General features: G+C 61.6%; 60 protein-coding genes, 1 tRNA gene and 1 pseudogene (1 of these 62 running past the window's edge). 42 read left to right on the top strand and 20 right to left on the bottom strand.

All coding sequences use genetic code 11. From position 1 onward, the window contains the following. From APH25_RS16740 to APH25_RS16715, 6 genes are all read left to right on the top strand, one after another. Positions 1–318: the final stretch of a hypothetical protein gene (locus tag APH25_RS16740; protein WP_060482696.1), read on the top strand. It extends 465 nt beyond the left edge of the window; only the last 318 of its 783 coding nucleotides appear in the window; its start codon lies off the left edge, out of view; its stop codon occupies positions 316–318. 25 nt (positions 319–343) lie between these two features. Further along, positions 344–523: a carbon storage regulator CsrA gene (csrA, locus tag APH25_RS16735; RefSeq protein WP_060482695.1), complete on the top strand. Its 180-nt coding sequence runs from the start codon at positions 344–346 to the stop codon at positions 521–523. A gap of 68 nt (positions 524–591) precedes the next feature. Beyond that, positions 592–816 (top strand): hypothetical protein, encoded by a 225-nt coding sequence (locus tag APH25_RS16730; protein WP_060482694.1) that lies wholly within the window; start codon positions 592–594, stop codon positions 814–816. A gap of 361 nt (positions 817–1,177) precedes the next feature. Further along, entirely contained in the window at positions 1,178–1,561 is a 384-nt protein-coding gene (locus tag APH25_RS16725) for a response regulator transcription factor (RefSeq protein ID WP_060482693.1), read from the top strand. Positions 1,562–1,577: 16 nt separating this feature from the next. After that, positions 1,578–1,910, top strand: coding sequence for a hypothetical protein (locus tag APH25_RS16720; RefSeq protein ID WP_060482692.1), 333 nt, complete (start codon positions 1,578–1,580; stop codon positions 1,908–1,910). Further along, positions 1,907–2,401 carry a single-stranded DNA-binding protein gene (locus APH25_RS16715; RefSeq protein ID WP_060482691.1) on the top strand — a complete coding sequence of 165 codons (495 nt, stop codon included), beginning with the start codon at positions 1,907–1,909 and terminating at the stop codon, positions 2,399–2,401. The genes APH25_RS16720 and APH25_RS16715 overlap by 4 nt, the downstream gene beginning before the upstream one ends. A 192-nt stretch (positions 2,402–2,593) precedes the next feature. Here APH25_RS16715 and APH25_RS16710 read toward each other — a convergent pair whose 3' ends face one another. Both APH25_RS16710 and APH25_RS16705 read right to left on the bottom strand, forming a co-directional pair. Beyond that, entirely contained in the window at positions 2,594–3,079 is a 486-nt protein-coding gene (locus APH25_RS16710; protein ID WP_060482690.1) for a hypothetical protein, read from the bottom strand. A 74-nt stretch (positions 3,080–3,153) separates the two neighbouring features. Continuing rightward, complete coding sequence (locus APH25_RS16705) at positions 3,154–3,588, bottom strand: hypothetical protein (RefSeq protein WP_060482689.1); 435 nt, start codon at positions 3,586–3,588, stop codon at positions 3,154–3,156. Positions 3,589–3,741: 153 nt separating this feature from the next. Between APH25_RS16705 and APH25_RS16700 the strand changes: the two are divergent. Together APH25_RS16700 and APH25_RS16695 are read left to right on the top strand one after the other, a co-directional pair. Then, positions 3,742–3,945: pseudogene (locus tag APH25_RS16700) on the top strand (hypothetical protein); the annotation flags it as partial. Positions 3,946–4,026: 81 nt separating this feature from the next. Continuing rightward, positions 4,027–4,380 carry a hypothetical protein gene (locus APH25_RS16695; protein ID WP_060482688.1) on the top strand — a complete coding sequence of 118 codons (354 nt, stop codon included), beginning with the start codon at positions 4,027–4,029 and terminating at the stop codon, positions 4,378–4,380. Here APH25_RS16695 and APH25_RS16690 read toward each other — a convergent pair. Together APH25_RS16690 and APH25_RS16685 are read right to left on the bottom strand one after the other, a co-directional pair. Beyond that, on the bottom strand, positions 4,364–4,591 hold the full coding sequence (locus tag APH25_RS16690; protein ID WP_060482687.1) for a hypothetical protein: 228 nt from the start codon (positions 4,589–4,591) through the stop codon (positions 4,364–4,366). The genes APH25_RS16695 and APH25_RS16690 overlap by 17 nt on opposite strands. A 78-nt stretch (positions 4,592–4,669) precedes the next feature. Then, the gene (locus tag APH25_RS16685; protein ID WP_060482686.1) at positions 4,670–4,960 is read right to left on the bottom strand and encodes a hypothetical protein; all 291 of its coding nucleotides are present in this window, start codon (positions 4,958–4,960) and stop codon (positions 4,670–4,672) included. An 830-nt stretch (positions 4,961–5,790) separates the two neighbouring features. Between APH25_RS16685 and APH25_RS16675 the strand changes: the two genes are divergently transcribed. The 10 genes from APH25_RS16675 (at position 5,791) to APH25_RS16630 (ending at position 11,412) form a co-directional block, all read left to right on the top strand. Beyond that, positions 5,791–6,570 (top strand): DUF2786 domain-containing protein, encoded by a 780-nt coding sequence (locus APH25_RS16675; protein WP_060482684.1) that lies wholly within the window; start codon positions 5,791–5,793, stop codon positions 6,568–6,570. Positions 6,571–6,579: 9 nt separating this feature from the next. Continuing rightward, positions 6,580–7,503, top strand: coding sequence for a DNA cytosine methyltransferase (locus tag APH25_RS16670; protein WP_060482683.1), 924 nt, complete (start codon positions 6,580–6,582; stop codon positions 7,501–7,503). A gap of 275 nt (positions 7,504–7,778) precedes the next feature. Next, positions 7,779–8,273 carry a hypothetical protein gene (locus APH25_RS16665; protein WP_060482682.1) on the top strand — a complete coding sequence of 165 codons (495 nt, stop codon included), beginning with the start codon at positions 7,779–7,781 and terminating at the stop codon, positions 8,271–8,273. After that, a complete protein-coding gene (locus APH25_RS16660) occupies positions 8,270–8,533 on the top strand; it encodes a hypothetical protein (RefSeq protein ID WP_060482681.1) in 264 nt (87 codons plus the stop codon). The genes APH25_RS16665 and APH25_RS16660 overlap by 4 nt, the downstream gene beginning before the upstream one ends. Further along, positions 8,530–8,835, top strand: a complete 306-nt coding sequence (locus APH25_RS16655; protein ID WP_060482680.1) for a hypothetical protein — start codon at positions 8,530–8,532, stop codon at positions 8,833–8,835. The genes APH25_RS16660 and APH25_RS16655 overlap by 4 nt, the downstream gene beginning before the upstream one ends. Further along, entirely contained in the window at positions 8,832–9,209 is a 378-nt protein-coding gene (locus APH25_RS16650; protein ID WP_060482679.1) for a phage protein NinX family protein, read from the top strand. The genes APH25_RS16655 and APH25_RS16650 overlap by 4 nt, the downstream gene beginning before the upstream one ends. After that, positions 9,206–9,688 (top strand): class I SAM-dependent methyltransferase, encoded by a 483-nt coding sequence (locus tag APH25_RS16645; protein WP_060482678.1) that lies wholly within the window; start codon positions 9,206–9,208, stop codon positions 9,686–9,688. Before APH25_RS16650 ends, APH25_RS16645 begins: the two co-directional genes overlap by 4 nt. Before the next feature lie 56 nt (positions 9,689–9,744). Continuing rightward, entirely contained in the window at positions 9,745–10,068 is a 324-nt protein-coding gene (locus APH25_RS16640; protein WP_060482677.1) for a hypothetical protein, read from the top strand. A gap of 39 nt (positions 10,069–10,107) precedes the next feature. Beyond that, positions 10,108–10,344 (top strand): DUF4224 domain-containing protein, encoded by a 237-nt coding sequence (locus APH25_RS16635; protein WP_060482676.1) that lies wholly within the window; start codon positions 10,108–10,110, stop codon positions 10,342–10,344. Positions 10,345–10,347: 3 nt separating this feature from the next. Next, entirely contained in the window at positions 10,348–11,412 is a 1,065-nt protein-coding gene (locus APH25_RS16630) for a tyrosine-type recombinase/integrase (protein WP_060482675.1), read from the top strand. A 99-nt stretch (positions 11,413–11,511) separates the two neighbouring features. Here the strand turns inward: APH25_RS16630 and APH25_RS16625 are convergent. The 8 genes from APH25_RS16625 to APH25_RS16590 all read right to left on the bottom strand — a co-directional run bounded on the left by APH25_RS16625 (position 11,512) and on the right by APH25_RS16590 (position 18,996). After that, positions 11,512–11,585, bottom strand: a tRNA-Cys gene (locus APH25_RS16625). Positions 11,586–11,739: 154 nt separating this feature from the next. Further along, positions 11,740–12,759, bottom strand: coding sequence for a protease SohB (gene sohB / locus APH25_RS16620; protein WP_060482674.1), 1,020 nt, complete (start codon positions 12,757–12,759; stop codon positions 11,740–11,742). A 645-nt stretch (positions 12,760–13,404) separates the two neighbouring features. Continuing rightward, the gene (locus APH25_RS16615) at positions 13,405–13,878 is read right to left on the bottom strand and encodes a Rha family transcriptional regulator (protein ID WP_054903677.1); all 474 of its coding nucleotides are present in this window, start codon (positions 13,876–13,878) and stop codon (positions 13,405–13,407) included. Between the two features lie 237 nt (positions 13,879–14,115). Next, a complete protein-coding gene (locus APH25_RS16610) occupies positions 14,116–15,117 on the bottom strand; it encodes a hypothetical protein (RefSeq protein ID WP_060482673.1) in 1,002 nt (333 codons plus the stop codon). A gap of 55 nt (positions 15,118–15,172) precedes the next feature. Continuing rightward, a complete protein-coding gene (locus tag APH25_RS16605; protein WP_054903696.1) occupies positions 15,173–15,574 on the bottom strand; it encodes a hypothetical protein in 402 nt (133 codons plus the stop codon). A gap of 765 nt (positions 15,575–16,339) precedes the next feature. Next, positions 16,340–16,975: a hypothetical protein gene (locus APH25_RS16595; protein ID WP_054903457.1), complete on the bottom strand. Its 636-nt coding sequence runs from the start codon at positions 16,973–16,975 to the stop codon at positions 16,340–16,342. Positions 16,976–17,072: 97 nt separating this feature from the next. Then, positions 17,073–17,510, bottom strand: a complete 438-nt coding sequence (locus APH25_RS25500; protein ID WP_135192339.1) for a hypothetical protein — start codon at positions 17,508–17,510, stop codon at positions 17,073–17,075. Positions 17,511–17,715: 205 nt separating this feature from the next. Beyond that, complete coding sequence (locus tag APH25_RS16590) at positions 17,716–18,996, bottom strand: tyrosine-type recombinase/integrase (protein ID WP_054903458.1); 1,281 nt, start codon at positions 18,994–18,996, stop codon at positions 17,716–17,718. A gap of 434 nt (positions 18,997–19,430) precedes the next feature. Between APH25_RS16590 and APH25_RS16585 the strand changes: the two genes are divergently transcribed. From APH25_RS16585 to APH25_RS16570, 4 genes are all read left to right on the top strand, one after another. Continuing rightward, a complete protein-coding gene (locus APH25_RS16585; protein ID WP_060482672.1) occupies positions 19,431–20,141 on the top strand; it encodes a histidine phosphatase family protein in 711 nt (236 codons plus the stop codon). A gap of 57 nt (positions 20,142–20,198) precedes the next feature. Further along, positions 20,199–20,516, top strand: a complete 318-nt coding sequence (locus APH25_RS16580) for an SCP2 sterol-binding domain-containing protein (RefSeq protein ID WP_028633561.1) — start codon at positions 20,199–20,201, stop codon at positions 20,514–20,516. A 192-nt stretch (positions 20,517–20,708) separates the two neighbouring features. Next, on the top strand, positions 20,709–21,776 hold the full coding sequence (locus tag APH25_RS16575) for a phosphotransferase family protein (RefSeq protein ID WP_060482671.1): 1,068 nt from the start codon (positions 20,709–20,711) through the stop codon (positions 21,774–21,776). 41 nt (positions 21,777–21,817) lie between these two features. Beyond that, the gene (locus tag APH25_RS16570) at positions 21,818–22,585 is read left to right on the top strand and encodes an SDR family oxidoreductase (protein WP_060482670.1); all 768 of its coding nucleotides are present in this window, start codon (positions 21,818–21,820) and stop codon (positions 22,583–22,585) included. A 39-nt stretch (positions 22,586–22,624) separates the two neighbouring features. Here the strand turns inward: APH25_RS16570 and APH25_RS16565 are convergent, their stop codons facing one another. Beyond that, positions 22,625–22,975 carry a hypothetical protein gene (locus tag APH25_RS16565; protein WP_028633564.1) on the bottom strand — a complete coding sequence of 117 codons (351 nt, stop codon included), beginning with the start codon at positions 22,973–22,975 and terminating at the stop codon, positions 22,625–22,627. 116 nt (positions 22,976–23,091) lie between these two features. Here APH25_RS16565 and APH25_RS16560 point away from each other — a divergent pair, with 116 nt between their 5' ends. Further along, complete coding sequence (locus APH25_RS16560; RefSeq protein ID WP_060482669.1) at positions 23,092–23,382, top strand: RcnB family protein; 291 nt, start codon at positions 23,092–23,094, stop codon at positions 23,380–23,382. On the opposite strand, the gene APH25_RS16555 is transcribed toward APH25_RS16560, so the two are convergent. Beyond that, the gene (locus tag APH25_RS16555; RefSeq protein WP_060482668.1) at positions 23,383–24,543 is read right to left on the bottom strand and encodes a GGDEF domain-containing protein; all 1,161 of its coding nucleotides are present in this window, start codon (positions 24,541–24,543) and stop codon (positions 23,383–23,385) included. Between the two features lie 224 nt (positions 24,544–24,767). Here APH25_RS16555 and APH25_RS16550 point away from each other — a divergent pair, with 224 nt between their 5' ends. The 3 genes from APH25_RS16550 to APH25_RS16540 all read left to right on the top strand — a co-directional run bounded on the left by APH25_RS16550 (position 24,768) and on the right by APH25_RS16540 (position 28,672). After that, positions 24,768–25,154, top strand: coding sequence for a glycine zipper domain-containing protein (locus APH25_RS16550; RefSeq protein ID WP_060482667.1), 387 nt, complete (start codon positions 24,768–24,770; stop codon positions 25,152–25,154). A 135-nt stretch (positions 25,155–25,289) separates the two neighbouring features. After that, positions 25,290–27,119, top strand: coding sequence for an SLC13 family permease (locus APH25_RS16545; RefSeq protein WP_060482666.1), 1,830 nt, complete (start codon positions 25,290–25,292; stop codon positions 27,117–27,119). A gap of 128 nt (positions 27,120–27,247) precedes the next feature. After that, on the top strand, positions 27,248–28,672 hold the full coding sequence (locus APH25_RS16540) for a GGDEF domain-containing protein (RefSeq protein WP_060482665.1): 1,425 nt from the start codon (positions 27,248–27,250) through the stop codon (positions 28,670–28,672). Positions 28,673–28,871: 199 nt separating this feature from the next. Here the strand turns inward: APH25_RS16540 and APH25_RS16535 are convergent, their stop codons facing one another. Continuing rightward, positions 28,872–29,066, bottom strand: coding sequence for a hypothetical protein (locus APH25_RS16535; RefSeq protein ID WP_060482738.1), 195 nt, complete (start codon positions 29,064–29,066; stop codon positions 28,872–28,874). 396 nt (positions 29,067–29,462) lie between these two features. Further along, positions 29,463–29,816 carry an SH3 domain-containing protein gene (locus tag APH25_RS16530; RefSeq protein WP_028633571.1) on the bottom strand — a complete coding sequence of 118 codons (354 nt, stop codon included), beginning with the start codon at positions 29,814–29,816 and terminating at the stop codon, positions 29,463–29,465. Between the two features lie 233 nt (positions 29,817–30,049). Here APH25_RS16530 and APH25_RS16525 point away from each other — a divergent pair, with 233 nt between their 5' ends. The 5 genes from APH25_RS16525 (at position 30,050) to fdhE (ending at position 36,199) form a co-directional block, all read left to right on the top strand. Beyond that, on the top strand, positions 30,050–30,235 hold the full coding sequence (locus APH25_RS16525) for a hypothetical protein (RefSeq protein ID WP_060482664.1): 186 nt from the start codon (positions 30,050–30,052) through the stop codon (positions 30,233–30,235). Positions 30,236–30,717: 482 nt separating this feature from the next. Then, positions 30,718–33,768 (top strand): formate dehydrogenase-N subunit alpha, encoded by a 3,051-nt coding sequence (fdnG, locus tag APH25_RS16520; RefSeq protein ID WP_082428349.1) that lies wholly within the window; start codon positions 30,718–30,720, stop codon positions 33,766–33,768. Between the two features lie 12 nt (positions 33,769–33,780). Then, complete coding sequence (gene fdxH, locus APH25_RS16515; protein WP_060482663.1) at positions 33,781–34,662, top strand: formate dehydrogenase subunit beta; 882 nt, start codon at positions 33,781–33,783, stop codon at positions 34,660–34,662. Next, positions 34,662–35,294, top strand: a complete 633-nt coding sequence (locus tag APH25_RS16510; protein ID WP_060482662.1) for a formate dehydrogenase subunit gamma — start codon at positions 34,662–34,664, stop codon at positions 35,292–35,294. Before fdxH ends, APH25_RS16510 begins: the two co-directional genes overlap by 1 nt. Then, positions 35,291–36,199 (top strand): formate dehydrogenase accessory protein FdhE, encoded by a 909-nt coding sequence (fdhE, locus tag APH25_RS16505; protein WP_060482661.1) that lies wholly within the window; start codon positions 35,291–35,293, stop codon positions 36,197–36,199. Before APH25_RS16510 ends, fdhE begins: the two co-directional genes overlap by 4 nt. A gap of 36 nt (positions 36,200–36,235) precedes the next feature. Here the strand turns inward: fdhE and APH25_RS16500 are convergent, their stop codons facing one another. Both APH25_RS16500 and APH25_RS16495 read right to left on the bottom strand, forming a co-directional pair. After that, entirely contained in the window at positions 36,236–37,192 is a 957-nt protein-coding gene (locus APH25_RS16500) for an aliphatic sulfonate ABC transporter substrate-binding protein (protein WP_060482660.1), read from the bottom strand. Between the two features lie 13 nt (positions 37,193–37,205). Next, complete coding sequence (locus APH25_RS16495; RefSeq protein ID WP_060482659.1) at positions 37,206–38,171, bottom strand: ABC transporter substrate-binding protein; 966 nt, start codon at positions 38,169–38,171, stop codon at positions 37,206–37,208. 208 nt (positions 38,172–38,379) lie between these two features. On the opposite strand from APH25_RS16495, the gene APH25_RS16490 reads away from it, so the two are divergent. The 9 genes from APH25_RS16490 to APH25_RS16450 all read left to right on the top strand — a co-directional run bounded on the left by APH25_RS16490 (position 38,380) and on the right by APH25_RS16450 (position 50,400). Then, complete coding sequence (locus APH25_RS16490) at positions 38,380–39,270, top strand: LysR family transcriptional regulator (protein ID WP_060482658.1); 891 nt, start codon at positions 38,380–38,382, stop codon at positions 39,268–39,270. 152 nt (positions 39,271–39,422) lie between these two features. Then, a complete protein-coding gene (locus APH25_RS16485) occupies positions 39,423–40,556 on the top strand; it encodes an acyl-CoA dehydrogenase family protein (protein WP_060482657.1) in 1,134 nt (377 codons plus the stop codon). Positions 40,557–40,613: 57 nt separating this feature from the next. After that, positions 40,614–41,408, top strand: coding sequence for a class II aldolase/adducin family protein (locus APH25_RS16480; RefSeq protein ID WP_060482656.1), 795 nt, complete (start codon positions 40,614–40,616; stop codon positions 41,406–41,408). Between the two features lie 38 nt (positions 41,409–41,446). Continuing rightward, positions 41,447–43,066 carry an ABC transporter substrate-binding protein gene (locus tag APH25_RS16475; protein WP_060482655.1) on the top strand — a complete coding sequence of 540 codons (1,620 nt, stop codon included), beginning with the start codon at positions 41,447–41,449 and terminating at the stop codon, positions 43,064–43,066. Further along, on the top strand, positions 43,063–44,013 hold the full coding sequence (locus APH25_RS16470) for an ABC transporter permease (protein WP_060482654.1): 951 nt from the start codon (positions 43,063–43,065) through the stop codon (positions 44,011–44,013). Before APH25_RS16475 ends, APH25_RS16470 begins: the two co-directional genes overlap by 4 nt. Position 44,014: 1 nt before the next feature. Beyond that, positions 44,015–44,944: an ABC transporter permease gene (locus APH25_RS16465; protein ID WP_060482653.1), complete on the top strand. Its 930-nt coding sequence runs from the start codon at positions 44,015–44,017 to the stop codon at positions 44,942–44,944. Beyond that, positions 44,941–46,557, top strand: coding sequence for an ABC transporter ATP-binding protein (locus tag APH25_RS16460; protein WP_060482652.1), 1,617 nt, complete (start codon positions 44,941–44,943; stop codon positions 46,555–46,557). Before APH25_RS16465 ends, APH25_RS16460 begins: the two co-directional genes overlap by 4 nt. 93 nt (positions 46,558–46,650) lie before the next feature. Then, positions 46,651–47,751, top strand: a complete 1,101-nt coding sequence (locus APH25_RS16455) for an LLM class flavin-dependent oxidoreductase (RefSeq protein WP_060482651.1) — start codon at positions 46,651–46,653, stop codon at positions 47,749–47,751. 174 nt (positions 47,752–47,925) lie between these two features. Beyond that, the gene (locus tag APH25_RS16450; RefSeq protein WP_060482736.1) at positions 47,926–50,400 is read left to right on the top strand and encodes a TonB-dependent siderophore receptor; all 2,475 of its coding nucleotides are present in this window, start codon (positions 47,926–47,928) and stop codon (positions 50,398–50,400) included. 46 nt (positions 50,401–50,446) lie between these two features. Here the strand turns inward: APH25_RS16450 and APH25_RS16445 are convergent, their stop codons facing one another. After that, a complete protein-coding gene (locus APH25_RS16445) occupies positions 50,447–51,766 on the bottom strand; it encodes an LLM class flavin-dependent oxidoreductase (RefSeq protein WP_060482650.1) in 1,320 nt (439 codons plus the stop codon). 29 nt (positions 51,767–51,795) lie between these two features. Beyond that, positions 51,796–52,749 (bottom strand): ABC transporter substrate-binding protein, encoded by a 954-nt coding sequence (locus APH25_RS16440; RefSeq protein ID WP_060482649.1) that lies wholly within the window; start codon positions 52,747–52,749, stop codon positions 51,796–51,798. Positions 52,750–52,993: 244 nt separating this feature from the next. Here APH25_RS16440 and APH25_RS16435 point away from each other — a divergent pair, with 244 nt between their 5' ends. Together APH25_RS16435 and APH25_RS16430 are read left to right on the top strand one after the other, a co-directional pair. Continuing rightward, entirely contained in the window at positions 52,994–53,602 is a 609-nt protein-coding gene (locus APH25_RS16435; RefSeq protein WP_060482648.1) for a cysteine dioxygenase, read from the top strand. After that, entirely contained in the window at positions 53,599–55,182 is a 1,584-nt protein-coding gene (locus tag APH25_RS16430; RefSeq protein WP_060482647.1) for a rhodanese homology domain-containing protein, read from the top strand. Before APH25_RS16435 ends, APH25_RS16430 begins: the two co-directional genes overlap by 4 nt. The last annotated feature ends 62 nt before the right edge of the window (positions 55,183–55,244 follow it).

The raw sequence follows: 55,244 nt of genomic DNA, 5'->3' as shown, positions 1-55,244 counted from the left end.
TTCCTCTACATAGGCTTCGATCCAGAGCCAGAGGACAGCCGTGCCATGTCTTCCTGGCGAACTGAGACGCGGGGAATTTACAGCTTAAAAAACTCGCTGCACGTTCACATCGTAGGGTCACGCAAGACGGATGAGCCGCACCGCCCCACCGTGCAGGTGGCCGAAGTTCTCAGTGCGAAGCTGGACGACAAACGTATAGCCGTGAACATGCGGATTCGCACCAAGTGGGAACGCATGCTGGCCTCGCTCTACTTCGGCAATGCCGTGCTACTCATCGACTGCGATCCAGACGATTTCAGCTACGGCTTCGACGACTGACGATCATCAACCAAGGAGTAGGACCATGCTGATACTGACCCGCAAAGTGGGCGAAACCATCGTGATCAACGACACCATCCGCGTGACGGTGCTGCAGGTGAAGGGTGGCCAGGTACGCCTGGGTATCGAAGCACCGAAGGACGTGTCAGTGCATAGGCACGAAATTCAGGAGCGCATCGATTCAAAAGCCGATGTTGCTGCCTGAACCGATTTCACTTGCTGGCCTTGGCGACAGGGCCAGACGGGAAATTAACCGCCCTGGAGGGCAAACAGATGCGCAACATCAACCAGTTCCGCAAGCCAGGTGAAACCACAGAGCACTTCCGTTCCCGTCGCGCTCGCGGCGTCTGCGTGAACATTCAGAGCTGGATTCAAGAGCAGCGCGAGCTGTTCGGCCTATCGAAGGGCTACGCCGATCGCCCGAGCATCCGTGCGCAGTGGGACAAATATCGCGCCCAGTACTTCGATCGCCTGGCCCTTGCGAAACCTCTTCCGTAGACAACCAGCGCCACGTCAGCCCTGACGTTAACTGCCCGATGCCCTGCTCCCCATCGCAGGCTGCATCGGGGTGTGATCTGGAAAGGCGACTCCATACCGGGTGCGGCCTGTCACCGCGCTGAGCCCTCGAGGCGGAACTGAATGGGCGACCTTGCAATGACAAGCGCAGATCACACCCCGATGCAGAGATATCGTAAAGCGCATCACCGCGAGCCTTACAAATCGTAAAGCGCACCCAGCCGAACATTAGCAGCCCCCTTCCCTTCACATCCAACCGCATTGGCAGGCGCCAGGCTGGCTTTTCACGCCCAGTTTGGTCACTGCGCCTGGCGTCTGACCAATGCGGTTGCTGAGGACAATCATGGACACGATCACCTGCGGCTCATGGATTGGCCAGCTCGGCAAAGCGCTGGCGCCCCGCGAGCTGGAAGCACTGCTCTGGGTTGCTCAGGGCCTGACCACGAAAGAGATCGCGCGGCAGATGGCGGTCACGCCAGGAACCGTGGCCAACCGTATCGAGGCTGCGCTGTTCAAGCTGGAGGCCGGTCGCCGCATTGAGGCGGTCACCAAGGCCATGCGCCAGCAGATCATCAGCCCGCTCTGCATCGTGCTGGCCAGCCTCATCGCCATGCACTCGACCTTCAACGACAACGATCCGATGCGCCGCGACCGCCGTGCACCGGAGCGCCGCACCGCTCAAGTTCGAATCCTTCGCCGGGCTGAAAGCCTGGAACTTCACGCCTGAAACAAGGAGCCCCACCATGAACGCATCCATCCGCAACAGCCGTAAGCAGTACGAGCAGGTCCAGCAGGAAGCATTGGCCGCATCCGCACGCTTCCGTAGCAACTCCCGCTTCTACGTCCAACCTGCAAGCGGTAACAGCTGGGCAGTGGTCGGCGCCACCGACAACCGCTTGTATGGCCAGCGCCGACGCTACTTCGACGCGGTGACCTACGCCGAGAGCCTCGAGCGCGCAGTCAACGCCAAGTCGGTACCGGTCGTTGCTGTCACCCCGCCTGATGACGTGCGCACCCGCTGGGCTGCGCTGTGGGCATTGGTGTTGATCATCATGGGTGGAGCGTTCTCGTCATGAGCCGCGGAGTAAACAAAGTCATCCTGGTCGGCACGCTCGGCCAAGACCCCGACGTCCGCTATCTGCCCAACGGCAACGCCGTGACCAACCTCAGCATGGCCACCAGCGAGCAGTGGACGGACAAGCAATCAGGCCAGAGGGTCGAGCGCACCGAATGGCACCGAGTCGTGCTGTTCGGGAAGGTGGTGGAGATCGCCGGAGAGTACGCCCGTAAGGGCTCCCAGCTTTACATCGAGGGCAAGCTGCAAACCCGCGAGTGGGAAAAGGACGGCATCAAACGCTACACGACCGAGGTGCACGTCGACATGCGCGGCACCATGCAGCTGCTCGGTGGGAGACCGCAGGGCCAGCAGCCTGGTCAGGCACCCGATCGGCAGCCGCCACAGCAGCGCCCGGCGCGTCAGCAGAGCCAGCAGGCAGCGCCGCCGGACAACGACAGCTTCGACGACGATATACCGTTCGCGCCTCTCCACTACCTGGCCGGTGCATAGCATGAAACGCCGGCATGTGGTCCACCCCACCGCGTACTACCTCGGGCGGGCTGTTGCCGAGACAACAGCCAGTCACGCGATACCCAGCCATACGGCTGGCTGACGGTGAACTGCGGCTGGTGGCTTGCCGGCTGGCATGACCGAGACATGGAGCTTTCCGCCTGACCGGGTAGAAAGCCTGAGCTTACTAACTTACCGCTCTACCAGAGAGCGAATGGAATTAAACCACCCGTAGTCAAAGTTATCGGGGTCGCGGGTAAACCTGAGGAAGTAATACATCTCTGAGATAAAGTTACTAGCCGTAAGTACACATCCGGCAATCACATAACCCTTAACAGAAAATTCGAAAGCCCATAGCAACAGTGCTATTAAAAACATTGATACAGCGTGGTTGATTGCTAGACGCAGGTACCACTCTCGCGGACCACCCCATTTGTCAATATGGCCAGGATGACTCCTAAGCAAATTAAAATAAGCAGAGGCAGAGAACAGCATAGCCACTAGAAATGGTGGGGCTGTAATGGCAGAAGCGAGGACAAAAAGCTTCCAGAACTCGAGCATGATGAATAACTGCGGCTTAAGTAAAAAAAGAATTAGAAATCCGGGAGCAAGAAAGGCAAAAAAGAAAGATGCGGCATTGGCCGAAAAAGACACATTTACATCCTTAAGATCAATCATGACGCCCTCTCGACCAAAATTTTGATTTTACCAGCGTACACACCATGCCGCATCCGGCCACGGAGGGCGGCGCATCAGGCGATACGCATGCGATCAGGATCAGCCCTCATATACCTTACCCAGGGATCGGGATCGCCACGATCAGCAAAGTAGACTATGACCTGCGGAATTAGCCAGCGCGCCGCGTCGAGAAGCAATGACGACGAACCGCTTGGGGCACCTTCCTCGTAGATGTATCGAAGCGAAATGAACGTGTTCTGCTTTTGAGTAAATAGATCTTCCAGCTGGCTTAGACTGAACACACTGGCGACATCGGTAGGCACGAGGTGGTAGAGGTCCAGTAGGTTATGTCCACCTCTCACGGACCTCAGCCGAGCTTTGTACTGCTGTAAGACTGTGCCTGCGCTGTCATTTTCTACCGGAGTTGCCAGCAAGCTTTTCAGAGCCAATTCTATCGATAAAGCCGCATTCACCTCACTCTCAAAGGTTAATCCTGCTTTTTCCAGCAATGCTGCAGCTCTTGCATATCGATGAGCTGACTCCAACACCCTTCCGGCCATTGCGTACCTCACTTCCAAGAAATCAACGCACACGAAATTTAATCTATCACGCCTCCCTAGCGAGGGCGGCGCCTGCACGCAATGATCACACAACATGACCCAGCAGCACCGCAGGCCCACTCTCGAGCCGAGCAGCTAACTGACGTGAACGAGGCCACTTACACCGAACTGTGGGCAACGGCCCATCCCATTCACCTAGTGGCATCCGGCTGGATCGCCATCCCTACCGACAAAACGCTCGACGAAGCAGAGGCCGCCAAGATCTTTGCCGCTGTCGGCGCCTGGAATCAGCAGAAAGCAGCATGAAACGCATCAACGCACGCGTCCGGCACGGCCGGCGCCAGCAGCACATCAATCTGCCGCCCAGCGGCTTGGGAGGTATCCACCATGGCCGAGGAGAAGACAGCGGCTGCCAGGCACTCTGCGAACTACCGAGACCGGCAAAAGAAGCAGGCTGCGAAACTGGGCATCGAGAAGGTGTTCTTCAACATGCCGGAAGGGATCAAGGTTGCCATGGCTGCCGAGATCGAGCGGCACGGCTACGACCAAGTTCAAGAGCTTTGGCAGGACCTTGCCTTGTCGTGGATTGCGCAGGAGCATGAAGAGCGGGCGCGTCGCCTTGAACGACCTGACGCGCCAGCTTTTTATATCTCGCCCAAACTAGCGCGACAGTTCAAGGAGGCCAGTATGGCTGAGCTGAAGCGCGATCCGGGCGACGAGATCGTCAGTCCTTCAGCGTGACATGCCCCTTGCCAGCAGTTGCGATGGCGAGGAGTTCATGCTGCTGCTTCGTTGCCAGTCCGTTGAGAACCAGGTGCCCGCCACCCATCTTTGCCGCCTGGGCCAGCGCAACGATCTCATGCTGCATCTTTGTCTTCACTTCCAGTTCCAGCCCTGCACCAGCCGAGAGTATTGCGACCAGTTCGTGCTGCTGTTTTGTCTTGAACGCCACTTCCAACTCCTTTTGACCCGGCCCTATGCCGGTCACCCGTATACCCCATCCCAAACCAAATTGCCACCATGCCAAGTATCAGAGAATCGGCAACAGCTTTCCCTGGTAGCGGCGGACGGACAAAGCGTTACCGACTGCACCCGCCTGGTAGCCAGCAGGCAGCATGCGAATACGGCCCTTTTCGTTGAATGCGCCAGATTCAATCAATGAGCGCAGACCAGCCTCATCTACACCGATGTAGTTGAGGTTGTTGTCTGTCTCAAGGGTGTAGCTGTATTGGCCGGCCTTATTACCGCGGGTAAGCTTGTACGGATGACAGACCTGGCCGGCCTGATTTACGCCGATCACGTCCTCTAGCAATCCAGCCATCTCTATCTTCCTCAAAAGGTGGAGAGCTCTAATTACCCTATAAGTTTCTAATTTGCCACCATACCGCATCCGGTCACGGGGGACGAGTACGAAGCGAAAAAACCAGTGGCTGCCAATAACCGTCTAAGCGTTGCCAAGCTATTGAAAAACTATCGGCAAGGTAAAGAGCAATTCAGACTTTGTAGACACTCTCCCGCGTAAGACCTGTCTCTCATGCAGTATGTTCTACAGGCCGTATCGTGCCCGAATGGCCTGCACTGATTGTAGTTAGTGCATTGAGGCTCGCCCTGACAGCCTAACGGAGACGGGCCTGGATCACTGGTGACTGGCGAATCATTGGTGGTGCAAGCCGATAAAGCGAGGGTAAGAAAAACCGCTGCCATATTTATGTTTTTCATACTAAACACCTTATGAATTGCCCCATGAAGCCTAACAGCAGTATAGACCTCCACTGAGAAAGTAGCAGCTTGCGCGGTCCTCGCGTTAGGCCTAATTCGCGCAGTGGTCTGCTAGTTCGGCCCCCTCGAGCGCCTCAGCGCTTATCGTGGAACTCAGGCGGCCAGGCGCTCATGAACCAAATGATCCCTGGGATCATCACGTAGAGCCATAGCTGGCTCGGATAAACGCAGATGCCGACAGCCCAGACCGCGAGCAAGGTACCTCCCGCTCGCCGCCTCCGCTTTGGCGTGAACCAATTCTGAAAAGCTGTATGCCTCTCCCGCAAGCCCATTACCACTCTCCTTGTTCAGTAAGCGGCGGAGCATATCACCCCCTATTCAACGATAACGCCTGCCCGGCGAGGGCGGCGCCTGCACGCAAGGACCAACAATATGACCGAACAACAGCACGACGAAAGCAAGCTCGAGCGGGTCATCCGCAAGATCAAGCGCTGCCTGGCCCTGTCCAAAAGCTCGAACGAAAACGAGGCCGCCACGGCCATGCGCCAGGCACAAGCGCTGATGCGCGAGTACCGCCTCACCGAGCTGGATGTCCGTCTGAGCGACATAGATGAAGTCCAGTCGGAAAAGTCCAGGGCGAACCGTCGGCCAACCTGGGATCGTCACCTCAGCGGGATTGTGGCCAGAGTGTTTGGTTGCCGACCTCTCTCGTATCGCCACTGGTGCGGCACCTCCGGGCGCATGGTGGAGCGGGCCTTGTTTGTTGGTGTCACACCAGCACCCCAGATCGCTATGTACGCCTACGAAACCCTGCTTGCCAAGCTGACGCAAGCCCGGCGCGACTATGTGGCACGGGTCAGATGCGGCAAGAGCCGCAGCGCCTACTCGCCAGAGACTGCCGGCGACCACTTCGCAATCGCGTGGGTTTCAGTGGTGCACGGAAAGCTCCACGAGCTGGTGCCGCAGGGTGAAGAAGATCCAGCTATCGAGCAGCACTCCAGTGGCCGCGACCTAGTGCAGGTCGAAAGCCAGGAAAAAGCGCTGATCGAGGAGTACCTCGCCGGGAAGGAGATCGGAAAGCCACGCAAGGCTCGCGAGATTGAACTCGATATGGCCGCCCAGATTGCAGGGATGCTGGCCGGCCAGAAAGTCAAATTGAATCCCGGCCTGGCTACGGGCGGAGAGTCACAGCTACAGCTGACAGGCGCGTGAGGCTTCAATATGACCACAGCAATCGACCTTTTCGCCGGCCTCGGCGGATGGAGCACCGGCGCGCGCGCAGCAGGCGTCCAAGTTCTCTGGGCGGCAAACCACTGGCCTGAGGCAGTAAAGTGGCACGCGGCCAATCATCAGGACACCGACCACGTGTGCCAGGACTTGCACCAGGCCAACTGGGCGGCAGTACCTCGCTCTGATATCGGCATTGCCTCCCCATGCTGCCAGGGCCATGCAAAGGCCAGGGGCAAGAAGAACGGAAACCCTGAGCATGATGCTTCAAGATCCACGGCCTGGGCCGTGCCGTCTGCTGCTGAGGTGCTGGACCAAGATGCTTGGGTGGTCGAGAACGTGCCCGAGTTCGTGAACTGGGTGCTCTACCCCAGCTGGGTGGATGCGATGCGGCGCCTGGGCTACCAGGTCGCGCCACACATTGTTGATTGCGCCGACCTGGGGGTGCCGCAGCATCGAGTCCGCCTGTTCCTGATCTGCACCAAGAGCAAGGCGCCGATTCAGCTGCAACTGCAACAGTGCGAGCATGTGCCGGCCAACAGCTTCCTCGACTTCGACGCCGGGCGATGGTCACAGATCGAAAAGCCAGGCAGAGCCCCGGCCACTCTCGAACGGGTGCGCAACGGCCGCCAGCGCTTCGGCGACCGGTTCATCATGCCCTACTACGGCAAGGGCTCCGGGACCACTGGCCGAGACATCAACCGACCTATCGGCACCATTACCACCCTGGACCGCTGGGCACTGGTCGACGGTGACCGCATGCGGGTGCTCAGTGCCAATGAGGCCCTGGCCGCAATGTCGTTCCCAGCCGACACCCTTCGCCCAGACAACCATCGGTTAACAATGCACATGGCCGGCAACGCGGTACCGCCGCTGGCAGGACAACGTGTAATTGAAGCACTCATGGCAGCGGCCTGAAATGGTCAAAAAGCCGAATGATCTCGGTCGTGAGACTGGCTGCGAGGTAGATGATTTTAAGAATCTGGAGGAGGGTCATAGTGCTCACCTTGAGGATAGATGAACCTATGATAGGCCCTTTGATTCTTCACTAATTTTCAAGAACTTACAAGCATCTGATCGCCTGTATATCCAAAGTCCTCTATTGGTCCTCCGGAGCGGTTCGACCGCACACTTTCCGCTGTAACCCCTCTCCACTCTATTCACTGCCGCGATATGGCGGCCAAGGAATCCCCGTGCTCGACGCAAACATTCACGAAGCCCTCAACACACTCACCGCCAGCCAGCTGGCCAAGCTGCTTGTCATGCGGAAAGGGCTCGAATTCGCCTACGACTACACGTTCACCGACGATGATGGGCAGGAAACCTACATCGACGAGGCTTTCCTGGCTGCAGCGCCGGGCGAGTTGATCGACAACCTGTTCGACGAAAACGAGCACGACGACGCGATCAACGAGGTCCGCTACGAGGCCGAAGACGTCAGCGGGATCCGCGAGTGGTGTCACTACAGCTGGGGGATGAACTACGAGATCGACGTAAAGGCATTCATCCTGCCTGACGGTCGCGCCCTCGCCTTCTGCGAGATGAGCGGCGGCGGCAAGCACGGTGATCCGAACGCCTACCCATGGGTGAACGAGGCTAAGTTCATCAAGGTCGCCGGAGTCGAGGAGCGCGTCATCAAGACCTACAAGTTCGAGGAGATCCCAGACGCACCTGAGGTGCAGCCATGACCCGCCTCTCCCTCTGCCTCCTGCTGCTGGCCACCGGTGCCAGCGCAGCACCCAAGCCACACGAGAACGTCATCGACGTGCAGCACGACAGCAAGCGCGGCGTGACCTGCTACCTGCTCAATGGGGTCGGCATCAGCTGCATCCCCGACAGCCAGCTGCAGGCAGGTAACGAGCGCCAGCTCTCCCCGCACGAAACCCAACCCGAACCTACACCCGCTCTGGCGCCTGGGCGCTGGATTGATGAGAGGTATGAGCTGTGAACATTACAGAAGCCAAGAGAGCTGAGTTCGAAACAGCATTCGTCAAGCAAACAGCCAGCATGAGGGACTCTCGAAGCACCGAGTACGCAATCGTTCTCCTCGAGGGTATGAAAGCTAACCGCACAACGGAGTCCTACCAAAACCCGGTAGCCGCAGCCGCCTGGTGGGCATGGAACGCTTCCCGCGAAGCCGTGGTTCTGGTCATCCCAAGCTTTGATGATTACCCGACGAGCATGGAGCGCGACATGCGCGAGTCGCTTCGCTCTGCCATTGAGGCCCAAGGCCTGAAGGTGGCGCCATGACCGACCTGATCGAAGTGAAGACGGCAGAACTGAGCGGCGAAGCTCTGGCCTGGGCTGTTGCGAAAGCGGACGGCCTCGAGCCGCGCCTGGAGCCACCGCACTACGGCAACGGCTGGCGTGTGTTCTGCGATACCACGTTCGGGAACAGCAAGCGTTACAACCCGCAGGAAGACTGGGCGCTGGGCGGTCCGCTGAAGATCAAGCATCGCATCGGAGACGGTCCGATAAACGGTGGCTGGGTTGCGCACCCCAGCAGGCCAAACGAACCCACAGACTGGCTTGAGGGGGCAGAGCCCTTGACTGCGATCTGCTGCGCCGTCGTCGTAAAGATCGCTGGATGGGTAGTCCAGGTGCCGAAGGAGCTGATGCCGTGAGCACCGCAGCCAAGGTGCTCGATCCTTGCAGCGCCAGCCGCATGATGTGGTTCGACAAGGAAGACCAGCGCGCCCTCTTCGGTGACATCCGCGACGAACAGCACATGCTCTGCGATGGCCGCGTGCTGAAGGTTGAGCCCGATGTGCTGATGGACTTCCGTTGCCTGCCCTTCGAGGCCTCAACCTTCCGCCTGGTCGTGTTCGACCCACCGCACCTGACCCGAGCCGGCGTAGATAGCTGGATGCGGGCAAAGTACGGCGTACTCACCAGCGACTGGCGAGAGGACATTCGCCAGGGTTTCGCCGAGTGCTTCCGCGTGCTTGAGCCCGAGGGGATCCTGATCTTCAAGTGGAACGAAACCCAGGTCCTGGTCAGCGAGCTGCTGACCCTCACCGATGAGAAACCCCTGTTTGGACACAAGTCCGGTAAACGCGAAAAGACGCACTGGATCACCTTCATGAAGCGCCCCGTAGCCTAACCCCTCCCCCTACTACTCAAGCCCGCCGACATGCGCGGGCTAGGAGAGCTATTGCCATGAAGAAAGAAGATTTGGCGAACCTGCCCGAGAAGATCCGAATTGCCACTGAGGCCGGCACAGCCGCTGCCAATGAATGCAGGGACGACAGCGGCAGCGCCAACCTGGACCGGGTTGTGATCCCGCTGCGCGGCATGCGCGCCAGCCTGATCAAAGACTTGCCAGGTGATGTTTACCCGGCCAGCACCTATCACCCTCGCGGGCTGCTTTTATCAGCGCCATTCGCTGGCATCGGCAATAGACGCTATGCCGGCGTGCAGGCTATGTACCGGTCGCTCAAGGCGCAAGGCGTGGACTGCTACGTGTACTACCAACTCGACTGACCACCAACCTGCCGCCACCAGCGGCGTGGAGACCACCCCATGGAACATGCAAGCGAGTTTCTCGACGAGGACGAGGTGGTGCGGGTGACCGGCTACCAGCTCCCGAGCAAACAGATCGCGTGGCTGGCCAACAATGGCTGGCAGTACACGCTCACCCGGGCCAGGCGGCCCATTGTTGGCAGGGTATACGCCCGGCTCAAGATGGCAGGCGTCAAGCCAACGGCTACGAATGCCACGGCTGAAACATGGACATTGGATTTATCGCGCGTGGGGTAGAAAGTGCGCCATAGAAAAAAGGAAAACCGTGATCTGCCGGAGCGCATGCTTCGGCGGGCCCGGAAAAGGAAAGGCGGGAAAATTTGGGTTGCGTACTACTACTGCGGTAGAGACGCAGACGGAAAGAGGATAGAAATCCCATTGGGGCAGGACTTGGCGGAGGCGAAGCTTGAGTGGGCGCGCCTGGAGCAGAAGGCAAAGCCGAAGGTTATGGCGACGATGGGCGAGCTATTCGAACGGTATGAGCGGGACATTATCCCGACGAAAGCGCCGCGAACCCAGAAAGACAACAAGTACGAGCTGGAACGCCTGCGCAAGGCGTTCTCTGAAGCTCCAATCGATGCGATCAGTCCGCCAGTCATCGCCCAGTACCGGGACGCCCGCACCGCGAAGACTCGAGCAAACCGGGAGATCGCACTGCTCTCCCACGTTTTCACCATGGCCATGGAGTGGGGCTTCGTCGAGCGCAACCCCTGCCTGGCGGTTCGCCGCAACAAAGAGAAGGTCCGCGACTTCTACGCGGCCGACGAAATCTGGGATGCGGTGTACGCCGAAGGCGACCAGGGTCTCAAGGACGCCATGGACTTAGCCTACCTGGCTGGTCAACGCCCAGCCGACACCCTGAAATTCAGCACTGTAGACCTCGACGAGGACTACTTGTGGGTCGACCAGAACAAGACAGACAAGAGGTTGCGAATTCGACGGCACATCAATGGCGTGCCGACCGGCCTAGGCCTGTTCATCGAAGCGCTTCTTGAGCGGCGCAAGCTCCAGGGCGTGCGCAATTCACGCCTGATTACCAATGACGGCGGCCTGCGGATGAGCTGGGAAATGCTAAGGAATCGCTTCAGTGAGGCGCGGGACAAGGCGGCTCGCAAGCTGATCGCCGACGGCAACAGTGACCTGGCCGCCAAAGTTCGGCAATTTCAGTTCCGCGATATACGCCCGAAGGCTGCTTCGGAGATCGAGGATATCAGCCACGCCAGCCGATTGCTTGGGCACTCTAAGGAAGAAATCACCAAGCGAGTTTACCGCCGCGTTGGTGAGGTCGTTAGCCCCACGAAATAGGCAAGGTTGCGGAACACATGCCATAAGTTGCGGAACACTTCGTATTTTCTTGGCACAAAGAAAAACCCCGCAGACGTCAATCTGCGGGGCTTTCGAATATGGAGGCCGAGGTCGGAATCGAACCGGCGTAGACGGATTTGCAATCCGGAGCATAACCACTTTGCTACTCGGCCTCAAAGTTCGGAGTTAGCCGCTTACGCTTCGCTATCTCCTTGAAACGCTGACCCTTTTTCAAAGTTCGCTGCGTTTCGATGGGCGCCATTATGTCTGCATTCGTTTCACCTTGCAACCCCCTGATCGAAAAAAAATTTCAACAGGTTCAAGGTGTTAGCGCAGGCGGTTGAGTTTGCTCCACAACCCTACCACCGCGTTCTCGACCGTGCCGCTGGCAGCCATGCCGATGCGCTCCTGCAGGCTCTTGCGCTCTGCGTAGTGCAGGTGGAACACGTTGGCGGTGCGGGCGCGGTCGCTGATGTACTCGTCGCTGGTTTGCAGGGCATCCACCAGTTGGCGGTTGAGTGCCGAGACGCCTAGCCAGACTTCGCCAGTGGCTACCTCATCGATGTGCAGTTGCGGACGATAACGGGCGACAAAGTCCTTGAACAACTGATGGGTGACGTCGAGGTCTTCCTGGAATTTTTCCCGGCCCTTTTCGGTATTTTCACCCAGCACGGTAAGGGTGCGTTTGTACTCACCGGCGGTCAGCACCTCGACATCGATGTCGTGCTTCTTCAGCAGGCGGTTCACGTTGGGCAACTGGGCAACCACGCCGATCGAACCGAGCACGGCAAAGGGTGCGCTGATGATCTTCTCGCCGATGCAGGCCATCATGTAACCACCGCTGGCCGCTACCTTGTCGATGCACACCGTCAACGGTATGCCCGCCTGCCGAATGCGTGCCAACTGCGAAGCTGCCAGGCCATAGCTGTGCACCAGCCCGCCGCCGCTTTCCAGCCGCAGTACCACCTCGTCCTGCGGGGTGGCGAGGGTAAGCAGCGCGGTAATTTCGTTACGCAGGCTTTCGGTGGCAGAGGCTTTGATATCGCCGTCGAAATCCAGCACGTAAACCCGGCCTTTATCGTCAGCCTTGCCCTTCTTGACCTTCTTTTCCGCTTTGCCTTGCTGTTTACGCAAAGCCTTGAGCTCGGCTTTGTCGAACAGGCCTGACTCCAGGCGTTCGCGCAAATCCTTGTAGAAATCGTTCAGCTTTGTAACCTGCAAATGCCCACCCGATTTGCGCCGGCCCTTGCCGCGCAGGCCGGCGACAGCCGAAAGCACCACCAGAATGGCGATGACCAGGGTGGCGGTTTTGGCGAGAAAGCTTGCGTATTCGGCAAGAAACTCCACAGTAGTCCTCAATGCCCGGAATTAAAGGGCTACGCTACCATGGCTTGTGACACTTTGGTACGGTCTTGTGACATTCCGAAGCACTTGAGGCAGGCTCAGCGGCGCACCTTTCGGGCTTTCTTCTGGGTCCTTATCACCTGCCCGTGAGGGGTCCCTATCGCGCCTACGGGCACCCATGCGAGGGCCTACGGGGGAACCTGCGCGGGAATGATTGAATAGGTGACCTTTCAGATTTTTCTGTCGGATTCTCAAGGGGGCCTATGCGACCACAACCAGAACCCCAGTTGAACGGCCAGACAGACCCAGTAGAGGGCCTGTAGGTGGTCCATGGGGTTCTCCTTGAAGGGTTAGAGTGACTTGTGAAAGCGAACGTCTGTGAGTTCGTGTTGCAGGGCTACCTCAAGGAGGCGCTCATAGGTATGCGGCCACCTCCCTTGAGATTGGTCATTAGAAGCGCCTGATTGAAGCAAGGCATAGCATAGCGCCGCATGTGGTGTCAGAGACTCGACAGGCACCTTAGTGACTACCCGTTTGCCCTTGTAGGTGTAGCACAGTGTGACACTCATCGCGGGACCTTTTTGTGGGCAACTTAGCTATTGAGCATAGCCCGTCACGCTTCGTTTGAGGAAGTATCAATCAACGACCTCAGCGGGCCTTGAGACGCCTTGCAGCGGCCTTGATGTCCCTCATTGCGATTCGATAGTTGTCCTTCTCTCGTTCGAGCAGGTGAACCACAGCAGCCTGTATCGACACACGTTCAAACCCTGAGCCTTCCAGTTCAAGCCAGCGCTTGACGATCATGTTGGACAGCTTGAAGGAATACCGGGAGAGCAGCGTAAAGGTCAGCTCTTTGTCGAGAATGGTCAGCGGTAATAACTTGCTTTGACTGGACTGGTAGCTGGCCTCGACCCATTGAGGTGCCCCCAGATTTGGGGTCTCCCTTTCCAGCTCGTTGAGCATCTTTCGGATGTCTCTGAGTACATGGTCATGGCGCTTACCGGTGATCTCAGCGATCTCCAAGGACGACATACCGGGTAAGCCGTTGAGAGTCGTTGAGGATACCGCTCCGGCCTTGGAGATGTTCTCGAAGATGGTCGCTGTATTGGTGGTCATGGTCATAGTCTGTTTTCCTCTTGTTTGCTCCCTCAAGTTCGCTCCCACCGGCAGCCGAAAGACCCGACCAAGGTTTCTGCCGGTGGCATGAAGGAACAAACAGAAAGACTTTCGGTTAGATAGATGCCCAGCGACGGGCGATGATGCGGATAGGTGAAGCTGTGCCCCTGCCGGTCCCTCTTTAGGTCCGGCCTTACGGGGCTATCAGGGTTTCCCTTAGATCAGCTCAGGGTTTCCCTTAGATCAGCTCAGGGCAATGCGAGTGACCAGCGGGAACGGCACTTGAACGGTCTGAAGACGATCCTCGGTCAGAGCTACCTTGACCATGCCATTGGCGATGATGTCCACCACAGCCACGATCTCAAGGTCCCAGCCTTGGGCGTTTGGGTTGCGAGTCGCTTCAATCTTCCAGATGCTACCGTCTTGGCGCTCACGGTAGCTCAGCGAGGTGAAAAGCTTGGGCAACATGAAGACGCCGTGGTCAGTGCCTGTATACGGCTGTACGCCTGCGCCAATGAGGTCCTCGATAGAGTCCTGACCAGCACGTTGAGCAGCACGCTCAAGAACAGCCACCAGTGACACGGGCAGCAGGATCACGAAGTCGCTCAGCGAGGTCCCTACAGTCTGGTTAACGTGGGTCGTGAGGATGTCGATGAGGTCCTCAGCGATCTCAGCAGGCTTACCCGTTGGTTTGGCCTCAGAGACGCTCTCAGTGCTTGGGGCAGTCGCCAAGATGGCAGCGACCTTACCGGCTGCGCTGTGCTCAATGTCACGAAGCATCTTGTCAGCGGTTTGCTCCATAGACTGGACGGTGAAGCCTGCCATCAGGTTGTGGTCAAAGATCGTAGCTCGGTGGCTGATGACCAATGCCTTGTCGGTCGCCTCGGTGAAGATCACAGAACCGGCCAGGACCTCGCCCTTCTCGACGGTCTGGTTATCCCAGTTCTTACGAGGGTCGAAGGTGACAGAGCGGTCGGCCATGGTGATGATTTGTTGCCCAGTGGCCTCAGAGCCAGCCGGACGGAACTCGCAAGGGGTTGCCTCCATGGCAGCCTCTCGCCACTCATCGCCGTTCAAATAGTCCTCAGCGGCTTCCACAAGGGCTTCCACATAGACGGACACATCGGTGGCCGCTTGGGTCTCTGGACGGACATCGGCAGTGTTGAATCGAATCGACCCTGTGTGCTCATCGACAATGGCAGTGGAGTAGGTCGAGGGTTTGGTGTACTGGAATGGCTTAGTCATGGTTGTTGTCTCCTGAATAGATGAATGAAGTGGTTGTGTGTCGAGGGAAGTGCTGTTACCAGCCACCGCTATTGCTACGACGAGCAGCCAGAATTTTCTGACCATGCTCACGAATGGCAGCGTTTCGGGCTTCCCGATCAGCCTTCGCTTGGGCGATCTCTCGGGGCGTATGCTCACGGCACCGCTCAGCATGGGCATTGGCCTCAGCCTGTTTACGGGCCTTCTCTTGGGCGTCCTCGTACTGATGCTGGCGGTACTCTCGGGCAACTACAGGAATCGCTTGGAGCGACAGACCGGCCTCATCGAACGCCTTAACGATCTCGAATTGCTGGCCCTTAACGGTCCCGCATTGGGCGACCAGCATGGGCAGCATGATGTTCTCGACGTACTCACGGTTCAGGGTCTGGCCCGACACGGTGACTTCGTTCTTCAGGACTTTCGTGATAGTGATTTTCATGGTTTGGGTTCTCCTGTGAGGTGACCCATTCGCTCAGCCTTGGTGCCATAGACGCGCACGACAAGACGGCAAGGAGTGAGCCGCGTGGGCACCTTCCAAGGCTGACGAATGAGTTCTTGATTTGAGTGGTGTTGATGACGGATCAGGACATGGCGGGCCTGAAGGGCATCGGTATTGCGAAGGGTTCAACCGTGGCAACGGCTGTGCAGCAATGGCAGAGAGAAATTATTTTGTTGTTGGTCTTCCTGTCTTACCCATAGTGAGGGTTTTTAACGACAGTCTTGACGGACATCTTTAAGTTGTGAGTGAGATTCCCTCAGAGCCACTCAATGGAATCCTCAAGTGAGTCGAGGCGATGGCTTGAAGACACAACCCTTGTTCAAGTAGTTGATTCAAACGGTCGAGAGTCTTTTGGGGGCACTTAGCGAGGACCCGTTGGGCCACACCGTCCATATCGAAGGTGACCTGTCCAGCCTTGTAGGTCCTGAAGTTGGAGCGATGGTCACTAAGGGCACGACGCAACTCGATGAGCTGGGTTCGAGCTGGTCGAGGGAATACAGTAGACAAGACTGACATATCTTGTTCGGTGAGGCGTGAGTTAGCTGGGCAGACAATGCTGGTCATGTTGGAAGGTCTCCTTTGAGGTGTTCTTAAAGATGCCCTTTGAGATGAGGGGAGTTGTAATTAACAACCCCTCTCCCTCTGGGTCTGGTCGATGCTTTGACCTGAAGATGGTCGTTGAGATTTTCTTTATATTATCCGGCGTTAAGTCGCTAAGCCCCGGAATAGAGCCTCTGCGCCTACCTCAGCCACAATCTCAGCCTTGATGTCTGGGTGTCTCTCGACATACGAAGCGATCCCATGGGCAGCGTGTCGAGCAGCCTTGGCGATTCGCTGGGCGGTCCTCAAGGAATACTCATTGGTCTTACAGGCGTCCGCTGTGATCTCCGAAAGGAACAACGCACCGATGACCGCTCGTGCCTTGACGTTGATCTTTCCGTTGGTGACTCCGGCACTGGTGATGATTGACCCGGTAATGATGTCGTCTACCCATGGCAGCGGATCGGGAATCGCAAGGAGGTGCATGTAGGCTGCGACAGGGTTAGCGAAGGTGGCCTTTGGGCGTCCACGGCCTCGCTTGGGTTCATCGCTTGGGGTCTCTTGGGGTTGCCCTTGGGTGCCGTTGGTCAGGCCCTTGGCGGCTTTCTGTTGGTCCTCAGAGAGGGACTCATCGGCACGACGCTCAGCGGCCCATGCCTGATACTGGGCTTCGAGGTTTGCGGGTCGTACCATGTCCTTGCGGCGGATGACCTCGCCAGTGATTGGGTCAATGTGAAGGATGGTGCCGGTTTCGTGATCGACGTGGCGGTGTAATGGTCCGGGTTGGGTGAGCAGGGTCATGATAGTGGTCCTCATATGGCCGCTGCGAACGTGCAGCCATAGTGAGGGTTTTTACGACACCTACTTACGAAACAGCTTTAAGCTCAAGCCTTGCGCTTCAGCTCTTTTTTAAGCGAGTCACACAATTAACCCAAGAATTATTAAACACCTTGGTATACTCCGCCACTGCAACATCTTGATCTGGACTGTACTCAAACGATGGTGGCTGACCTTGCTGAATGTTGGCGTTTCTAATTAGATTCCTGAGGTAGGCATGATAATGCGGATTAGCTTGCATCGCGTTAGCTGTTTCAATTGACGTGCACTCACATACTGAAGACGGGCTAATCCTCAAATGATTTAATGCATCACTTTTCGCAGAGTCGTTCTGTATAGTGATAAAGCAGAAGTTAGAGCTTGTCTTTTTAGTTAGCCCATACAACTCATCTTCAACCTGCCCCCCCAACGCCACCACAGGGAGCACCAGGATTGCCGCACAAACTATTTCCCTTGCATTCATTGATCGACCTACAATTCTTAAGTTTTCTTTCAACATGGGCGCGAAGCATCTTAAGAAAAACCTTTTGAGGCGCTTTCACTTCCCTGTACAAGCAGCTTACCTATTAGTCTGGCTTGATGGCAATTTGATTTTAACGGATATCTAAACGGAACGCCTCCACAAGCACTTCAAGGAGAGCCGCTTAGGAGCCCTCTGTAATCCGGCATTTAGGTCTTTGTGGTGCTCCCTGAGACGCGCCCCGTTATCGAATCATCCCCAGCGCCTCGACCATAAGGCCCCTCGAAGCAGCCGCATTGCCCCCGTAGACATCGAATGCAAGTGACCCAGAGCTGTGCCCCAAGATGGCCTGGACGATCCCCACAGACACGCCAGCGGCCTTCAGATCGGACGCCATAGAGTGCCTCAACGAGTGGAACGACAGCCCTCCCCCGGTCTTAGTGCCCAGCAGGTCTCGGATCATCTGATTGGTGAGTTGATCGAAGCCACTCTTGGACTGAGTGAACAACCGCCCTTGGGTCTGCGAGAGTTTCTCAAGGTGGTCCTCTGGGATTCCCAGCAGTGGCACTGTGCGACGACTGAATGAGTTCTTGAGGGTCTTCCCGTCCTTGTCGTTGATGTCCATGACCCAGTGACCGCCATCCTCATAGATGTCACTGCCGGTGAGCTGGTGAATCTCTCCAATGCGTGCCCCGGTGGCAACCCCAAGGGCAATGACAGATGCTTTCCAGTCGTTCCCAAGGTTGCCCATTGCCCAGTCATGGAGAGCCTTTAGGTGGTCCCCAGTGAAGGCTGTGCGGTCGCTATCCGCCCCTTTGGTGATAGTCAGCTTCTTGGAGTAGTCACGCTCAATGAGACCCGTAGCCACAGCCCAGCCAATGACAGTGGAGGCATGGGTCATGACCTTGTTAACAGAGGATGGCTTACGACCATCAGCCAAGAGAGCATCACGAAGGCCCACAAAGGTTGCCCTTGTGTGCTTGGACATATCGGTGTCCCTGAGGTGCGCAACGATGGTGCTGGTGCTGCTCTTCCAGTTCTTCAAGGTATTGGCCGACTTGTCCCCGCCACGCTCAGCCTTGAAGGCTTCGTAGAGGGACTGGAATGTGGTCGTAGAGCTGTCCGTGGAGAGCGACTTACAGATAGGGACAGGGACAGGCACAGGCTCACGACTATCGACATCTCCTACTTGATTAACACTGCCTATAGGTCCCTTCAGGTCCCCATTGAGCAGCTCGACCAGCTCTCTCAGGTCTCCGCTGTGCCGCCCTTGAGCAGCCTCCAGAACCCTCTGAGCCATCAGAACGGCCTGCGCTTGGGCTAACCTCATGGGCATCGTCTCGGCTATCTGAGCGAGGTTCTCGGAGACCTCAGACAGGACCAGCCCATAGGCTTCGCCTTGTGGGTTGCCCAAGGCTTCCTCAGCGATGTCCCGAAGGTTATCCCGTAGTTCCCCCCAAGATGCCTCTGGGTTGTCGAGGTGGAACGCTTTGAGGGTCTGAAGCAGGTGCTTGGCAGTTGTCATGGCAGCAGGTCGATTGGTGGTCTTGAGCGAGATCGTGCAGGAGGTGTGGCAGCCCTTGAGGCGAACTCGAAGGTGATAGCGCCCAGAGGCTCTACGGTAGACGTAGGGCACTGCGATTTGTGACACGTTGGGACGATTTGTGACACTGGATTCAGCGGTAAGGATGGACATTTTGGGTGGAAGCCCCGTGCTGCTTGGCTTTACCCGAGATCAAGGACAGTTGGCAAGAAACTCCACGTTGACTCCTTTGAATTGCTGCGCCATCTGGCGCGTAACTGTAGCAAGCATACCGGTGCGCCTGGGGTGCCGCCAGCGGTTGCAAATGCCGGCAACATCTTTCAAACAACCTTTTCAAACGCTTGTATGTTTTTCGTTGACAGCCCGATTTTCGCGTCCTAACCTCGGCAGCAATCACCAACAGGCCGGACGCTTACGTGGGCAACCTTTACCTGATCAGACATGGCCAAGCTTCTTTCGGTGCGGATGACTACGATGTCCTTTCGCCCGTCGGCGTCCGTCAGAGCCAGGCACTGGGTGAACACCTGGCTCAACTGGGCCTGCGCCTGGACCGCTGCGTGGCTGGCGACCTGCGCCGCCAGCAGGACACCGCGCGGCTCGCACTTCAGGCGTTGCACCACGGGGGTTCCCCCGTGCCGGCCATTGAGACCGACGCTGCGTTCAACGAGTTCGATGCCGACGGGGTGATTCGCACCCTGTTGCCAGGCTTGATGGCAGACGAGCCCAATGCACTAGACGTTTTGCGGGACTGCGCCAACAACCGAAGCGAATTCCAACGGTTGTTCGCCATCATGGTTCAACGCTGGCACCGTGGTGAGCATGCCCTGGATGGCCTGGAAAGCTGGGCTGCATTCATCAGGCGTGTACAGGGCGGCCTGGATCGTGTGCTGGATGGTGCGGGCAGCGGTGACAATATCGCCATTTTCACCTCAGGCGGCACCATCGCTGCCCTGTTGCACCTCATTACAGGCGTTACCCCGGATCAGGCCTTTGCCCTGAACTGGCAGATAATCAACACCTCGCTCACCCAGGTAAAATTCCGCGGGCGCGAGGTGGCACTGGCTTCCTTCAACAGCCAGGCACATGTGCAGCTGTTGAGGACACCGTCGCTTGTCACCTATCGATAAGCCCCGGCTTGCAGTGTCCCCTCGGGGACGTGAAAACCACTCTATAAGGAATGCACCATGACCTCCGTAGCTGATGCCGTTAAAAAGATGCAAGAGAAGTTCAACCCATCCGCTGCCGCCGGCCTGGACCTGGTGTTCGGCTTCAATATCACCGACGAAGACAAGCACTACGCCTTGATCGTCAAGGATGGCACTTGCGCGTTGCAGGAGGGCGAAAACCCGGACGCCAATTGCACCCTGGTAATGGACAGCGAAACCCTCAAAGGTATCGTCAGCGGTGAAACCGACGGCATGCAGGCGTTTATGGGCGGCAAACTGCGCGTTGAGGGCGACATGATGCTGTCGATGAAGCTGAGCGAACTGTTCCCGTCCTGATATCAGGGCCGCAACAGCGCAGAAACCGAAGCCAGCCTGGCTTCGGTTTTTTTTCGCCCAAAAAGCGCCACGCATCAACCCCGTTGATTCACCGGCAACACCCCCACCAATGAGCCAGTGGCACGCTTGTTCCACTAGCTGATTGCCATTAGATTGCAAAATAGTCCTTGCGAGCGAGAATAAGGAAACCCCATGACGCTCACCGATCAGTCAGCGCAGGTCCGCCCAGGGGAAGAGCTCGATGCCGCCATCATCGATCAGTACCTCAAGGCACACATCCAGGGCCTGGGCGGCATGCCAAAGGTCAGCCAGTTCCCAGGGGGCGCGTCCAACCTTACCTACCTGATCAGCTACCCGGACCGTGATCTCGTCCTGCGTCGCCCGCCCTTCGGGCAAAAGGCCAAGTCGGCGCATGACATGGGCCGTGAGTTTCGCATCCTCAACCAGCTGAACAGCGGCTTCCCCTACTGCCCCAAGGCCTATGCCCACTGCACCGATACCGGCCTGATAGGCAGCGAGTTCTATGTGATGGAACGGGTCAAGGGCATTATCCTGCGCTCCGACATCCCTGCAGAACTGAACCTGGACGCTGCCCGCACCCAGGCCCTGTGCCACAATTTCATCGACCGGCTGGTCGAACTGCACCAAGTCGACTTTGACGCCTGCGGCCTTGCCGACCTGGGCAAGCCTGAAGGTTATGTACGGCGGCAGATCGCCGGCTGGACCAGTCGGTACGAAAAAGCCCTGACCCCCGATGCGCCCCGCTGGCAGCAGGTAACGGCCTGGCTGCATGACAAGATGCCTGCCGACCACCCGCAGCCGGCCATCGTGCATAACGACTACCGCTTCGACAACGTGATCCTCGACGCCGACAACCCCATGCAGATCATCGGGGTGCTTGACTGGGAGATGGCCACCTTGGGCGACCCGCTGATGGACCTGGGCAACAGCCTGGCCTACTGGATCGAGGCGGCTGACCCAGCCCCGGTGCAACTGATGCGCCGCCAGCCAAGCCATGCACCTGGCATGCTCAGCCGTCGCCAGTTCGTGGAGTATTACGCACAGCGGGCCGGCATCCCGCTGGACAATTTCGATTATTACTATTGCTACGGGCTGTTCCGCCTGGCGGGCATTGTGCAGCAAATCTACTACCGCTATTTCCACGGGCAAACCCAGGACAAGCGCTTTGCCCAGTTCATCCACATGAACCGGCTGTTGGAGCAGATGGCCCTTCAGGTGATCGCAAAATCCAGCCTTTGAGCCGCCCTTCCTACACCAAGGCCCATACCAAGGAACGCACCATGTCGCAGACTCAGCTGTTCGACCTCACGGGCAAGATCGCCTTCGTTTCCGGCGCCAGCCGCGGCATCGGCGAGGCGATTGCGCACCTGCTTGCCCAGCAAGGCGCCCACGTGATTGTTTCCAGCCGTAAACAGGAAGGCTGCCAGCAGGTCGCCGATGCCATCGTGGCAGCGGGCGGCCAGGCCACCGCCATCCCCTGCCACATTGGCGAAATGGAGCAGATCAGCCAGGCGTTCGCAGCCATCCGGCAGCAGTTTGGGCGGCTGGACATTCTGGTCAATAACGCAGCCACCAACCCCCAGTTCTGCAACGTCCTGGACACCGACCCTGGGGCGTTCCAGAAAACGGTCGACGTGAACATCCGGGGTTACTTCTTCATGTCGGTTGAGGCGGGCAAGCTGATGCGCGAGCACGGCGCTGGCAGCATCATCAATGTGGCGTCGATCAACGGCGTTTCACCGGGGCTGTATCAAGGCATTTACTCGGTGACAAAAGCTGCCGTCATCAACATGACCAAGGTATTCGCCAAGGAATGCGCACAATTCGGCATACGCTGCAACGCCTTGCTGCCGGGCTTGACCGACACCAAGTTCGCGTCTGCACTGGTCAAGAACGAGGCAATACTCAAGGCTGCGCTGCAGCAAATTCCCCTCAAGCGTGTGGCCGACCCCAAGGAGATGGCAGGGGCCGTGCTGTACCTGGCCAGTGACGCATCCAGCTACACCACAGGTACAGCGCTGAACGTCGACGGCGGTTATCTGGCCTGATCGCGTCAGCGCTGCCCGAGCCTGGAACCACGGCGCCCGTCAAAGGCAGGTGGCGGCCGCCGCGCGGTGCTGCAGGGAAACCCCGTCGTTTTTCTGTGCGTAGTAGTCCACCTGCACCCCACCTGCCTGCGGATAAACGTCGACGAACGTCTCGGCCTCACGGGTGTACACGGTAAAACCACCCTGTGGGCGGGGCTCCAGGTAGCCGCTGGCATCCTGACCGAACACGCGCTCCTCCTGCCAGCCGAACTGGATGCACTGGGCAACCCGGTCCGCTGCCTTTTGCGAGGTGAGCTTGGCGGTGGGCTCACCTTTGCGGGCTGCCTCCATGGTCGCCGAAGCACAACCGACCAGCACCAACGCTACGGCCACGGGCAAAATCGCACGCATGTTCAGTCCTCGAAGTCTTGAAAAAGAACGCGACTCTAGCACTGCCAGCATCGCGAGTGAATTGTGGCGCACGTTGCGCTGTCTGACGGGGAACATGACGCAACAAGGAAATCGCCATGAAACTGCACTACCTGCTGCTCGCCGCCCTGCCCTGCTTGCCAATGGCCGCCAACGCGGCCACCTCGACAGACGAAAGTGTCCAGAACTCCTCCACCCGTAACCGGGAATTGAAAGAGGGTGACAAGGTTCCCGATCAATTCAAGCGTGAGGATGCCTCGGTTAAGGACTGGAAAGCCAAAGGGCTGCCGGCGCCTGAAAAAGAAAGCCACTGGGTGAAGATGCAAGACCATTACGTACTGGTGCAAACCACCAATGGCGTAATCCTGGCTATCCGCCCCGTCCGTTGATCACCCCAGATCAGCAACTGCTGCCAGGTGCACGGTATTGCGCCCGGCAGCCTTGGCCCGGTAGAGCGCCGCATCGGCTTGTGCGAGCAAGCTTGCAGTGCTGTCTTCACGCCCCGGTTTGCCGCACCACAGGCCCACACTGAAGCGCAGCTCGATCCGGTCACCTGCAAACCAGGCAGGGCTTTGCGCAATCGCCTCGCGCAAGCCGTTCACGGCCCCAATGGCCCCGGCATGGTCGGTACCCGGCAGCAGCAGCAAAAACTCTTCACCGCCATACCTGCCAAGGCTGTCCCCTTCACGCAGGCGCTGCTGCAACTGACGCACGCAGTGGCATAGCACCTCATCCCCGGCCAGATGCCCGTACAGGTCATTGATGCGCTTGAAGTGGTCGATGTCGATCATTGCCACCGCCAGGTGGGTGGCATTTGCACGGGCCCGGTCCAGCTCAACCGCAAAGCGTTCCAGAATGGCGCGCCGGTTGAAGGTGCCGGTCAGCACGTCGCGCAAGGCCAGGTGCTGCAAGCGCGACTCGCTGCGCTCCTTGGCCATCAACACCAAGCCGATTGAGTACATCATCACGGTAACGGTGCCGATGGCCACCGAGACGCTTTGTTTCAGGTTGCTGGTGTCATAACGCATGTCCGCCGCCGTGCCCGTGGCCACCGCCACCACGCGCATGCCCAGGCCCACCAGGCTGATGAGTGCCCCGATCTGCAGCAGCAGGTGAGCACGCCCGGGCCGCTCGGCATGGCGCCGCGCCCAGTACAGAATCATCGCGCACTGCACCATCAGCACCAGTGTCGCCAGCAACATCCGCGGCTCCACGGTGTGCAGCAACAGCATCAGGCCTACCAGCATGCACACCGGGATAACGAAGATGGTGCGCCACGGCACCACCTGTTCGCGCACCCTGAACAAGCTGGCCGTGTAGAACGCCAGCGCCAGCGACAGCAGGCTGTTGCCCACCCCGTAACTCAGCCACAACGGTGCCACTGCATAAACGGTGTAGCAAACATAGGCCAATGCATGCACCAGCAGCCCGCAACCTGTGAGCAGCAGGTTGTCGCGGGGGCTGCTGCGCCCGACCAGCAACAGGCAGAAAGCCAGAATGGTTGCGACCAATGCAACGGCGGCGAACAGCGTAGGGGTATGGGCGATCATCGTGATTCACCAGGTGGCAGGCAGCCGTCTTCATTGCGGCTTGATGTGCAGTTTAGAGCCCTTCAAGGCACTCGGCCATGACTGGTTGAGACAGAAAGGCCGCTTGCCAGCACCGCCCGTCATGCACACTTCCAGATTGGCACACCTCAGGAAACCAAATGCACGTTTTGAAGTCCCAGTGGTTAACGTGGATTCGGCCACCTGACTGATTCGAGGTTTCCATCATGCGCCTGACCCTGCCTTCCCTTGCCCTTGGCCTGCTGCTCTGCCAAAGCGCGTTCGCCGGTGACGGTAATGCAGCCATTGGCGGTGGACTTGGGGGCGCCTTGGGCAATGTCGTTGGCCAGCAACTCGGGGGCCGTACCGGTGCCGCCATTGGTGCTGGCGTGGGCGGTGCCGCTGGCAGCGCGGTCGGCGCTCCCAAGCGCAACCGTACCAAAGCAGCTGTAGGCGGTGGCCTGGGCTCAGCAGGCGGCTCCCTTGTCGGCGGCGCGTTGGGTGGCAGCACCGGCTCAACGATCGGTGCAGGCCTGGGCGGCGCGGCTGGCGGCGCTGTGGGTAACAACATGGGCGACAATGGCGGCAAAAAACACCGCCGCCACCGCCACTGACACCCTCGGCCTGGGGCCGGAATGCGGCCCCGGGCAGGCAAAACCTGCAGCACATCAACACGCCCTTCATCACTTGCTGGCACACTGGTAGCTATCAATGCTTAACGTGCCCTGTGTGAAGGAACACCCCTCCTAATGAACCTAGAGCTGTTTTGGGTCCTCGGTCTGCTGGCCATCGTGGTCATCCTCTTTGTCATCAACCGCCCGCGCATGGACGTGGTGGCGCTGTTGGTCATTCTCGCATTGCCGCTTTCCGGCATCCTCACCGTCGAGCAGGCCCTTGCAGGCTTCAGCGACCCTAACGTGGTGCTGATCGCAGCGTTGTTCGTGATAGGCGAAGGCCTGGTGCGCACGGGTATCGCGTACCGCATCGGCGAGTGGATGAGCGAACGGGCCGGCAACAGCGAAGCACGGCTGCTGGTGCTGCTGATGGTGGCAGTGGCGGGCCTGGGTTCGGTGATGAGCTCAACCGGGGTGGTGGCCATTTTCATCCCGGTGGTGCTCAGCATCGCGGCGCGCCTGCAACTATCACCCAGCCGCCTGATGATGCCACTGAGCTTCGCCGGCCTCATCAGCGGCATGCTGAGCCTGGTGGCCACGCCGCCCAACGTGGTGGTGCACAGTGAGCTGGTGCGCCACGGCGAGCAGGGCTTCAGCTTTTTCAGCTTCACCCCCTTCGGCCTGGTGATACTGGTGCTGGGCGTGGGCTACATGCTGCTGACCCGCCACTGGCTGAGCGGGGAAGTGCGCAAGGACGGGCGCGTGGAGACCCGCCGCACCCTGCTGGACCTGGTGCTGGACTACAAGCTCAATGGCCGCGAGCGCCGGCTGCGCATTCGCCCGCACTCGCCCTTGATCGGCCACACCTTGGGCGAGTTGAAGTTGCGCACGGACCACGGCGCCAACGTCATCGGTATCGAGCGCCAGCACAAATTCACCACCCGCGTGATCGCGCCCGACTCCGGCACAGTGCTGCACCAAGGCGATGTACTGCTGCTGGACCTGTTCGCCAAACGCGACGACCTGCGCAGCCTGTGCCAGACCATGCAGCTGGAGCCCCTGCACTTCAAGGCTGCCTACTTCATAGATCAATCCCAGGAAGTGGGCATGGCCGAGGTATCGCTGCCTCCCGGCTCGCAGCTGATTGGCAAGAGCATCCTCGAACTGGCTTTCCGTTCGCGCTATGACCTCAACGTCGTGGGCCTGCGCCGCGAGCAGGCCGCCATCGAAGCGCAACTGGTGGAGGAGAAGCTGCGCCTGGGCGACACCTTGCTGGTGGTGGGCCCATGGAAGGCAGTGCGCCAGTTGCAGAGCAAACCCAGGGACTTTCTGGTGCTGAGCCTGCCCACTGAAATCGACCTGGTGGCTCCGGCCCGCCGGCGCGCGCCACAAGCGCTGCTGAGCCTGGCGGTGATGGTTGGGCTGATGGTCAGCGGTGCTGTGCCCAATGTGCTGGCCGCACTCATCGGCTGCCTGTTGATGGGCGCAGGCCGCTGCATCGACATGAACAGCGCCTACCGATCCATTCACTGGCAAAGCCTGATACTGATCGTGGGCATGCTGCCTTTTGCCCAGGCGCTGCAAAAAACCGGGGGGATCGACCTGGCGGTCAGTGGCTTGGTCAGCCTGCTTGGCGGGGCCGGCCCCAGTGCCATCCTGGCGTGCCTGTTTGCGGTCACCGCCGTGATCGGGCTGTTCATCTCCAACACTGCGACTGCGGTGTTGATGGCCCCGGTGGCGATTACCACCGCCACGCAGCTGGGCATGTCGCCCTACCCGTTTGCCATGACCGTGGCGCTGGCCGCTTCGGCCGCCTTCATGACACCTGTCTCCTCGCCGGTAAACACCTTGGTACTGGGGCCCGGCCAATACCGCTTCGCGGACTTCGTCAAAGTCGGGGTGCCGTTCACGTTACTGGTGATGCTGGTGGCAGTGATCATGGTGCCCTGGTTCTACGGGCTTTGAGGCCACACAGCACAGCCACTAGCAAAAAGCCATGACTTAGGGCAGATTGACATCAACTAGCAGGACGAAACACACTGATCAGCATTGCCCCAGGTGCCTTCAGCCGTTGTCCTGGATTTCGTTTCCGCTTGTCGGTCGAACCAATGGTTTTTCCAGCCCAATCGCGCCTGCTTTCATATGTCGCTCTGCTCTGCCTGACCTTTGCCCTGACCCTTGGCGGCATCCTGGCACGTCCGATCGAATCCCTTTCGCTGTTCTGGCCCGTGAATGCGGTACTGGCCGGAGTACTGCTGCGCTACCCGCACCACGCCACATTGCCCGCCTTGCTGCTGATATGGCTGGGCATGGTCGCTGCGGACCTGCTATGCGGCAGTGAGTGGGCTCCGGCACTGTGGTTCAACCTGTGCAACATGGGGGTGGTAGCCACCCTTTGGCAGTTGCTGTCGCGCTTGCCACGCCTGCACCGCCGCCTGCGTACCCCACACGGGGTGCTGTGCGTATTTGGCGCCTGTGCGGGCGGTGCGATGGTGGCCGCCAGCATGGCCGCAGCCATGGCGGCCCCCTGGTTCGAACAGTCGGTGCGTGCCACCTGGCTGGCCTGGTTCAGTGAACAGTTTTCTACCAGCGTGCTGGTGCTGCCGGTGCTGCTCACCGCCCCATCAGCACAGGCGCTGATCCGCAGCGGCGGGCAGGCCATACGCTTGTCACCCCTGCTGGTGATGCTGGTGTCGCTCGCATTCAGCATCGCATTCGGCGGGCCCGGCGCCATCGCCTTTCCCATCGCGGCATTGCTGTGGTGTGCCTGGACCTACTCGCCGTTCATGGTTTCGTTGCTCACGCTCACAGCCGGCAGTACGCTGATCGTGGCAGTGGCACAAAACCTCATGCACTTCAGCGTGCCGCAGAGTGAATCAGGCGTCACGGCACTGATGTCAGCGCGCCTTGGCATCGCCATGCTAGTGCTGGGCCCGCTGGTGGTTGCCTGCGTCACTCAGGCCAATCGCAGCCTGATGGCGCGCCTGGCGCATCAGGCCACCGTCGACCACCTCACCGGTACTTTGACCCGCAGCGCCTTCACACGGCGCGCGAACGCGCTGCTCGACAGCCGGCAGCAGCACGCCCAGTTGCTGCCCATGACCCTGATGATGCTCGACATCGACCACTTCAAGTCGATCAATGATGCCCATGGCCACGCCGTAGGGGACCTGGTACTGCGCCAGTTTGCCGACACCCTGCGGGACCAGTTGCACAGCGATGAACTGCTGGCGCGCATGGGCGGCGAGGAATTCGTCGTCATCCTGCCAGGCCTTGCCCCCGACCGGGCCCAATTCACCGCCGAGCGGCTTCGCCGGGCCGTGCAGGACCTGAATGTGCAGCAGGCCGACAAGCGTGTGCAGATTACTGTCAGCATTGGTATTGCAGGTTGCGACGCCGGCCTGCCAACCCCAGCGCTGGACGCACTGCTGGCAAGCGCCGACAAGGCGCTATACCGGGCAAAGGCACAGGGCCGCAACCGTGTAGAACAGGCTGAACCGATGCGCCGGGTTATCTGAGTGGGTTGCGGCATGGCCCACTGCTTTACTGCCTGATTGCCCCGCCTGAGCCCCAACGTGCTCGCCCCAAAAAACACCCCCTGCAGTTGCTCAAATTCTGCTCAATCTAACAGAGGCCGCCGTGGGCTTGGCTTTCAGCACGTTATCCACAGACCTACCCACGTTTTTTGTGGACAGATTTCTGAGCGTGGAGAATGACTTATCCCACAGCCAGCAACGCGGCGTTCGCTAGCTTGACCAGCTCGATCCATTCCCGCGTGCTGATCAGCCCCGCCCGCTCCAACGCCTGCGCATCGTGTAACGCCGTGTGGTAACGCGGCTCGTCGAGCGCCCCCTTGGCCAGGAAACGGGCACGCCACTCCAGCATCGCTGAAGCGCCCTTTTTGCTTTCTATCAACGACTGGACTCCAAGGCATAAGTACCCGCCCGAATGAACGGCGGCAGGAGACTACACGACGCCTTGGTACTTGAGAATGACAGCTGCCTACCGCTGGTCTGCAGTGTCTGGAGAGGCGGGCCTGCCAGAGGGAAGAAGGCAGGCCGGAGGGCTGAGGACCAACAATCAGCTTGGCGGGATGGTACCCAGCAAACCGATAAGGATGGTCAGGACCAGAAAACCACCGAGGAACAGCGCGAGCTTGCCCATTGGAACCTCTACATGACGATACGGGATGCAGCTATTTTCGCGCTTCAGCTGATACGGTTACAGATGCAGGTTTGTAGAAAAAAAGCAGATCAGATTGGCCATGCAATGACAGGATCATCCCTGCGCAGCCCTCTGCGCCTCGCGTCAGGTAAGCTGCCTGAGCTTCTGAGCGGGTAGCCATCCCAGCTCGCCATTGCCATGGCGGCGGCACCATAGCCAACCATTCAAGGGGCGCAGCATCTGCACCAGTTGCCCAGGTTCAGCGTCCAGTTCATGGGCAGAATAATGGTCAAGCGCCCTGCCCTGACCAACACTCAACCGCTCGATCAGTTGCGCGGGCACCCAGCCAGGTTCCTGACCGGTGCAGCTGCACAGGTACCAGTCCTGCCAGCCCGGCTCACCTTCGTAACGCGGGCCTACTTCCAGCAAGGTGCCCTTGGCGAACCGAATAGGGCGCGGGTACTCACTGCGGTGGCTCTCGATCACAACATAGTGCATAGGCCTCTCCTTGGCCGGGAAAACATCGATCGTAGCAGAGGCTGCGCAACCTGCAGCTTGCAGCAAGTTACGGGCGGTGGATTTCCCAATTTGTAGGAATAGTTACCCGGCCATGTAGGACCTTTCGCGATCAAACCCAGTCGCTGTATGAAACATCAGTTTCTCCTACAAATTCGAGCTGATACCGTCCGTCTTTCCTACATCGGCACGGAAGCTACCTACGTGAGAAATTTATGGACACATACGACGCGTCAGCCCTGAAACTGCAGAAAAACTTGCTGAACCTGCGCACTGAGCGCGACCGGCTCATTTCGCAAAACAGGCACAGCGAAGCACAGGCCCTGGAAGCGCCCATCGCACTGCTGGAAGACGCCATCAAACAACTACCGCCCGCCCTCAAACCAGGCACGCTGCAATAGCTGCTCAGCCCGGCGGCGCCTGAAACTTCAGCCCGCCGGGCGTTGCACTTTAGTCGTATTGTTTTTAATTGCCGGGCGGTCACGCGAGGGGTTTATTGATTCAGATCAATACAGTATCTTATTATTTAACCGTATCAGTTACTTCATCGAAACGCTCTATCAATTGATCGAGCCGGCCAATTAGCCCACCCACCGCCAACCCATTAAACTCTGCCCCGCCACGTTAGCAAACGCCCCGGCACGACCGTGATTCAGTCCTTATAATTTTCGAATAACCGGCTGCGCTTTCGTCGTACGAAACAGCACCCTCTCATTGGTCAGGCAGGCCACCTGCCGCCTTCTTGCAACGGGCATACCTATTGATTGCGCCAGCCATGCAAATGGCCGGCGGGCACCCGGCTGCCTGCATTGAACCGGGGCCTTATGTAACCCAGGCCGGGCCTGCCACACCGCGCAGCCACACGCCTGTTGGAGGAACGTTAATGGATCTTGGCAGACGGCAGTTTTTTAAACTTTGCACCACCGGTGCCGCCGCTGTTTCAGCTGCTTCTTTGGGCTTTGGTGCCACCGTGGCCAATGCCAGCCAGTCCCGGCAGTACAAGTTGTTGCGTGCCAAGGAGACCCGTAACAACTGCACCTATTGTTCAGTGGGCTGCGGCATCCTGATGTATAGCCTGGGTGACGGCGCAAAGAATGCCAAGGCGCGCATCTTCCACATCGAAGGCGACCCCGACCACCCCGTCAGCCGTGGTTCGCTGTGCCCGAAGGGCGCAGGCCTGGTCGACTACATTCACAGCGAACAGCGCCTGCTGCACCCCGAATACCGCGCAGCCGGCTCCGACAAATGGGAACGGGTGAGCTGGAACTACGCGATCGACCGCATCGCCCGGCTGATGAAAGATGACCGGGATGCCAACTTCATCGCCCGCAACGCCGACGGCGTCACCGTCAACCGCTGGCTGTCGACCGGCATGCTGTGCTCCTCTGCCGCCTCCAGCGAAACCGGCGCCCTGGACCAACGCTTTACCCGTGCGCTGGGCATCCTGGGCACCGACAGCCAGGCCAGGGTGTGCCATGCCCCCACGGTAGCCGCGCTTGCGCCCACCTTCGGCCGCGGCGCGATGACCAACAACTGGGTGGACATCAAGAACGCCAACGTCGTGCTGATCATGGGCGGTAACCCGGCTGAAGCGCACCCTGTGGGCTTCAAGTGGGTGATCGAGGCCAAGATCCGCAATGGCGCCAAAGTCATCGTGGTCGACCCGCGCTTCAACCGCAGCGCTTCAGTGGCCGATATCTACGCACCGGTCCGTGCGGGCTCAGACATCACCTTCCTGATGGGCATGGTCAACTACCTGTTGACCCACGACCGTATCCAGCATGAATACGTACGCGCCTACACCAATGCCTCGCTCATTGTGCGCAACGACTACCACTTCGACGACGGGTTGTTCAGCGGCTACGACGCCAAGGCACGGCGCTACGACCGCAGCTCTTGGGCCTACGAGCTGGATGACAACGGCCATGCCCGCCAGGACATGACCCTGAGCCACCCCCGGTGCGTGTTCAACCTGCTCAAACAGCACGTCAGCCGCTACACCCCGGAGCTGGTCAGCCAGCTGTGCGGCACACCGCAGGACGACTTCCTGGAGATCTGCGACATCCTGGCCAGCACCAGCGTGCCAGATCGCACTGCTACCTTCCTTTACGCCCTGGGTTGGACCCACCACACCACCGGGGCGCAGATGATTCGCGGCTCCGGCATGCTCCAGCTGCTGCTGGGCAATATCGGCATGGCCGGTGGTGGCGTCAACGCCCTGCGCGGCCACTCCAACATCCAGGGCTATACCGACCTGGGGCTGCTGTCCCAGCGTCTGCCGGGCTACATGAACCTGCCGTCGGACAGCCAGGCCGACCTGCACACCTATTTGCAGCAAACCACGCCCAAGGCCCAGCTGCCCGACCAGGTGAACTACTACCAGCACACGCCCAAGTTCTTCATCAGCCTGATGAAGAGCCTGTACGGCGAAAAAGCCACCCGCGAAAACGACTGGGGTTTCGACTGGTTGCCCAAGTGGGACGACAGCTACGACGTGCTCAACTTCGCCAACCGCATGCACGACGGTAAGGTCAACGGCTATATCGCCCAGGGCTTCAACCCCATCGCCGCATTCCCGGACAAGAACAAGGCAGCCGAGGCACTGGCCAAGCTCAAGTTCCTGGTCATCATCGACCCGCTGGCCACCGAGACCTCCAGCTTCTGGCAGAACCATGGCGAGTCCAATGACGTGGACCCCGCACAGATCCAGACCGAAGTGTTCCGCCTGCCCTCCAGCTGCTTTGCCGAGGAAAACGGCTCTATCGTCAATTCCGGGCGCTGGTTGCAGTGGCACTGGGCCGGTGCTGCGCCGCCCGGCGAGGCCTGGCATGACGGCAAGATCCTTGGCCACCTGTTCATGAAGCTGCGCGAGCTGTACCAGGAAGAAGGCGGCGCCTGCCCTGAGCAGGTGCTGAACATGGCCTGGGACTACAAAGACCCGTACGACCCGGCACCGGAAGAGGTGGCCAAGGAGTCCAACGGCTATGCCCTGGCTGACCTGCACGACGAGCAGGGCAACCTGGTACTGCGCAAGGGCCAGTTGCTGGACAATTTCGGCCAGTTGCGCGACGACGGCAGCACCGCCTGTTTCAACTGGGTGTTCGCTGGCTGCTGGACCGAAGCCGGCAACCAGATGGCCCGGCGGGACAACGCCGACAGCGGGCTGGGCTGCACACCGGGCTGGGCCTGGGCCTGGCCACAGAACCGCCGCATTCTGTACAACCGTGCCTCGGCCGACCCACAGGGCAAGCCGTGGGACGCCAAGCGCAAGGTCATCGGCTGGGATGGCAGCCGCTGGAGCGGCATCGACGTGCCGGACTTCCCGGTAACCGTGCCACCCGGCACCGCCACCCACCCTTTCATCATGTTGCCCGAAGGGGTCGGGCGGCTGTTTTCGGTAGGCGCGATGAACGATGGCCCGTTCCCTGAGCACTACGAGCCCACCGAAAGCCCGCTGGCCAGTAACCCGCTGCACCCCACCGTCAGCAAAAGCCCCACCGCGCGGCTGTATGACAGTGACCGGGCACGCATGGGCAGCCGGGAGGCGTTCCCTTACGTGGCCACCACCTACTCCATCACCGAGCTGTTCCGCCACTGGACCAAGCATTCCCGGCTCAATGCCATCGTCCAGCCTGAGCAGTTCGTCGAGATCGGCGAGCTGCTGGCCAAGGACAAAGGCATCGTGCAGGGCGACCTGGTGCGGGTCAGTACCCAGCGGGGCTACATCAAGGCCAAGGCCGTGGTGACCAAGCGCATTCGCCGCCTGCAGATCGACGGCCAGGCGGTCGACACCATCGGCGTGCCCTGCCACTGGGGCTTCGAGGGCGCCACCCGCAAGGGCTTTCTGGCCAATACCCTGACCCCGGGGGTGGGCGAATCGAACACCAATACCCCGGAATACAAAGCGTTTCTGGTGAACGTGGAAAAGGCCTGACGGAGCCCTATTATGTCCCTGCAATCCCAAGACATCATCCGCCGCTCGGCCACCCACGCCTTCACACCGGCACCCCGCGCACGCGATCACCAGGCCGAGGTGGCCAAGCTGATCGACGTGAGCATCTGCATCGGCTGCAAGGCGTGCCAGGTGGCCTGCAACGAATGGAACGACCTGCGCGACGAGGTCGGCCATAACGTGGGCGTCTATGACAACCCGGCCGACCTTACAGCCGACACCTGGACGCTGATGCGCTTTGACGAGCACGAGAACGAGGCCGGCAAGCTGGAGTGGCTGATCCGCAAGGACGGCTGCATGCACTGCGCCGACCCCGGCTGCCTGAAAGCCTGCCCGCAACCCGGCGCCATCATCCAGTACGCCAACGGCATCGTCGATTTCCAGTCCGAGCACTGCATCGGCTGCGGCTACTGCGTGGCCGGCTGCCCGTTCGATGTGCCACGCATCAGCAAGAAGGACAACAAGGCCTACAAGTGCACCCTGTGCGTCGACCGGGTCACGGTCGGCCAGGAACCGGCCTGTGTGAAAACCTGCCCCACCGGCGCCATCAACTTCGGCAGCAAGGCCGACATGCTGGTACAGGCCGAGGAACGTGTCACCGAGCTGCATGGCCGCGGCTTTGCCGGCGCGGGTATCTACGACCCACAGGCCGTCGGCGGCACCCACGTGTTCTACGTGCTGCAGCACGCGGACAAACCCGAGCTGTACCACAAGCTCAACCCGGACCCGCGCATCAGCACCGCCATCACTGGCTGGAAAGGCTGGCTGAAGCCGGTGGCAGCGGCGGCGTTCTTCGCCACCCTGGCCGGTACCGTATTCCATTACATCGGCGTTGGCCCGAATGAGGTGGAAGAAGACCACGAGGAACACGCGTGATGAACAAGGACAAACTGATTCTGCGTACCCGCTTCATTGACCGGGCCAGCCACTGGTTCATGGTCATCTGCTTCTTTCTGGTGGCCCTGTCGGGGCTGTCGTGGTTCTTCCCGTCGCTGAACTGGCTTAACGGCGTGTTCGGCACGCCGCAGCTCGCGCGTATCCTCCACCCGTTCTTCGGGGTGGTGGTGTTCGTGGTGCTGATGTTCCTGTTTGCGCGCTTCGTGAAATACAACCTGCCCGATAGCCAGGACGCCATCTGGTTTCGCAACGTGAAGACCGTACTCGCCGGGGACCACAGCAAGCCGCTGCAGATTGGCAAGTACAATGCCGGGCAGAAGGTGCTGTTCTGGGGGATCATGGGCCTGATCACCCTGCTGATGCTCAGCGGCGTGGTGATCTGGCGGCCATGGTTCGCACACCTGTTCGATATCGCCCTGATCCGCGTGGCGCTGTTCACCCACGCAGTGGCAGGTATCTGCCTGATCCTGCTGATCATCGGTCACGCCTACCTGGCGTTCTGGGTCAAAGGGTCGATACGCGGCATGGTCACCGGCTACGTGAGCCGTCGCTGGGCCAAGTCGCACCATGACCGCTGGTATCAGCAGATCTCCAAGGGTGACAAGCAATGAGCAGCATCACGGTGGTGCCCGTGGAACAAGCCACCGGCGGCGTCAACGAGATCACCCCGTTGCTGCTGCCGCCCGCAGGGCAGTATTACCAGCAGCGGGCCGCACGCCTGCGCCACCTGGCGCAGGGGCATGAACAGGCCGACTACCTGCTGTTTGCTGCACAGGTGGCGCAGGCTCAACAGGCCTTGCTGCAGCGCTTTCCCGTGCCGGCCGACGAGGTGCAGGCGGTGGTGGCCAACCTGGGCCCGCACGTGCCGTTGGCGGCAGAGCGGCTGGCGCGCTCGGGCTACTGGCAGGCAGCCTTGCAGCAACTGATCGAGCAACTGATGCCTGGCGCCGGCCCGGTACTGGCCGATGCGCTGGCAAGCCTGGCCAACACGCCCCCTGAGCAACGCGAGGGGGCGGCTGACCACCTGCTGCAGGGCCGCTACGACCAGGTAAACAGCGGCCAGGCCGTGCTCCTGTGGGCGGCGTTGATGCTGTACGCCGGCCAACTGGCTGCGGCCCTGCCGGTCACGGCCAACGCCGCAGTGGGCGAACATCGCCAGTATTGCCCGGTGTGCGCCAGCGCCCCCATCGCCAGCGTGATCATGACCGGCAAGCGCAACGGCTTGCGCTACCTGCACTGCAGCCTGTGCGAAAGCCGCTGGCACATGGTGCGGGTCAAATGCAGCAATTGTGAACAGACCGGCAAGCTGGACTACTGGTCGCTGGACCGGCAGGCCAGCCCGGTGAAGGCCGAAAGCTGTGGTGACTGTGGCAGCTACCTGAAAGTGTTGTACGACGAGCACGACCAGGGGCTGGAGGTGGTGGCCGATGACCTGGGTTCGCTGGTGCTCGATGCCGAAATGCAGCGCGAAGGGTTTGCCCGTAGCAGCTTCAACCCGTTTCTGTTCCCGGGTTGAGTGCGGGTGGGGACGCATTACCGGCCCCACCCAGCCTCAACGCGCAGCCGGTTCGAACAACGTCACGGCCGTCGCATCCACGGCCTTCGGTAGCAACCCCTCACGGTAGAACGCATCGGCAATCTGCTGTTGCTCCACCAGGTTTTCCGGCCTCACCGGCTGCACGTCATAGCTGCGCCGGGCGTTGGCCTGCTGCACCGTTGCGCTGTCCAGGTTGCCCCACAAAGGCCCCAGAATCCGCGCTGCCGCCACGGGGTTGGCTTTGGTCCAGGTGCCCACGTCGCGCAGGGCCAGGTACACCTGCTGCAACACCTGTGGGTGCGCCTGGGCATAGTCGCTGCCCGCCAGGTAATAGCGCTGGTAGCTGGCCAACTGACTGCCATCAGCCAGAACCCGTGCGTTTTGCTGACGCTGGGCACTGGCGACGTACGGGTCCCAGGTCACCCAGGCGTCCACCTTATGGTTCTCGAAGGCCGCGCGCCCATCGGCAGGGATGAGGTAAGCCGGGGTGATGTCCTTGAAGGTCAGCCCGGCCTTGGCCAGCGCCTGGATCAGCAGGTAATGGCTGCCCGCCGCCTTTGTGACAGCAACACGCTTGCCCTTTAGATCAGCCAGTGTGCGGAGCGGCGAGTCCGCCGGCACCAGAATGGCCTGGGCAGTGGGCGACGGTGCTTCCCGGGCAAAGTAGGTAAGCCTTGCGCCGGCGGCCTGGGTGAACACCGGCACCGTGTCGGCCACGTCGGCCGACAGGTCCACATTGCCCAGGTTCAGTGCTTCGAGCAGCGGCAACCCACTGGGGAACTCGTGCCAGCTGACGCGTATGCCCTGCGTACTCAGGCGTTGTTCCAGGCTGCCACGGGCCTTGAGCAAGGTAATCAGGGTAGAGGACTTCTGGTAGCCAATCCGCAGGGTCTGCTCGGCGCTGGCCAGGTTCGGCAGCAAGGCACTGGCCAGCAACGCCAGGCCCAGTTGGCGCAGTTTCTTCAAAGGCATGTACGTCTCCGGTTCAGGGTTGCTTGGCCAGTGGGCCGTTGGCGGGCACGGTGAAGCCTGTGGCGAATGTGGGGGCGACGTCTAGGCGCTGACTCATCAGCCCGTGGGCGTGATAGAAGTCGGCGGTGTCTTGTTGCTCGCCGATGGTCTGCGGGTCGATGACCTGCCAGTGCAACTGCCGGCGCTCGAACTGCAGGCGGGCTGCCTCTTGCGGGAAACCGATGATCGCCGCCAGGGTTTTTGAGTAGCTGTCCAGGTGCTGGTAGGCCCACCCTTGTGCGCCTGCAAGGCGGTTCAGGTAGTCCTGCAGTGCCTCACGCTTGGCCACCTGCCCCAGTGCTTGATCGGTGGCTGCCAGAAAGCTGTTGCCGCTGGAAAGCCCACGCCCGTTTACCAGCACCCTGCCCTGCCCGCTGGTTTCTGCCAGCGCCGTATAGGGTTCCCAGGTCGACCAGGCATCTACCGAACCGTTGGCCAGGGCGATCTTGGCATCTACCGGCCCCAGAAAACGGAACTCCACGTCCTTGTCACTGAGGCCTGCCTGGTCCAGTGCCTTGAGGGCGAGGTGGTGGCCTATGGAACCGCGACCGGTTGCGATGCGCTTGCCCTTGAGCTCGGCGGCACTGTGCAACGGTGCATCGGGGCGCACCAGCAAGGCCGTGCCGTAGGGGTCGGACTTGTCCACGGCAATGGCCTTTACCGGCGCACCCGAAGCCAGCACGAACAGCAGCGGGGCATCGCCGATGATGCCTGCATCAATGGCCCCCGCATTCAGCGCTTCGGCAAGCGGGGCCGCAGCGGGGAACTCGGCCCAGCGGATGTCATAGGGCAGGTCGCGCAACGCATCGGCGGCCTCCAACTGGGCACGCATGTTGCCCTTCTGGTCACCAATGCGCAGGGTCAGCCGCTCGCTGGCGCCGGCATGGGCCGCGACCAGCAGCGCAGCTGTCAGGGTGAGCAGTTTGGATAGGAATGGCATGGTGGTCCTCAGCAATTGCAGCAGCGCAGGGTGCGCCGGGGACACCGACTCTAACCAATCGTGAAAAATAGATTAAATTGATTTTAGGAATAACCTAATATGCATAATTCATTATCACGCCGGGGCTTGCGTGTAACATGGCAGGCATTACGCTAATGCCCGATTATGCTAATCCCTTATTTCCCGCCCAATCTGGTGAACACAGCTCATGAAAATCGATGATATGGACGCCTTCGTCGCGGTCATTCGTTGCCAGTCCACCAACCTTGCTGCAGAGGCGCTGCAACTCACCCAGCCGGCGATCACCCGGCGCTTGCAGAACTTCGAGGAAGACCTGGGGGCCACCCTGCTCGACCGCCAGACCAAGCCGCTGAAGCCCACACCCATGGGGCTGCGGGTATACGAGCAATGCAAGGCGATCCTGCGCGAGATCGACTCATTGCGTGAGCTGGTGGCCAATGATGGCGCGCCCTCCGGCACCTTGCGCCTGGGTGTACCGCAAACCCTGGGTGATGTGGTGTTGCTCCAGGCATTGGCGCAAATCCGCGAGGTGTACCCGCAACTGCGCACTCAAGTGAGCAGTGGTTGGGGCAGCAGCCTGGTAACGCGCATGGAAAACGGCGAACTGGATGCCGCTGCCGCGTTGTTTCCGCCAGGCAAGATCTTCCCCGAGGGCATTGCCAGCCGCTCGATCGGACGCATGCCGCTGAAAGTGGTGTCAGCCAGAAGCGGCGCCAGCAAGCGCAGCTACAAGCTCAGGGACTGCTACACCCGCGGCTGGGTGCTCAACCCCGACGGTTGCGGCTTCCGCGCCGGCTTGCAGCGCGCCTTGAGCGAACAGGGCCTGAGCCTTTCGATCAACCTGGAAACCTTCGGCACCGAGCTGCAACTGGGCCTGGTTGCCAATGGCCAGGGCCTTGGGCTGGTGCCAGAGCCGCTGCTGCAGGCCAGCCGCCACCGCGACGCACTGGAAGTGCTCAATGTCAGTGATTTCAAGCCACAGGTGGACTTGTGGCTGTTCCACCCGCGCTACCTGGGCAACCTGCAAGACCCGGTCGAGCTGTTCGGAAACGTGGCCGGGCAACAGCTGCTTGAGTAAGAATCGCTCAGCCTTAAATGCGAGTTACGCATAAACATCAGGCATATAAATTAGCAGAACAAATAATTAGCTTAGAACAAATAAGCCTTTTACAGCGCCCATCCATAAGAATACGGTCTTAGCCACACACCGTCATTCAGGGATGAAGCCCCATGAGTCACCCGTCCGACAGCGCACTTGCAGAGCTGACGCTGGCGCTCGCCGCCAACGCCGAACGTTATGACCGCAGTGCCAGCTTTCCTCAGGACAACTTCGACCTGCTGCACCGCCATGGCCTGTTGGCCCTGACCGTACCCACGGCGCTGGGCGGCGGCGGTGCAGACCTCGTCACCGCCCGGCGGGTGATCGGTGCCGTGGGCAAAGGTGACCCTGCCACCGCCCTGATTCTGGTGATGCAGTACCTGCAACACGCTCGCCTGCAGGCCAATACGCAGTGGCCGGAGTACCTGCGCCAGCGCGTGGCGCGGGATGCCGTGCAGCACGGCGCGCTGATCAATGCCTTGCGCGTCGAGCCCGAACTGGGCACCCCGGCCCGCGGCGGCTTGCCTGGCACCGTCGCCCGCCGCAGCGCCGCTGGGTGGCGCATCAGTGGGCAAAAAATCTACTCAACCGGCAGCCATGGCCTGACCTGGATGCTGGTGTGGGGCCGCACGGATGAAAGCGACCCGCGCGTAGGCAGCTTCCTGGTGCACCGCGATACCCCGGGTATCACCATCGTCGACGACTGGGACCACCTGGGCATGCGGGCTACCTGCAGCCACGAGGTTCGCTTCGATGACGTGCAGATTCCGCTGGACCACGCCGTGGCCCTGAGCCCCGCCAGCGCCCCCACCGCCGACCTCGATCCCCAGAGCCTGCTATGGATGGCGGTACTGCTGCCTGCCGTTTACGACGGCGTAGCCCAGGCCGCACGCGACTGGCTGGCAGGGTTTCTGAACCGGCGCGCACCCACGAACCTGGGCGCGCCACTGGCCAGCCTGCCGCGCTTCCAGGACGTTGTGGGGCGTATCGATACCTTGCTGTTCGCCAACCGCAGCCTGCTGGATTCGGCCGCCGCCGGCTTCATCGACCCGCTGCATACCGGGCAGATCAAGCACCTGGTAAGCGCCAATGCCATCCGCGCGGTCGAGTTGGCAATCGAAGCCGCCGGCAACCCCGGCCTGTCACGGCGCAACCCGCTGGAGCGGCACTACCGCGACGTGCTCTGTAGCCGTATCCATACCCCGCAGGATGACGTGATCTTCGCCCAGGCCGGCCGCGCCGCCCTCGCCCAGGCCGCGCCATGAACGCGCCAACCACCGCCCTGCGCAACACATGCCGTCATTGATTACTGGAGCCCCATCATGAACGCCCTGTCCGCCGTAAGCCCTGTCGCCGAACATGTCCGCGACCGCGTCAGCCCCGAGGAATGGGAGGTACGGGTAAAACTGGCCGCCGCCTACCGCCTGGCCGCCCTGTTCCGTTGGACCGACCATATCTACACCCACTTCTCGGCCCGCGTGCCCGGCCCGCATGAACACTTCCTGATCAACGCCTTCGGCCTGCTGTTCGACGAAATCACCGCGTCCAACCTGGTGAAGGTGGATGTGGACGGCACCCTGATCGATGACCCGCTGGGGTTGGGGATCAACCAGGCCGGTTATGTAATCCACAGCGCCATCCACCGCGCCCGGCCTGACCTTGCTGCGGTGCTGCACACCCACACCCGTGACGGCGCCGCGGTATCGGCACAACGCGGCGGCCTGCTGCCCATTTCCCAGCATGCCTTGGCGTACTACAGCCGCGTGGCGTACCACGAGTACGAAGGCGTGGCGCTGGACCTGGACGAGCAGCAGCGGCTGGTCGCCAACCTGGGTGACAGCAACATCCTGATCCTGCGCAACCACGGGCTGCTCACCGGGGGCATCAGCGTGGAACACGCCTTCCGGGAGCTGCATGGCCTGGAGCGGGCCTGCAACATCCAGATTGCCGCGCAGGCAGGCGGCAATGACCAACTGCGCCATGCCTCGCCTGCCGCCATCGCCAAGGTCCACGAACAATCCAAGCGCTTTTCCGACGGCAAGGGCGAAGGCATCCAGCGGCACTGGGATGCGCTGGTCCGGCAACTGGACCGCGAAGGCCGCGCGTATCAGGACTGATTCAAGCACTACCTGCCCTGCCACTGAAGGATCACCCCATGCCCACCCTGCACCGCCTGTTCGCCATCGGTTCACTGGCCCTGGCCCTGGCTGCCTGCTCGCCCACTGACAATGCAGCCGCCGACAAAACCCTGCGTATTGCTTTCTGGGGTGACAACACCACCCTGGTCAGCGTCGACCCGTTCCAGGTTTACTGGCTGGAGCACCGCGTGCTGCTGCGCAACGTGGTGGAATCGCTCACCGACCAAGACCCGGACAGCGGTCGCATCATCCCCTGGCTGGCCCAGCGTTGGGAGGTTTCGGCAGATGCCTTGAACTACACCTTCCACCTGCGCCAGGACGTGACTTTCAGCAATGGCGAGCGCTTTGATGCCCACGCCGTCAAGACCGCCTTCGACAGCAACAAGGCCTTCGCCACCCAGTTGCCTGCCACCTTCGGCGCCACCTACCTGGCAGGCTATGACCACGCCGAGGTGCTCGACGACTTCACCGTGCGGCTGGTGTTGTCCAAGCCCAACGCAGGCTTTTTGCAGGCCACCTCCACCACCAACCTGGCGGTGCTGGCGCCGGCCTCCTATCGGCTTACAGCGCAAGAGCGCTCGTTGGGCAAGATCATCGGCACCGGGCCGTTCGTGCTCGACCACTACACCCCTGAAGTGGGTGCCCGCCTGACACGGCGCGCCGACTACGCCTGGGCGTCGGCCAACGTGCAGAACAAGGGCCCGGCGCACGTGGAGGCAGTGGACATCAGCTACATCCCCGAAGAAAGCGTGCGCAACGGCCTGTTCCTGCAGGGCAAGGCCGACATCCTGTGGCCACGCAACCCATTCTCCGAGGTAGACCTCAACCTGCTGCAAAGCAAGGGCGCCACCATCCAGAGCCGCTCGCTGCCTGGCCCTGCCCTGAACCTGTACCCCAACACCCGCAACGGCCGGCTGCTGGGCGACCGCCAGGTGCGCCTGGCACTGCAGAAGGCCATCGACCGCACCAGCTACGCCCATACCGTCTACAACACTGCCTTCCCTGTGGTGACTGGCGTGTACGACGTTACCACCCCCTTCTTCAAGCCCCAGGCCGAAAAACTGGCCTACGACCCCAAAGCGGCGGAACAGCTGCTTGACGCCGCAGGCTGGCACAAGGGCGACGACGGCTACCGGCACAAGAACGGCCAGCGCCTGACCTTGCGCTACAACCTCACCCCGGCTGAAAGCGCAGGCGACGTGCTGGTGCAGGACCAGTTGCGCAAAGTGGGCATCGACCTGCGGCTGAACGTGCTGACCCGTGCTGAATGGGTGGCGGGCAATGCCTCGGGCAACTACGACCTGACCTCCACCTACATGACCCGCGCCGACCCCATCATCCTGCAGACCATTCTGGACCCCAGGGCGGCCAACAGCGCCACCCTGGCCACCAACACCTACGCGCCGGCCACCCTGGCCAAAGCCCAGGCGCTGTTCGACACCGGCATCACCGCCACTGCCGAACCGCAGCGGGCGCATGCCTATGGCCAGCTGCAGGACCTGCTGGTTGATGAAGCCTCTGCATTCCCCCTCTACGAACGCGTGTGGCAAGCCGCTACCGCAGCACGTGTGAAAGACTTCCGCTGGACCGCCGAAGGCTTCGCGCTGCTCAGCGACATCCAGGTGGCCCAGCCATGAAGGGCTACCTGGCAGGCCGCCTGGCCCAGGCCGTACTGGTGCTGTGGGGGGCGTACACCCTCACCTACTTCATCCTCTACCTGCTGCCAGGCGACACCCTGGCAATCATGCTCAGTGCATCGGGCATGGAAGCCGACGGCCTGTCGGCCCAGGAACTGGCGCAGGCACGGGCGTTCTACGGGCTGGACAAGGGGGTGTTCGAGCAGTACTTCGCCCTGCTGTGGGGGGCGCTGCAGGGCGACCTTGGCCAGTCGCTGTCGCTGGGGCGGCCGGTCACCGCGCTGCTGGCTGAACGCCTGCCGCAGACCCTGGCGCTGGCCGGCACCGCCATCGGGCTCTCCCTGCTGGCCGGGGTCGGCCTGGCCTACCTCACGGCTTATGTGCAATGGCGGCCGCTGAAGGCTGCACTGGCGCGCCTGCCGTCGCTGGGGTTCTCCGTGCCAGTGTTCTGGATGGGCCTGCTGTTGATCCAGGTGTTCGCCTTCGGCCTGGGCTGGTTCCCGGCCACCGGCAGCCAGGGCACGGCCAGCCTTGTGCTGCCGGCCATCACCCTCGCCATTCCCAGCGCAGCCGTGTATGTCCAGGTACTACAGCGCGGCTTCCAGGGGGTATGGCAGGAGCCTTACATCGCCACCGCATTCGCCAAGGGCTTGAGCCGCGCCCAGGTGCAGGCACGCCATGGCCTGCGCAACGCCGCGCTGCCGCTGCTCACGCTGGTGGGCCTGCAGGTGGGCAATACGGTGTCGGGCGCTGTGCTGGTCGAAACCATCTTCTCGCGCAATGGCGTAGGCCGGCTGGCCCAGGAAGCGGTGCTGCGCCAGGACATTCCGGTGGTGCTGGCAATCGTCGCGGTATCGGCCGCCGCCTTCGTGGTGGTGAACCTGATCGTGGACCTGCTGTACCCGTATCTGGACCCGCGCATCACCCACACTGCCAAGGTAAGCTGACATGACCGTCGACATCCCCCTGCCCCCCATCGAAGCCGTGCCCGCTACACAGGGTCGCACCCGCCACGCCGGACGGGCCGCTACGCCGTGGCAGCGCCGTACGCGGCTGCAACGCGCCGTGCAGGCCCTGGCGCCTTTGCTGCGCAAACCTGGGTTCAGCCTGGCCCTGCTGGTGGTGCTGTTTGCGCTGCTCGCTGCACTGGCGCCACAGGTGCTGACCGGTTTCGACCCATACGCCACTTCGCCGGCCGACAAGCTGGTCGCACCCAACGCTGTCCACTGGTTTGGTACTGACGAACTGGGCCGCGACCTGTACACCCGGGTGGTATACGGCGCACGCCTGTCCATATTGGCTGCGCTGCTGGCGGTGGCCATTGCGCTGGTCGGTGGCCTGGGCCTGGGCGTGCTGGCGGGGTTCGCCGGGGGGCGCACCGATGCGCTGCTGATGCGCCTGGTGGACGTGTTGCTGGCGCTGCCCGGCCTGTTGCTGGCACTGGCCATCGTCACCGCCATCGGTTTTGGCACAGTGCCGGTAGCAGTGGCCGTTGGCGTCGGCATCCTGCCGGGCTTTGCCCGCACCACACGCGGCGAAGTGCTGCGCATCAAGACCCTTCCCTATGTAGAGGCAGCACGGCTGGGGGGTGCCAGTTGGGTGCGCACGCTGTGGCGCCACGTGCTGCCCAATGCCTGGGGGCCCGTAGCAGTGCTCGCAACGCTGGACTTCGGTGCAGCCATCCTGGCCACCGCCGGGCTCAGCTTCCTGGGTTTTGGCGCCGCGCCGCCGGCTGCTGAATGGGGCACGCTGATCGCCAATGGCCGGCACTTCCTCATCACAGCGCCGTGGGTATCCCTGCTGCCAGGGCTGTTTGTGGTGGCGGTGGTCTTCAGCCTCAACCACCTGGCGCGCAGCGCCGAGGAGCACGCACGATGAGCCGCCCACCCTTGATAGAAGTGCGTGACCTGGCCGTGAGCTACCGCGTGGCCGGTGAGCGTGTAAAGGCGTTGAAACAGGTGACGTTCAGCCTGGCACCTGGCGAGACACTGGCCATCGTTGGCGAGTCCGGCTCGGGCAAGTCCACCCTGGCCAACGCCTTGCTGGGGTTGCTGCCGGGCAATGCCCGTGTCGACCAGGGCCAGGTGTGGGTGGAGGGGGTCGACGTGGCCCACGCCAGCGAGCGTACCTGGCGCACATTGCGCGGGCGCACCGTCGGCCTGGTGCCGCAAGATCCGATGGTCAGCCTCAACCCTACCCTGCGCATTGGCCGGCAGGTCGCCGAGGCGCTGGTGCTGGCCCGGGGCCGACGCTACCGGGGCGTGGACGCCGACGTGCAGGCCCTGTTGGCCCAGGTAGGCCTGGACGCCCCCGCCTTGCGCGCCAGGCAGTACCCGCATGAGCTGTCTGGCGGTATGCGCCAGCGGGTGCTGATTGCCATCGCCCTGGCCGGGGAACCACGCCTGATCATTGCTGACGAGCCCACCAGCGCCCTGGATGTGACCGTGCAACGGCGCATTCTCGATCACTTGCAGCAGCTGACGGCTGAACGGGGTATCGCACTGCTGATCATCACCCACGACCTTGGCATGGCCTGTGACCGCGCAGACCGCCTGCTGGTGATGAAACAGGGTGAACCGGTGGAGCTGGCCACGCCCCGGCAGGTGCTATGGGGCGCCCAACAGCCCTACACACGTGCCCTGCTCAACGCCGCTCCGGCTTTCGTCCCACGGCGCCGGCCCCGCGCCCAACCGGACCAGCCGTTGCTGCGCCTGCACAACGTGGGCAAACAGTTCGCACTGCCTGCACCCACGGGCACATTCACCGCGCTGCAGGGCCTGAGCCTGAGCCTGCATGCCGGGCAAACCCTGGCCATCGTTGGCGAATCGGGCTCCGGGAAAAGCACGGCGCTGCGTATCGCCCTTGGCCTGGAACTCCCCAGCACAGGGCACGTGGAGTATTCAGGTGTGGATGTGAGCGGCTACAGCTGGCGGCAGTTCCGCCCCCTGCGCCGGCGCGTTCAGCTGGTGCAACAGAACCCGTTCGCCGCCCTCGACCCGCGCTTCACGGTGTACGACAGCATCGTCGAGCCGCTGGTCGCCTTTGGCCTGCTCAAAGGCCCGGCACTGGAGCACAAGGCCGTCGAGCTGATTCGCCGGGTTGGCCTGCCCGAGCAGTTCCTGGACCGCTTGCCGCGCGAGCTGTCCGGCGGCCAGCGCCAACGGGTGGCCATCGCCCGTGCACTGGCCCTGGCCCCCGAGGTGCTGTTGCTGGACGAGCCGGTCAGTGCCCTGGACGTGTCGGTGCAGGCGCAGATTCTTGCACTGCTTGACGACCTGCAACGCGAGTTGAAGGTGGCGTATGTGCTGGTCTCCCACGACCTGGCCGTGGTCGCCAGCATGGCCGACCAGGTACTGGTGCTACGCCACGGCCAGGTGGTTGAACAAGGGCCGGCAGCCCAGGTACTGGGCCACCCGGGGCACCCCTATACCCAAGCCCTGGTTGCAGCGATACCCGGGCATTCACGCAGCGTACTGCCCGTGGCGGTCTGACCCCCAGGCAGTGGCCGCCACACCGAGCACTCACCTCATGCGCTGCAGTGGAGCACGCATGAGTTTCCCATCCGTAACGCAGGAGCACTTTGCATGAGCCTCGAATTCATCGGCCTGATCGGCCCACAGGAAAGCAGCGAATCCCAGGCACCCCGTGGCCCGGTGGTGGACCTGGCGTTCATCAAGGCCTTCGCCCAAGCCCAAGAGTATGCAGGCTTTGACAAGGCACTGCTGGCGGTGAGCACCAGCGCGCCCGACTCCCTGATCCTGGCCAGCTACGTGGCAGCCGTCACCGAGCGCATCGGCCTGTTGGTGGCGCACCGCCCCGGTTTTCAGGCGCCAACCTTCGCCGCCCGCCAGTTCGCTACCCTCGACCAGCTCAGCCGCGGCCGGGCCGCTATCAACGTCATTACCGGTGGCGACAGTGGTGACCTGCAGCGCGATGGCGACTTCCTCGACAAGGATGCCCGCTATGCCCGCACTGACGAGTACCTGGACGTGCTGCGCAACACCTGGACCCAACAGCAACCGTTCGACCACACCGGTACCCATTACCGGGTGGAGGACAACCTCACGCTGGTGAAACCGGTTGGCCAGTTGCCCGTGTACTTTTCCGGCGCGTCGGACGCGGCCGTGGAAGTGGCCGCCAAACATGCCGACGTCTACATGATGTGGGGTGAACCGCTGGAACAGGTGCGCGAGCGCATTGCCCAGGTACGCAAGGCGGCGGCCCGCTACGGCCGGGAAAACCACATCCGCTTCAGCCTGTCGTTGCGGCCGATCCTGGGGGCCACCGAAGAAGAAGCCTGGGCCCGTGCCGAGCAGATTCTGGCCGATGCCCAGAACGTCATCGGCATCCGCCAGGGCAACCGCCGCGAAAAGAACTTCGGCCGCAGCAACATCGGCTCCGAACGCCTGGTGCAGTTGGCCAGCCAACGCAAGGTGCATGACACCCGCCTGTGGACTGAGATTGCCGCCCTCGGCGGCGGCGCTGGCAACTCCACGTCGCTGGTAGGTACGGCCGAGCAGGTGGCCGAGGCAGCCCTGGCCTATTACGACCTGGGCGTGACCACCTTCCTGTTCCGCGGGTTCGAGCAATTGCGCGATGCCGTGGACTATGGCCAACACCTGATCCCGCGCATCCGTGCGCTGGTGGCACAACGGGAAGCCAGCCTGGGCACCCGCAGCGCCTGAAACGGCGCAACCCCGTGGTAGGCCAGCCCAGCCCCGCAGGAACGGCGCCGTTCCTGTAGGGCTGGCGGACGCCGCAAAAAGGCCGACAACGGCCCCCTGAACACTGCAAACCTTGAATCGCCAGGCCCATGAGGCGCCTGGCGCCTACCCCCCTGCGTGCTTTTCGAGGACATGATGCCTAAACCCCCTTTCATCGCCTTGCCGCTGGCCTGCCTGCTTGCGCCCCTGGCCAATGCCGAGCCTGCCCCCGAGGACCCACGCCTGGATACCGTCACGGTGATCTCAACCGGCATGCGCGGCAACCAGCGCACCGTGGCCGACAGTCCCGCCCCCATCGACGTCATCAGCAGCGAGCAACTGCTGCGCACCGGCCGCGCCGAGCTGTCGGAGGCCATCGCCAGGCTGCTGCCGTCGTTCAACTTCGGTACCAACATCGCCGGCTTCCAGTCCGGTGTGCGGCCCTTGAGCAATCGCAGCCTGGGCCCGGCGTACACCCTGGTACTGGTCAACGGCAAGCGGCGTCACAACAGCGCCGTACCGGCCAGCGGCTCGACCGACAACAGCGGGGCCAATGCCGTCGATATCGACATGATCCCGGTGAGCGCGGTGTCGCACATCGAGGTGCTGAAAGACAGCGCTGCAGCCCAGTACGGCTCCGATGCCGTGGCCGGGGTGATCAACATCATCCTCAAGAACACCAGCAGCGGCGGCCATTACGAAAGCAGTTACGGCCAGCTGTACAGTGGCCAGGGCGAAACCCTCAAGCTGGCCGGCGACCAAGGCTTCGTGTTGGGTGATGGTGGCTTCCTGCACTTGTCGGGCGAGGCGCGCAAGCGAGGTACCGCCAGCTGGATCGACAAGGCAGCGCCCGGTTACCGCGCCTATTTCGAAGATGACCGCCAGGCCACCTGGGACCGCCGCGCCGTGAAGAACGGCGACCCCGACCTGCGCGCCTTCAACCTGGGCTACAACGCCGAACTGCCCCTGAGCGATGACCTGAAGCTCTACTCGTTCGCCACCTATGCAGAACGCAAGCTTGAGGCCTACAACAACTACCGTCTGCCCAACAGCAATGCGTCCATCCCCGAGCTGTTCCCTGACGGCTACTACCCGCTCAACAATATCAAGGACACCGACTACCAGTGGCTGCTCGGGGCAAAAGGGGCTGCCGGCAACTGGGACTGGGACCTGTCCACCAGCTACGGGCGCAACAAGAACCAGCAGTCCAGCGACCTCACCATCAACCCCACTTACGGCCCCGCCTCGCCCACGTCCTTCGACGACCTGGCCACCCTGCAATTCGACCAGTGGGTCAACAACCTCGACATCACCCGCGCGTTCGACAGTGTGTTCGGGCTGGCCGTACCCACCCGCGTATCGGCTGGCCTGGAACATCGCTGGGAGCGTTTTCGCACGTTCGCCGGCGACCCGCTGGCCTACAGCGTGGGGCCCTACACCTACCCGGCAACGCTGGCCGATGGCAGGCCGAACCCGCTGTATGCACTGGCCAGGGGCCAGACCGCAGTGGGTGCCCAGGCAGCGCTGACCATTCGCCCGGAAGACGAAGCGGACGTCAAACGCAACAACTACGCGGCCTACCTCGACCTGGGATTCGACCTGTCACCGCGCTGGTACCTGGGCACGGCAGCGCGGTTCGAGCACTATGACGACGAGTCGGGCAACACGGCCAGCTTCAAGCTCAATTCACGCTACGCCCTCACCGACACGCTGGCCGTGCGCGGCACATTGGGTAGCGGCTTTCGGGCCCCTTCACTGACCCAGTCGGGCTACACCGTCAGCGACAACCGCACCGCGCTGGATGCCGATGGCAATGTGGTGCCCGCGCTGCGGCGCACCGTAGCCCCGGGCAGCGCCGCAGCGCAGGCCTTCGGCGGTGGCACCCTGGACCCGGAAAAGTCGCGCAACGCAGGCCTGGGCATTACCTGGCAGCCGGCACGCCGCACTAGCGTGACCCTGGATACCTACCTGATCGACATCGATGACCGCATTCTGCTTACCGAAAACCTCTACGACCGCGCCGGCGGTGCAGGCGCAGTGGGCGACATCCTTGCATCACTCGGCCTGGCCCGCACCACCTGGATCAACTACTACACCAACGCGTTCGACACCCGTACCCGCGGGCTGGACCTGGTGGCCGACCACACCAGCGAGTTCGGTGCCTTGGGCGATGTTCGCTGGACCCTGGGCTTCAACTGGAACAAGACCACCGTGCGCGGTACCCGTGGCACGCCACAAGCGCTGGCGGATGCGGGCATTCAGGTAGTCGGGCATGGCCGTGAGGGCGACCTGGTGGCGGCCTCGCCGAAAACCAAGTGGGTACTGGGGGGGCAATGGCTGCTGGGCAACTTCACCGGCACCTTGCAGACCACCCGCTACGGCAAGGTAGAGACCTGGCAGCAGAACGCAGCGCAGGACCGCAGCTTCGGCGCCAAATGGATCACCGACCTGGACCTGTCCTATCTGGTGTTCGACAGCCTGACCCTGAGCCTGGGCGGCACCAACATCTTCAACGTGCGGCCTGACAAGAATGGGGTCTACAACCCCAACGGCAACCAGGCCGCCTATGGCAACCCACCCTTCCATCCCGGCGGCGGCTACTGGTACACCAAGCTGGCCTACGACTTCTAAGGCAGGTGCTGAAATGGTTGAAGGCCGCATTGCGGCCTTCAGTGCACTAGCGGCTGAAGCGCGGAATGCTCAACCCAAGGCTTTCGCGCAGCGTGGTGCCCTCATAAGCAGTGCGGTAGACGCCCCGCTCCTGCAACAGCGGCACGACCTCTTCGGTGAAGCGGCGGAACTGCTCCGGGTGGCCAATGTAGATATTGAAGCCGTCCAGGGCTCGCGCTTCGAACCAGTGCGCCATCTTCGCCGCCACGGTCTGGGCCGAGCCCACAAAGGCCCCGGGGCGCAACTGGCGCCCGAACTCGATGGCCTGGCGCAGGGTGAACCCCTTGTCCCGTGCCTGGTCGGCGATGCGCTTGGCGTTGGTGAAGAAGCTGCTGCGCGCATGCTCCAGGCTTTGCTGGGGGAAGGGAGCGTCGAGGTCGTACTGGGTGAAATCATGCCAACCGAAGTTACGGCCAAACTCTTTCAAGGCCAGGTCGAAACTGTGGTCGGCCTGGTGGTAATGGCGCTCGATCTCACGGGCGTGCTCATCGCTGTCACCCACGTAGATTTCTGCGCCCGGCAGCACCAGTAATTGGTCCGGGTCGCGCCCCAGGCGTGCCGCGCGCCCCTTGATGTCACGGTAGAACGCCTGGCCCTGTTCGATGCTGGCAGCATGGGTAAACACCACATCGGCGGTGGCAGCCCCCAGGTCACGCCCCTGTTCCGAGTCCCCTGCCTGGAAGATCACCGGTTGCCCTTGGGGCGAGCGCTGGATGTTGAGCGGGCCGACAACCGAAAAGTGCGCCCCCTGATGATTCAAGGCGTGCAGCTTCGAGGGGTCGAGAAACCGCCCGCTGGCCCGGTCGCGGGGGAACGCGCCTTCCTCGTACGACTGCCATAACCCCTGCACCACCTGCACGTGCTCCTGGGCGCGCGCATAGCGGGTGTCGTAGTCGTAATGCTCATCCAGGCCATAGTTGCCAGCCGTTCCGGCATCACCACTGGTGACCACGTTCCAGCCGGCGCGCCCTTTGCTGATCAGGTCCAGCGAAGCCAGCCGGCGGGCAACGTTGTACGGCGCGTTGTATGAGGTGGTCAACGTGCCTACCAGGCCGATGTGGCGGGTGCTTACCGCCAGGGCCGAGAGCAGTGTCAGGGGCTCCAGGCGGTTGAGGTAGTGCGAGGGCGAGCCGGGGGTGATGTACTGGCTGTCGACGATGAAGACCAGGTCGAACAGCGCGGCCTCGGCTTGCCGGGCTATTTCGATGTACCAATCGATGTTGACGCTGGCGTCGGTGGGCAGCGCCGGGTCCAGCCACAGGTTGTGCCGGCCGGGGCCACCGCAGCCCATGGTCAGGGCGCCAAGCTTGATCTGTCGTTTGCTCATGGGAATCCTTGCAAGGGGTGATGACCGGTTCAATGGTTGCTGGCCTGGGGCTGGCCGATCGCTGCCGTGAACGAGGTGTCGAACAGGGTTGCTGCGGGGTAGGCCTTGATCAGGCGGAGCCCGGCGAAGAAGTCCACGGTGGTCTGTGCGTCTGCGATCACCTGCGGGTCGAGCGGGGCCAGGTCGGTACGTGCGCGGGCGAACCAGGCGCGGGCAATATCTGCGTCGGCACGGGTGCGTTTGGCCCAATCATCGGCATAGGCCTCGGTGTTGGCCGGGTTGCCGAGGGCCCAGTCACGGGCTTTTTTCAGGCGCTGCAGGAAGTCGGCGATCTGTGGGCGCTTGTGCTCGATCGCCTTGCTGTTGGCCACCACGAAGCTCTGCGCCGGGATGACCCCTTCGGCTGTGGCCAGCACCCGTGCGCCATGGCGCTCCTGCTGGGTGACGTAGGGCTCCCACGTGGCGATCACGTCTACGGAGCCGCCATCCAGGGCATGGGAGGCATCCAGCGCACTGAGGTAACGCAGTTCCAGCGCATCGCGCGGTACGCCCGCTTTGTCCAGGGCGCTGAACAGTAATTGCTGGCTCCATGAGCCTTTCCAGATGGCCGCGCGCTTGCCGCGCAGGTCCTGCAGGCTGTGAATGGCCGAGTCCTTGCGCGCCAGTATGGCCACCCCTTCGAGGTTCTGCCGGCTGACTGCGATCACCTTGATCGGCGCACCCAGGGCCCCCAGGAACAGCGGCGGCGCATCGCCCAGCAGGCCGACGTCCAGGCTGCCCACGTTTAGGGCTTCGGCGACCGGGGAGCCCGCCGTGAACTGCTTCCACTCCAGGGTATAGGGCAGGTCGTCGAGCACGCCTGCGGCTTCCATCACCGCGCGGGCGTTGTAGCTCTGATCGCCTACTACCAGGGTCTGGGCAGCAGCGGCAACGCTCAGGGAAGACGCCAACAGGGTGGCGGCCAATCGCTTGAAATAACGCACGTACGTCTCCAGGGCCCATCAGGGCCTGTAAGGCGATCCGCGCGTGCGGTCTCGTCAGGGTGAATGATCAAGCCAGGTGGCAGCGCCACGCTTGATCGAACAGGGCATTGTGGGGGGATTTGAAAGCATGCAAGGCCATCTGTAAATGCATTATTTGCATATTAGCTTATGAATATTTTGCATTTTGATTATAGATAGACCGTTTGCTAGGGTTTACCCAACCTTACGCCGATGAGCCCCTGTCATGAGCCACCCTTTGCGCACGGAACGCCTGCGCCACTTCATCGACAGCCTAGCCGGGCTGTTGGACCGGCAACCGGATGAAGCCACCCTGCTGCGGCATGCCCAGCCCCTGTTGGCCGATCTTGTCAGCCACGACGACTGGCTGCCAGACGACCTCGCCAGGCCTGACCCGCAGCGCTACCAGCAATACCTGCTGCACTGCGATTCACGCCAGCGCTTCTCTGTGGTGAGCTTTGTGTGGGGCCCGGGCCAGCGTACGCCGGTGCACGATCACCGTGTGTGGGGCCTGATCGGCATGCTGCGCGGTGCCGAGGACTCGCAAGGTTTCGTCCGCGACCCGGCAGGCGGGCTGCGCCCTGATGGCCCCGCCATACGCCTGTCGCCCGGGCAGGTGGAGGCAGTATCGCCCCAGGTGGGGGACATCCATCAGGTCAGCAATGCCTACACCGACCAGGTGTCCGTCAGTATCCATGTCTACGGGGCCAACATCGGCGCCGTCCGACGTGCCGTGTATAGCGAGGACGGTACCGAAAAGCCGTTCATTTCCGGTTACTCCAACCTTCACCTGCCCAATATCTGGGACCTGTCCAAAGAGAACCTTGCCCCATGAGCGCCGTCACTACCCGCCAATACGCTGACATTCGCCGGGCCTTGCTGGCACGGCAGGAACTGGCCCTGCTGGACGTGCGCGAAGAAGACCCGTTCGCCCAGGCGCACCCACTGTTCGCCGCCAACATCCCGTTGTCGAAACTGGAATTGGAGGTGCTGGCCCGCATCCCACGGCGCGATACCGCCATTACCGTGTATGACAACGGCGAGGGCCTGGCCCAACAGGCTGCCCGACGTTTACTGGACCTCGGTTACCGCGACGTGGCCACCCTTGCAGATGGCCTAAACGGCTGGCAGGCAGCAGGCGGCGAGCTGTTCCGCGACGTGAACGTACCCAGCAAGGCGTTTGGCGAGCTGGTCGAGAGCGTGCGCCATACCCCCTCGTTACCCGCTGAGCAGGTGCAGCAACTGCTGGTGCAAAACGCCAACGTGGTTGTGCTGGATGCGCGTCGCTTCGACGAGTACCAGACCATGAGCATACCAGGCGGCATCAGCGTACCGGGTGCCGAGCTGGTGCTGCGCGTGGCAGAACTGGCGCCAGACCCCGCCACCCAGGTGATCGTCAACTGTGCCGGCCGCACGCGCAGCATCATCGGCACCCAGTCCCTGGTCAACGCAGGCATCCCTAACCCGGTAGCGGCCCTGCGCAACGGCACCATCGGCTGGACCCTGGCAGGTCAGGCCCTGGCCCACGGCCAATCGCAACGTTTTGCCCAGGTGAGCGAAGGCACCCGCGCCCGCGCCGCACGCCAGGCCAGAGCAGTGGCTGACCGCGCCGGTGTACAGCGGCTTGGTCTTGACGGGCTGACACGCTGGCAAGGTGAGCTTGCCCGCACCACCTACCTGTTCGATGTGCGTACACCCGAGGAGTACAGCGCCGGCCACTTCCCTGGCAGCCGTTCGGTGCCGGGCGGCCAACTGGTGCAGGAAACCGACCATGTCGCCAGCGTGCGGGGTGCCCGCATCGTGCTGGTGGACGACGACGGTGTGCGCGCCAACATGAGCGCCTCGTGGCTGGCGCAAATGGGCTGGGAGGTCGCCGTATTGGACGGCTTGGGCCAGCAGCACTTCAGTGCCCAGGGCGACTGGCAGCCACCGCTGCCGGCCGTGCCCACCGTCGATGAAATCGATGTTCGGCAATTGGCCCAGTGGCTGGATGAAGACAGCACCGTGGTGCTGGACTTCACCACCAGCGCCAACTACGTTAATCGCCACATCCCTGGCGCCTGGTGGGCAATCCGTGCGCAACTGCCCGAAGTGCTCGAACGCACCCCGGCGGCCCAACGCTACGTGCTGACCTGCGGCAGCAGCCTGCTGGCACGCTTCGCCGCCCAGGACCTGCGAGCGCTGACCCGTGCACCGGTGCATGTGCTCACGGGCGGCACTGCTGCCTGGATCGCGGCCGGGAAGCCGCTGGAAACGGGGGAAGCCCGGCTGGCCGTGGCCCGTAGCGATCGGTACCGCCGCCCTTATGAGGGCACGGATAACCCCCGGGGGGCGATGCAGGGCTACCTTGATTGGGAGTTTGGGCTGGTGGCGCAGCTTGAGCGAGACGGGACGCATGGGTTCCGGGTGATTTAGGCTGGAGGGCGGTGGGGCTGGGGGGGTGTACATCGTTAGGTTTGCAGCGCCTTTGAGACCGA

Origin of the sequence: Pseudomonas sp. NBRC 111119 (assembly GCF_001320125.1) — a bacterium.
Classification (GTDB): domain Bacteria; phylum Pseudomonadota; class Gammaproteobacteria; order Pseudomonadales; family Pseudomonadaceae; genus Aquipseudomonas; species Aquipseudomonas parafulva.
This window is presented reverse-complemented; position numbering and strand designations above follow the sequence as displayed.

What these genes read in the sequence shown, in the direction of transcription:
- csrA (WP_060482695.1), top strand. Translation starts at nt 344, where the DNA reads ATGCTGATACTGACCCGCAAAGTGGGCGAAACCATCGTGATCAACGAC.
- APH25_RS16730 (WP_060482694.1), top strand. Translation starts at nt 592, where the DNA reads ATGCGCAACATCAACCAGTTCCGCAAGCCAGGTGAAACCACAGAGCAC.
- APH25_RS16725 (WP_060482693.1), top strand. Translation starts at nt 1,178, where the DNA reads ATGGACACGATCACCTGCGGCTCATGGATTGGCCAGCTCGGCAAAGCG.
- APH25_RS16720 (WP_060482692.1), top strand. Translation starts at nt 1,578, where the DNA reads ATGAACGCATCCATCCGCAACAGCCGTAAGCAGTACGAGCAGGTCCAG.
- APH25_RS16715 (WP_060482691.1), top strand. Translation starts at nt 1,907, where the DNA reads ATGAGCCGCGGAGTAAACAAAGTCATCCTGGTCGGCACGCTCGGCCAA.
- APH25_RS16710 (WP_060482690.1), bottom strand. Translation starts at nt 3,079, where the DNA reads ATGATTGATCTTAAGGATGTAAATGTGTCTTTTTCGGCCAATGCCGCA.
- APH25_RS16695 (WP_060482688.1), top strand. Translation starts at nt 4,027, where the DNA reads ATGGCCGAGGAGAAGACAGCGGCTGCCAGGCACTCTGCGAACTACCGA.
- APH25_RS16685 (WP_060482686.1), bottom strand. Translation starts at nt 4,960, where the DNA reads ATGGCTGGATTGCTAGAGGACGTGATCGGCGTAAATCAGGCCGGCCAG.
- APH25_RS16675 (WP_060482684.1), top strand. Translation starts at nt 5,791, where the DNA reads ATGACCGAACAACAGCACGACGAAAGCAAGCTCGAGCGGGTCATCCGC.
- APH25_RS16670 (WP_060482683.1), top strand. Translation starts at nt 6,580, where the DNA reads ATGACCACAGCAATCGACCTTTTCGCCGGCCTCGGCGGATGGAGCACC.
- APH25_RS16660 (WP_060482681.1), top strand. Translation starts at nt 8,270, where the DNA reads ATGACCCGCCTCTCCCTCTGCCTCCTGCTGCTGGCCACCGGTGCCAGC.
- APH25_RS16650 (WP_060482679.1), top strand. Translation starts at nt 8,832, where the DNA reads ATGACCGACCTGATCGAAGTGAAGACGGCAGAACTGAGCGGCGAAGCT.
- APH25_RS16640 (WP_060482677.1), top strand. Translation starts at nt 9,745, where the DNA reads ATGAAGAAAGAAGATTTGGCGAACCTGCCCGAGAAGATCCGAATTGCC.
- APH25_RS16635 (WP_060482676.1), top strand. Translation starts at nt 10,108, where the DNA reads ATGGAACATGCAAGCGAGTTTCTCGACGAGGACGAGGTGGTGCGGGTG.
- APH25_RS16615 (WP_054903677.1), bottom strand. Translation starts at nt 13,878, where the DNA reads ATGACCATGACCACCAATACAGCGACCATCTTCGAGAACATCTCCAAG.
- APH25_RS16610 (WP_060482673.1), bottom strand. Translation starts at nt 15,117, where the DNA reads ATGACTAAGCCATTCCAGTACACCAAACCCTCGACCTACTCCACTGCC.
- APH25_RS16605 (WP_054903696.1), bottom strand. Translation starts at nt 15,574, where the DNA reads ATGAAAATCACTATCACGAAAGTCCTGAAGAACGAAGTCACCGTGTCG.
- APH25_RS16595 (WP_054903457.1), bottom strand. Translation starts at nt 16,975, where the DNA reads ATGACCCTGCTCACCCAACCCGGACCATTACACCGCCACGTCGATCAC.
- APH25_RS25500 (WP_135192339.1), bottom strand. Translation starts at nt 17,510, where the DNA reads ATGTTGAAAGAAAACTTAAGAATTGTAGGTCGATCAATGAATGCAAGG.
- APH25_RS16590 (WP_054903458.1), bottom strand. Translation starts at nt 18,996, where the DNA reads ATGACAACTGCCAAGCACCTGCTTCAGACCCTCAAAGCGTTCCACCTC.
- APH25_RS16580 (WP_028633561.1), top strand. Translation starts at nt 20,199, where the DNA reads ATGACCTCCGTAGCTGATGCCGTTAAAAAGATGCAAGAGAAGTTCAAC.
- APH25_RS16575 (WP_060482671.1), top strand. Translation starts at nt 20,709, where the DNA reads ATGACGCTCACCGATCAGTCAGCGCAGGTCCGCCCAGGGGAAGAGCTC.
- APH25_RS16570 (WP_060482670.1), top strand. Translation starts at nt 21,818, where the DNA reads ATGTCGCAGACTCAGCTGTTCGACCTCACGGGCAAGATCGCCTTCGTT.
- APH25_RS16565 (WP_028633564.1), bottom strand. Translation starts at nt 22,975, where the DNA reads ATGCGTGCGATTTTGCCCGTGGCCGTAGCGTTGGTGCTGGTCGGTTGT.
- APH25_RS16560 (WP_060482669.1), top strand. Translation starts at nt 23,092, where the DNA reads ATGAAACTGCACTACCTGCTGCTCGCCGCCCTGCCCTGCTTGCCAATG.
- APH25_RS16555 (WP_060482668.1), bottom strand. Translation starts at nt 24,543, where the DNA reads ATGATCGCCCATACCCCTACGCTGTTCGCCGCCGTTGCATTGGTCGCA.
- APH25_RS16550 (WP_060482667.1), top strand. Translation starts at nt 24,768, where the DNA reads ATGCGCCTGACCCTGCCTTCCCTTGCCCTTGGCCTGCTGCTCTGCCAA.
- APH25_RS16545 (WP_060482666.1), top strand. Translation starts at nt 25,290, where the DNA reads ATGAACCTAGAGCTGTTTTGGGTCCTCGGTCTGCTGGCCATCGTGGTC.
- APH25_RS16530 (WP_028633571.1), bottom strand. Translation starts at nt 29,816, where the DNA reads ATGCACTATGTTGTGATCGAGAGCCACCGCAGTGAGTACCCGCGCCCT.
- APH25_RS16525 (WP_060482664.1), top strand. Translation starts at nt 30,050, where the DNA reads ATGGACACATACGACGCGTCAGCCCTGAAACTGCAGAAAAACTTGCTG.
- fdnG (WP_082428349.1), top strand. Translation starts at nt 30,718, where the DNA reads ATGGATCTTGGCAGACGGCAGTTTTTTAAACTTTGCACCACCGGTGCC.
- fdxH (WP_060482663.1), top strand. Translation starts at nt 33,781, where the DNA reads ATGTCCCTGCAATCCCAAGACATCATCCGCCGCTCGGCCACCCACGCC.
- APH25_RS16510 (WP_060482662.1), top strand. Translation starts at nt 34,662, where the DNA reads ATGAACAAGGACAAACTGATTCTGCGTACCCGCTTCATTGACCGGGCC.
- fdhE (WP_060482661.1), top strand. Translation starts at nt 35,291, where the DNA reads ATGAGCAGCATCACGGTGGTGCCCGTGGAACAAGCCACCGGCGGCGTC.
- APH25_RS16500 (WP_060482660.1), bottom strand. Translation starts at nt 37,192, where the DNA reads ATGCCTTTGAAGAAACTGCGCCAACTGGGCCTGGCGTTGCTGGCCAGT.
- APH25_RS16495 (WP_060482659.1), bottom strand. Translation starts at nt 38,171, where the DNA reads ATGCCATTCCTATCCAAACTGCTCACCCTGACAGCTGCGCTGCTGGTC.
- APH25_RS16490 (WP_060482658.1), top strand. Translation starts at nt 38,380, where the DNA reads ATGAAAATCGATGATATGGACGCCTTCGTCGCGGTCATTCGTTGCCAG.
- APH25_RS16485 (WP_060482657.1), top strand. Translation starts at nt 39,423, where the DNA reads ATGAGTCACCCGTCCGACAGCGCACTTGCAGAGCTGACGCTGGCGCTC.
- APH25_RS16480 (WP_060482656.1), top strand. Translation starts at nt 40,614, where the DNA reads ATGAACGCCCTGTCCGCCGTAAGCCCTGTCGCCGAACATGTCCGCGAC.
- APH25_RS16475 (WP_060482655.1), top strand. Translation starts at nt 41,447, where the DNA reads ATGCCCACCCTGCACCGCCTGTTCGCCATCGGTTCACTGGCCCTGGCC.
- APH25_RS16470 (WP_060482654.1), top strand. Translation starts at nt 43,063, where the DNA reads ATGAAGGGCTACCTGGCAGGCCGCCTGGCCCAGGCCGTACTGGTGCTG.
- APH25_RS16465 (WP_060482653.1), top strand. Translation starts at nt 44,015, where the DNA reads ATGACCGTCGACATCCCCCTGCCCCCCATCGAAGCCGTGCCCGCTACA.
- APH25_RS16460 (WP_060482652.1), top strand. Translation starts at nt 44,941, where the DNA reads ATGAGCCGCCCACCCTTGATAGAAGTGCGTGACCTGGCCGTGAGCTAC.
- APH25_RS16455 (WP_060482651.1), top strand. Translation starts at nt 46,651, where the DNA reads ATGAGCCTCGAATTCATCGGCCTGATCGGCCCACAGGAAAGCAGCGAA.
- APH25_RS16450 (WP_060482736.1), top strand. Translation starts at nt 47,926, where the DNA reads ATGCCTAAACCCCCTTTCATCGCCTTGCCGCTGGCCTGCCTGCTTGCG.
- APH25_RS16445 (WP_060482650.1), bottom strand. Translation starts at nt 51,766, where the DNA reads ATGAGCAAACGACAGATCAAGCTTGGCGCCCTGACCATGGGCTGCGGT.
- APH25_RS16435 (WP_060482648.1), top strand. Translation starts at nt 52,994, where the DNA reads ATGAGCCACCCTTTGCGCACGGAACGCCTGCGCCACTTCATCGACAGC.
- APH25_RS16430 (WP_060482647.1), top strand. Translation starts at nt 53,599, where the DNA reads ATGAGCGCCGTCACTACCCGCCAATACGCTGACATTCGCCGGGCCTTG.